Annotated in this window: 56 protein-coding genes, 2 rRNA genes and 1 other annotated feature; of the genes, 3 read left to right on the top strand and 55 right to left on the bottom strand. The window is 29.2% G+C overall.

Translation table 11 applies throughout. From position 1 onward, the window contains the following. Window positions 1–4: 4 nt before the first annotated feature. The 35 genes from IR152_RS12345 to purR all read right to left on the bottom strand — a co-directional run bounded on the left by IR152_RS12345 (window position 5) and on the right by purR (window position 35,537). A complete protein-coding gene (locus IR152_RS12345) occupies window positions 5–232 on the bottom strand; it encodes an AtpZ/AtpI family protein (RefSeq protein WP_227452262.1) in 228 nt (75 codons plus the stop codon). A gap of 184 nt (window positions 233–416) precedes the next feature. Then, window positions 417–854, bottom strand: coding sequence for a deoxycytidylate deaminase (locus IR152_RS12340; RefSeq protein ID WP_227452261.1), 438 nt, complete (start codon window positions 852–854; stop codon window positions 417–419). A 225-nt stretch (window positions 855–1,079) separates the two neighbouring features. Continuing rightward, window positions 1,080–1,895: a selenium-dependent molybdenum cofactor biosynthesis protein YqeB gene (gene yqeB / locus IR152_RS12335; protein ID WP_227452260.1), complete on the bottom strand. Its 816-nt coding sequence runs from the start codon at window positions 1,893–1,895 to the stop codon at window positions 1,080–1,082. A 300-nt stretch (window positions 1,896–2,195) separates the two neighbouring features. Continuing rightward, window positions 2,196–2,825: a uracil phosphoribosyltransferase gene (upp, locus tag IR152_RS12330; protein ID WP_227452259.1), complete on the bottom strand. Its 630-nt coding sequence runs from the start codon at window positions 2,823–2,825 to the stop codon at window positions 2,196–2,198. 35 nt (window positions 2,826–2,860) lie between these two features. Then, complete coding sequence (gene rpiB, locus IR152_RS12325; RefSeq protein WP_227452258.1) at window positions 2,861–3,313, bottom strand: ribose 5-phosphate isomerase B; 453 nt, start codon at window positions 3,311–3,313, stop codon at window positions 2,861–2,863. A 16-nt stretch (window positions 3,314–3,329) separates the two neighbouring features. Continuing rightward, complete coding sequence (locus tag IR152_RS12320; protein WP_227452257.1) at window positions 3,330–3,779, bottom strand: low molecular weight protein arginine phosphatase; 450 nt, start codon at window positions 3,777–3,779, stop codon at window positions 3,330–3,332. A gap of 16 nt (window positions 3,780–3,795) precedes the next feature. After that, the gene (locus IR152_RS12315; RefSeq protein WP_227452256.1) at window positions 3,796–4,836 is read right to left on the bottom strand and encodes an L-threonylcarbamoyladenylate synthase; all 1,041 of its coding nucleotides are present in this window, start codon (window positions 4,834–4,836) and stop codon (window positions 3,796–3,798) included. Between the two features lie 28 nt (window positions 4,837–4,864). Next, window positions 4,865–5,545 carry a ZIP family metal transporter gene (locus tag IR152_RS12310; RefSeq protein ID WP_227452255.1) on the bottom strand — a complete coding sequence of 227 codons (681 nt, stop codon included), beginning with the start codon at window positions 5,543–5,545 and terminating at the stop codon, window positions 4,865–4,867. 128 nt (window positions 5,546–5,673) lie between these two features. After that, the gene (gene prfA, locus IR152_RS12305) at window positions 5,674–6,738 is read right to left on the bottom strand and encodes a peptide chain release factor 1 (RefSeq protein WP_227452254.1); all 1,065 of its coding nucleotides are present in this window, start codon (window positions 6,736–6,738) and stop codon (window positions 5,674–5,676) included. Between the two features lie 43 nt (window positions 6,739–6,781). Beyond that, entirely contained in the window at window positions 6,782–7,630 is an 849-nt protein-coding gene (gene prmC / locus IR152_RS12300; protein ID WP_227452253.1) for a peptide chain release factor N(5)-glutamine methyltransferase, read from the bottom strand. A 17-nt stretch (window positions 7,631–7,647) separates the two neighbouring features. Then, entirely contained in the window at window positions 7,648–8,541 is an 894-nt protein-coding gene (locus tag IR152_RS12295) for a DUF1385 domain-containing protein (RefSeq protein WP_227452252.1), read from the bottom strand. Window positions 8,542–8,685: 144 nt separating this feature from the next. After that, window positions 8,686–8,886, bottom strand: coding sequence for a 50S ribosomal protein L31 (gene rpmE, locus IR152_RS12290; RefSeq protein WP_003421397.1), 201 nt, complete (start codon window positions 8,884–8,886; stop codon window positions 8,686–8,688). 152 nt (window positions 8,887–9,038) lie between these two features. Continuing rightward, the gene (gene rho / locus IR152_RS12285) at window positions 9,039–10,643 is read right to left on the bottom strand and encodes a transcription termination factor Rho (RefSeq protein ID WP_227452251.1); all 1,605 of its coding nucleotides are present in this window, start codon (window positions 10,641–10,643) and stop codon (window positions 9,039–9,041) included. A 499-nt stretch (window positions 10,644–11,142) separates the two neighbouring features. After that, a complete protein-coding gene (gene galU / locus IR152_RS12280; RefSeq protein ID WP_227452250.1) occupies window positions 11,143–12,108 on the bottom strand; it encodes a UTP--glucose-1-phosphate uridylyltransferase GalU in 966 nt (321 codons plus the stop codon). 113 nt (window positions 12,109–12,221) lie between these two features. Further along, on the bottom strand, window positions 12,222–14,111 hold the full coding sequence (pepF, locus tag IR152_RS12275) for an oligoendopeptidase F (protein ID WP_227452249.1): 1,890 nt from the start codon (window positions 14,109–14,111) through the stop codon (window positions 12,222–12,224). Between the two features lie 350 nt (window positions 14,112–14,461). Next, window positions 14,462–16,834 carry a stage II sporulation protein E gene (spoIIE, locus tag IR152_RS12270; RefSeq protein WP_227452248.1) on the bottom strand — a complete coding sequence of 791 codons (2,373 nt, stop codon included), beginning with the start codon at window positions 16,832–16,834 and terminating at the stop codon, window positions 14,462–14,464. A gap of 89 nt (window positions 16,835–16,923) precedes the next feature. Then, on the bottom strand, window positions 16,924–17,844 hold the full coding sequence (locus IR152_RS12265; RefSeq protein ID WP_227452247.1) for a Ppx/GppA phosphatase family protein: 921 nt from the start codon (window positions 17,842–17,844) through the stop codon (window positions 16,924–16,926). Window positions 17,845–17,955: 111 nt separating this feature from the next. Continuing rightward, window positions 17,956–18,240, bottom strand: a complete 285-nt coding sequence (locus IR152_RS12260) for an FtsB family cell division protein (RefSeq protein ID WP_227452246.1) — start codon at window positions 18,238–18,240, stop codon at window positions 17,956–17,958. A gap of 5 nt (window positions 18,241–18,245) precedes the next feature. Continuing rightward, on the bottom strand, window positions 18,246–18,779 hold the full coding sequence (gene yabQ / locus IR152_RS12255; protein WP_227452245.1) for a spore cortex biosynthesis protein YabQ: 534 nt from the start codon (window positions 18,777–18,779) through the stop codon (window positions 18,246–18,248). Then, window positions 18,780–19,034 (bottom strand): YabP/YqfC family sporulation protein, encoded by a 255-nt coding sequence (locus IR152_RS12250; RefSeq protein ID WP_003421411.1) that lies wholly within the window; start codon window positions 19,032–19,034, stop codon window positions 18,780–18,782. A gap of 61 nt (window positions 19,035–19,095) precedes the next feature. Further along, window positions 19,096–19,338, bottom strand: coding sequence for an RNA-binding S4 domain-containing protein (locus IR152_RS12245; protein ID WP_003421412.1), 243 nt, complete (start codon window positions 19,336–19,338; stop codon window positions 19,096–19,098). A 71-nt stretch (window positions 19,339–19,409) separates the two neighbouring features. After that, window positions 19,410–19,688 (bottom strand): HU family DNA-binding protein, encoded by a 279-nt coding sequence (locus IR152_RS12240; RefSeq protein ID WP_003421415.1) that lies wholly within the window; start codon window positions 19,686–19,688, stop codon window positions 19,410–19,412. Window positions 19,689–19,776: 88 nt separating this feature from the next. After that, the gene (gene mazG / locus IR152_RS12235) at window positions 19,777–21,225 is read right to left on the bottom strand and encodes a nucleoside triphosphate pyrophosphohydrolase (protein ID WP_227452244.1); all 1,449 of its coding nucleotides are present in this window, start codon (window positions 21,223–21,225) and stop codon (window positions 19,777–19,779) included. Window positions 21,226–21,331: 106 nt separating this feature from the next. Continuing rightward, the gene (locus IR152_RS12230; RefSeq protein WP_227452243.1) at window positions 21,332–22,945 is read right to left on the bottom strand and encodes a polysaccharide biosynthesis protein; all 1,614 of its coding nucleotides are present in this window, start codon (window positions 22,943–22,945) and stop codon (window positions 21,332–21,334) included. A 119-nt stretch (window positions 22,946–23,064) separates the two neighbouring features. Beyond that, window positions 23,065–23,604, bottom strand: coding sequence for a stage V sporulation protein T (spoVT, locus tag IR152_RS12225; RefSeq protein ID WP_009892063.1), 540 nt, complete (start codon window positions 23,602–23,604; stop codon window positions 23,065–23,067). 123 nt (window positions 23,605–23,727) lie between these two features. Next, window positions 23,728–24,723 carry a peptidylprolyl isomerase gene (locus IR152_RS12220; protein WP_227452242.1) on the bottom strand — a complete coding sequence of 332 codons (996 nt, stop codon included), beginning with the start codon at window positions 24,721–24,723 and terminating at the stop codon, window positions 23,728–23,730. Window positions 24,724–24,753: 30 nt separating this feature from the next. Further along, a complete protein-coding gene (mfd, locus tag IR152_RS12215) occupies window positions 24,754–28,140 on the bottom strand; it encodes a transcription-repair coupling factor (RefSeq protein WP_227452241.1) in 3,387 nt (1,128 codons plus the stop codon). Between the two features lie 16 nt (window positions 28,141–28,156). Next, complete coding sequence (gene pth, locus IR152_RS12210) at window positions 28,157–28,717, bottom strand: aminoacyl-tRNA hydrolase (RefSeq protein WP_227452240.1); 561 nt, start codon at window positions 28,715–28,717, stop codon at window positions 28,157–28,159. Between the two features lie 13 nt (window positions 28,718–28,730). Then, the gene (locus tag IR152_RS20475) at window positions 28,731–29,201 is read right to left on the bottom strand and encodes a prepilin peptidase (RefSeq protein WP_413927498.1); all 471 of its coding nucleotides are present in this window, start codon (window positions 29,199–29,201) and stop codon (window positions 28,731–28,733) included. Window positions 29,202–29,484: 283 nt separating this feature from the next. Next, entirely contained in the window at window positions 29,485–30,267 is a 783-nt protein-coding gene (locus IR152_RS12205) for a prepilin peptidase (protein ID WP_227452239.1), read from the bottom strand. Further along, window positions 30,248–31,330 (bottom strand): type IV pilus twitching motility protein PilT, encoded by a 1,083-nt coding sequence (locus IR152_RS12200; RefSeq protein ID WP_227452238.1) that lies wholly within the window; start codon window positions 31,328–31,330, stop codon window positions 30,248–30,250. Before IR152_RS12200 ends, IR152_RS12205 begins: the two co-directional genes overlap by 20 nt. 258 nt (window positions 31,331–31,588) lie before the next feature. Continuing rightward, window positions 31,589–32,539 carry a ribose-phosphate diphosphokinase gene (locus IR152_RS12195; protein ID WP_227452237.1) on the bottom strand — a complete coding sequence of 317 codons (951 nt, stop codon included), beginning with the start codon at window positions 32,537–32,539 and terminating at the stop codon, window positions 31,589–31,591. A 94-nt stretch (window positions 32,540–32,633) separates the two neighbouring features. Continuing rightward, entirely contained in the window at window positions 32,634–34,013 is a 1,380-nt protein-coding gene (gene glmU / locus IR152_RS12190) for a bifunctional UDP-N-acetylglucosamine diphosphorylase/glucosamine-1-phosphate N-acetyltransferase GlmU (protein WP_227452236.1), read from the bottom strand. A 212-nt stretch (window positions 34,014–34,225) separates the two neighbouring features. Then, entirely contained in the window at window positions 34,226–34,504 is a 279-nt protein-coding gene (spoVG, locus tag IR152_RS12185; protein ID WP_003421453.1) for a septation regulator SpoVG, read from the bottom strand. Between the two features lie 154 nt (window positions 34,505–34,658). Continuing rightward, on the bottom strand, window positions 34,659–35,537 hold the full coding sequence (gene purR / locus IR152_RS12180) for a pur operon repressor (protein ID WP_227452235.1): 879 nt from the start codon (window positions 35,535–35,537) through the stop codon (window positions 34,659–34,661). A 218-nt stretch (window positions 35,538–35,755) separates the two neighbouring features. Here purR and murC point away from each other — a divergent pair, with 218 nt between their 5' ends. Continuing rightward, complete coding sequence (gene murC, locus IR152_RS12175; protein ID WP_227452234.1) at window positions 35,756–37,108, top strand: UDP-N-acetylmuramate--L-alanine ligase; 1,353 nt, start codon at window positions 35,756–35,758, stop codon at window positions 37,106–37,108. Window positions 37,109–37,255: 147 nt separating this feature from the next. Here murC and IR152_RS12170 read toward each other — a convergent pair whose 3' ends face one another. From IR152_RS12170 to IR152_RS12125, 10 genes are all read right to left on the bottom strand, one after another. Continuing rightward, entirely contained in the window at window positions 37,256–38,053 is a 798-nt protein-coding gene (locus IR152_RS12170) for a hypothetical protein (RefSeq protein ID WP_227452233.1), read from the bottom strand. Window positions 38,054–38,122: 69 nt separating this feature from the next. Then, window positions 38,123–39,019: a cation diffusion facilitator family transporter gene (locus IR152_RS12165; protein WP_227452232.1), complete on the bottom strand. Its 897-nt coding sequence runs from the start codon at window positions 39,017–39,019 to the stop codon at window positions 38,123–38,125. Between the two features lie 183 nt (window positions 39,020–39,202). Then, window positions 39,203–40,318 carry a M20/M25/M40 family metallo-hydrolase gene (locus IR152_RS12160; protein ID WP_227452231.1) on the bottom strand — a complete coding sequence of 372 codons (1,116 nt, stop codon included), beginning with the start codon at window positions 40,316–40,318 and terminating at the stop codon, window positions 39,203–39,205. Window positions 40,319–40,459: 141 nt separating this feature from the next. Beyond that, window positions 40,460–41,716 carry a hypothetical protein gene (locus IR152_RS12155; RefSeq protein WP_227452230.1) on the bottom strand — a complete coding sequence of 419 codons (1,257 nt, stop codon included), beginning with the start codon at window positions 41,714–41,716 and terminating at the stop codon, window positions 40,460–40,462. Window positions 41,717–41,781: 65 nt separating this feature from the next. Continuing rightward, window positions 41,782–42,651 carry a 16S rRNA (adenine(1518)-N(6)/adenine(1519)-N(6))-dimethyltransferase RsmA gene (rsmA, locus tag IR152_RS12150; RefSeq protein ID WP_227452229.1) on the bottom strand — a complete coding sequence of 290 codons (870 nt, stop codon included), beginning with the start codon at window positions 42,649–42,651 and terminating at the stop codon, window positions 41,782–41,784. A 202-nt stretch (window positions 42,652–42,853) separates the two neighbouring features. Beyond that, window positions 42,854–43,384 carry a ribonuclease M5 gene (rnmV, locus tag IR152_RS12145; protein WP_227452228.1) on the bottom strand — a complete coding sequence of 177 codons (531 nt, stop codon included), beginning with the start codon at window positions 43,382–43,384 and terminating at the stop codon, window positions 42,854–42,856. 494 nt (window positions 43,385–43,878) lie between these two features. Next, entirely contained in the window at window positions 43,879–44,649 is a 771-nt protein-coding gene (locus IR152_RS12140; protein ID WP_227452227.1) for a TatD family hydrolase, read from the bottom strand. 29 nt (window positions 44,650–44,678) lie between these two features. Further along, window positions 44,679–46,616, bottom strand: coding sequence for a methionine--tRNA ligase (gene metG / locus IR152_RS12135; RefSeq protein WP_227452226.1), 1,938 nt, complete (start codon window positions 46,614–46,616; stop codon window positions 44,679–44,681). 72 nt (window positions 46,617–46,688) lie between these two features. Continuing rightward, window positions 46,689–46,936: a binding site (T-box leader), on the bottom strand. Between the two features lie 65 nt (window positions 46,937–47,001). After that, on the bottom strand, window positions 47,002–47,523 hold the full coding sequence (locus tag IR152_RS12130) for a spore maturation protein (protein WP_003421489.1): 522 nt from the start codon (window positions 47,521–47,523) through the stop codon (window positions 47,002–47,004). A gap of 15 nt (window positions 47,524–47,538) precedes the next feature. Continuing rightward, a complete protein-coding gene (locus tag IR152_RS12125; protein WP_227452225.1) occupies window positions 47,539–48,123 on the bottom strand; it encodes a nucleoside recognition domain-containing protein in 585 nt (194 codons plus the stop codon). Window positions 48,124–48,254: 131 nt separating this feature from the next. Here IR152_RS12125 and IR152_RS12120 point away from each other — a divergent pair, with 131 nt between their 5' ends. Continuing rightward, complete coding sequence (locus tag IR152_RS12120; protein ID WP_227452224.1) at window positions 48,255–49,685, top strand: nicotinate phosphoribosyltransferase; 1,431 nt, start codon at window positions 48,255–48,257, stop codon at window positions 49,683–49,685. Between the two features lie 36 nt (window positions 49,686–49,721). Continuing rightward, a complete protein-coding gene (locus tag IR152_RS12115; protein WP_003421494.1) occupies window positions 49,722–50,150 on the top strand; it encodes an Lrp/AsnC family transcriptional regulator in 429 nt (142 codons plus the stop codon). A gap of 186 nt (window positions 50,151–50,336) precedes the next feature. On the opposite strand, the gene IR152_RS12110 is transcribed toward IR152_RS12115, so the two are convergent. The 10 genes from IR152_RS12110 to IR152_RS12065 all read right to left on the bottom strand — a co-directional run. Continuing rightward, the gene (locus IR152_RS12110; RefSeq protein ID WP_227452223.1) at window positions 50,337–51,041 is read right to left on the bottom strand and encodes an HD domain-containing protein; all 705 of its coding nucleotides are present in this window, start codon (window positions 51,039–51,041) and stop codon (window positions 50,337–50,339) included. A 22-nt stretch (window positions 51,042–51,063) separates the two neighbouring features. Beyond that, a complete protein-coding gene (gene rsmI, locus IR152_RS12105; protein WP_227452222.1) occupies window positions 51,064–51,897 on the bottom strand; it encodes a 16S rRNA (cytidine(1402)-2'-O)-methyltransferase in 834 nt (277 codons plus the stop codon). Next, on the bottom strand, window positions 51,898–52,644 hold the full coding sequence (locus tag IR152_RS12100) for a tRNA1(Val) (adenine(37)-N6)-methyltransferase (RefSeq protein WP_227452221.1): 747 nt from the start codon (window positions 52,642–52,644) through the stop codon (window positions 51,898–51,900). A gap of 78 nt (window positions 52,645–52,722) precedes the next feature. Beyond that, on the bottom strand, window positions 52,723–53,616 hold the full coding sequence (locus IR152_RS12095) for a stage 0 sporulation family protein (protein WP_227452220.1): 894 nt from the start codon (window positions 53,614–53,616) through the stop codon (window positions 52,723–52,725). Continuing rightward, entirely contained in the window at window positions 53,613–54,548 is a 936-nt protein-coding gene (locus IR152_RS12090; protein WP_227452219.1) for an ATP-binding protein, read from the bottom strand. Before IR152_RS12090 ends, IR152_RS12095 begins: the two co-directional genes overlap by 4 nt. A gap of 2 nt (window positions 54,549–54,550) precedes the next feature. Beyond that, window positions 54,551–55,240 carry a dTMP kinase gene (locus tag IR152_RS12085; protein WP_227452218.1) on the bottom strand — a complete coding sequence of 230 codons (690 nt, stop codon included), beginning with the start codon at window positions 55,238–55,240 and terminating at the stop codon, window positions 54,551–54,553. A 138-nt stretch (window positions 55,241–55,378) separates the two neighbouring features. Next, entirely contained in the window at window positions 55,379–56,788 is a 1,410-nt protein-coding gene (locus IR152_RS12080; RefSeq protein WP_227452217.1) for an aminotransferase class I/II-fold pyridoxal phosphate-dependent enzyme, read from the bottom strand. 155 nt (window positions 56,789–56,943) lie between these two features. Then, window positions 56,944–57,135: a DUF378 domain-containing protein gene (locus tag IR152_RS12075; RefSeq protein ID WP_227452216.1), complete on the bottom strand. Its 192-nt coding sequence runs from the start codon at window positions 57,133–57,135 to the stop codon at window positions 56,944–56,946. A 120-nt stretch (window positions 57,136–57,255) separates the two neighbouring features. After that, window positions 57,256–57,372: ribosomal RNA gene (gene rrf / locus IR152_RS12070) — 5S ribosomal RNA — on the bottom strand. 126 nt (window positions 57,373–57,498) lie between these two features. Next, a 23S ribosomal RNA gene (locus IR152_RS12065) occupies window positions 57,499–57,671 on the bottom strand; the annotation flags it as partial.

Here is a 57,671-nt window from a genome sequence, read left to right as displayed (position 1 = left end):
TATATCACTTCCTTCGTGTATATACTATTAAAGTTTTATAAACACCACTAAAAGCACCTCCAACACCTAACAATAAAAATATTATTGTAAGAACTGGAGTAGTATTTAATTTACTATCTAAAAATTTTCCTAAGAAAGTACATCCTAATATTGATATTACAATCATCAATCCTATTTGACTTATTAAACTAAACAACTTTGCAATTTCTATATGTGTATTTCTTTTACTCATAAATAGTATCCCTCATTATTACAAAATAAATAACATGTAATTAATCTATCTCATAAATTTATTTAATTATAAAATATATCTTACTACTAATCTGATTATTTTTCAAACATTTTCTTTTAATCATAATATGTCATTGTATTTCAGTGTCATAATTTAGCATTTATTGTCATCTCAATTTTGCCCACTAAAATTTTATAAGTTCTATTCCCGCTTCTTTTAATAATTCTGTAGACATATCATCTGGATAATCACCTTCATAAACAATTTTTAATATCCCTGCATTTATGCACATTTTTGCACACAAAACACAAGGTCTTGTAGTAACATACAAAGTAGACCCATCTACACTAATACCATTATGAGCAGCTTGTATTATGGCATTTTGTTCAGCATGTAATGCTCTACACAATTCATGTCTTTCTCCTGAAGGAATATTTAACTCCTGCCTTTTACATCCAATATTTTCACAGTGTTCAAGATTTCTTGGAGAACCATTATATCCAGTTGTTAATATTTGTTTGTCCCTTACAATGACAGCACCTACTTGTCTTCTAATACAAGTTGAACGCTTTTTCACTACTTCTGCAATTTCCATGAAGTATTCATCCCATGATGGTCTCATAATTTACTTTTCTCCTCTTTGATTATGTACTGGTACTATATATTTATTAGATTTCAACCTAAATAAATACTTATTTTTATATTATATACACATGTCAATTGAATGTCCAATAAAAAAAGAGCATTTTTATCATTTAAATTTTAAATACCCGTTATATGCTCTCTTTAATCTATTAAATTTATTACATAATCTTAATAAAATATTAATAGCTTTATCTAATATAAATTAATTTTTTGGATAAATTCCATTGTTTAGTATTGCTTCTAAAACCCCTCCAGCTATACATCTAGCTTTATCTGATATTGTAAAAGCATTCTTAACTTCTTCTTTTCTAGGGTCTATATCTAATATTTTTAAATTTTTATTTACCTTTGCTCCATCTTTTAGCAATCCTCTAAGGACTCCAGATATTGTCGCTCTAACTTCATATTTTTTTTCATAATTATTAATATAACAAAGTAAGTCTCCCTTTTCAACTATATCACCTATTTTACATACATTTTCCATTATCCCATTGTACTGTGAATGCATTACCCTCTCTTTAGAAAAACCTTTTATTGCTCCTGGCACTCCTGTATTTTTTTCTGCTCTACCATTAGTTATTATTCTTCCTAGATTATGACCTCTCATTGTCTCTATAACAACATCTACATCTTCTCCTGCAAAAAAGCCAGGACCTAAGGCTATTGTGAGTGGTGCCATATCTTTAGTCGTGCCTAAATTTTTCTTAGCTAGTATCCCATCAACCAAAACGATTGGATTTAGCTTAGGTAATTTTTCTCCTTTTGGGTCTATAATCAATGCTACTTTATGTTGAGATAAAGTTTCTTCAATTTCTTTTTCAGTGTTACAAAGTATGCACTCTACACCTTCAACAGTTACCTTCTTTTCATAAACAGCCTCACAAAAAGAAATTTGCCTTCTTATAGCTAATGGCTCTTCTATTTCTAGGGCAACTACTTTAAAACCACTATTGTGTAATTTATGAATAACTGCTGTTGCTAAATCTCCAGCCCCTCTTACCACTATACAATTCTTCATGTATTACCACTCCCAATAATATTATTAATATTCCATTCTTAATTTAACTGACACATTTAATACATATAAACTTAATCGTTAGCAACTAACATGCCACATTGAAATGAACGACTATTATATAGAATCCTGTAAAATAAACATTCTTTTTTAATTGGTAAAAACTTTTTATTCTCAATTCGAGAAAATTATCAATTCAAGAATTCTTATTTTGAGAAAATATATATAAAAAGGAACCTTCTTACATAAAATTATATCCACTATATAAGAAAATCCCTAAGAAATATTTATGGTTATTTATTTTTACTTAGTTCCAAATAATCTATCTCCAGCGTCACCAAGACCAGGAATTATATATCCATGTTCATTTAATCTTTCGTCAACTGATGCAACATATATATCAACATCATCATGATATTTTTGTACTTCTGCTATACCTTCTGGTGCAGCCACTAAGTTAGCTAATTTTATACTTTTAGCTCCTTTAGATTTAAGTAAATCTATAGCTGCTACAGCAGACCCTCCTGTTGCAAGCATAGGATCAACTACTATTATATCTCTTTCTCCTATATCTTGAGGAAGCTTACAATAATATTCAACTGGTTTTAATGTTTCTGGGTCTCTATATAGTCCTACATGTCCAACTTTGGCTGCTGGCATTAAACTTACTAATCCATCTACCATTCCAAGACCTGCTCTTAAAATTGGAATTATTGCTAATTTTTTACCTGCAACTACTTTAGATGAGGTCTTTTGAATAGGAGTTTCTACCTCTACATCTTTTAATGGTATATCTTTTGTTATTTCATATCCCATTAACATTGCAATTTCAGTTAAAAGTTCTCTAAAGTCCTTAGAACCAGTATTTTTATCCCTCATTAAAGTTAATTTATGTTGTATTAATGGATGGTTTGTCTCTACCACTTTGCTCATTTTAATAATTCCTCCTGATAAAACTGTAATTTTTATTATTTATTGTGTTTTTCTTCTATTGATTTAATTATATTTACTCTTCTAGCATGTCTATCACCTTCAAAATCTGTATTAATCCACGCCTCAACTATTTCAAGTGCTAGACCTTTTCCTAAAACTCTTTCACCTAATGACAGCATATTTGCATCATTATGTGCTTTTGACATTTTTGCTGAAAATACATCTGATACAACTGCACATCTTATTCCAGGAACCTTATTAGCAGCTAAAGATATTCCTATTCCTGTACCACAACATAATATTCCATAATCTACTTCTTTATTTATAACTGCATTTGCAACTATTTCTCCATAAACAGGATAATCAACAGAATCTGTTGCATTATTAGTTCCATAATCTACACATTCTATGCCTTTATCTTCCAAATAGTTTATTATTTCTTTTTTTAAATTATATCCTCCATGGTCACAACCTAACCCTATCTTCATTTGTTTATCCTCCAATTCATATTTTTTTTACTATTTCGTTGACAGAATACATTATTTCGTTCATAGTATCCCTATAAGTACCTAAATTTCCACCAAATGGGTCAGATATATCTGCATCATTTTCATTTACAAACCCTTTAAAAGTATACACTTTTTCTTTGCATTTTGAAACCGCTTGTACTAAAATTTCTTTATGAGACTTAGTCATTGTTAGTATTATATCTGATTTATCAATTAATTCCTTAGTAATTACTTTACTTTTATGATTTGATAAGTCTATCCCTAATTCTTTTAACACTTCTATAGAATTTTGGGAAGCTTTCATACCATCTACTGTAGATATACCTGCTGACGATATGCAATATTCTTCAATATTTCTTCCCGATTCTTCAATTGCCTTCTTTAATATAGCCTCAGCCATAGGGCTTCTACAAGTATTACCTGTACATACAATAAGTATATTCATATTTTACAACTCCCTTTTAAGCCTTTATTACTTTGTACCCTGCTGACTTCAGTAGTCTATTCATAATTGCTTGTCCAACTCCAGTCTTAGGGAACTCTTCTGAGTATATGACATCAATACCCTTTTTATCCATTTCTATAAGGGCATCAAACAGATTACTTGCAACTTCTTCAAGAGAACTTCCTAAATCTATTACTTCCCCATCATAAAACTCTCGGTTTCTACTAATACACATTACACCTGTCTTTAGACCTTTTTCTCTATTAGATTTTATCATATCATTAATCTTTGTTGCTACATTTTCTCTTTTTCCAGATATAATATATACATCTGCATTTGGAGAATAGTGTTTATATTTCATTCCAGGAGCTTTAGCTTTTTGATTATCTTCATTTTTACTTAATGATGGGTCAAGCTTTACTTCTCCAAGAAGTTCTTCTAAAACTTCCTTAGTTATACTTCCTGGTCTCAATATCATAGGAGTTTCTTCTGTTAGGTCTAATACAGTTGACTCCAATCCAAAATTACTATCTCCTCCTAAAACTATTCCATCTACTCTTCCATTCATCTCTTCATATACGTGTTTTGCTTTTGTTGGAGATGGTCGACCTGAGATATTTGCAGAAGGAGCTGCAATAGGTACACCAGCTTCTCTTATTATTGCCCTGGCAATAACATTAGAAGGCATCCTTATTGCAACTGTATCAAGCCCACCACTAGTTCTATATGGAATTATATCTTTCTTATTTAATATTATTGTTATAGGTCCTGGCCAAAGCTTTTCTATAACAAGTTTAGCCTTATCACTTATATCTTTGGCTAAATCATAGACTTCGTCTTTTTCATAAATATGGACTATTAAAGGATTATCACTTGGTCTTCCTTTAGCCTCATAAATTTTCTTTACTGCATTTTCATCTAATGCATTTGCACCTAGACCATACACTGTCTCCGTTGGAAAAATAACTGTCTTACCTTCTCTAAGAAATTTTGCTTGTATTCTTATTTCCTCATAATCAATATTATTTATATCAATATTACTTATAATAGTTTTCATCTTTTGTATGCCTGCTTTCATTTTAATTTTATATATAGTTTACAATTATTGTACCTAACAAAAAACCAATTATACAATACACACTTTTTGAATTCGGAAAAATTTCTTCCAATACAACATACATCATTGTACCTCCTGCTGTGGCAAGAAATACACCTATAAAAGAAGTAAATACTCCTCCAAAATAAACACCTAAAAAACTTCCTAAACCCATAGGCAACCCAGCTATTACAGTAAATAAAATAACTTTACCTAGTTTCATTTTATTACAAACTAATCCCAATGCCATAGCCAATCCTTCTGGTATGTTATGTATACCTATAATTATAGCAAGAGTAATACCCAAACTTTCAGTTGACATAAAAGAAGAACCAATAGCTAGTCCCTCTGGTAAATTATGTAGTAATATACTTATGAATATAAGATATCCAGATGCCACACTTCCAGACATATCCAATTTTGTTTTTATGTACATAGTTATGAGAGCTCCAACAAACGTAAATATGACTGTATTGATTATCCCCATTTTGTCCATTGATTCTTTCATCAAATCAAATACCACTACAGCCAACATTATTCCACCAGATAGTCCCATAAAGAAATTTAAATATTTATCAACTTCTCTTTTAAAAATAGCTGATATTACGCCTCCTAATCCTGTCCCTATAACACCTGCCAAAAGTCCAATCATTGTTACTTTTAGTATCATATAACCCTCCTATACTTGTATATAACAATTATATACAATAGAATATGATAACATGACCTAAAATACAAAATAGCTGTTTCAAAATAGAAAATAATTTCTAGAAAGAAACAGCTTCTTTAACACATTACTTATATTGCAGTCATTTTCTCTGTTTGGTCAACAGTAATTAAAGCATCTATCATTTCATCTATATCCCCATCTAGAAATGCATCTAACTTATATAAAGTTAAGTTTATTCTATGGTCGCTTATTCTACCTTGAGGGAAATTATATGTTCTTATTCTTTCTGATCTGTCTCCTGTTCCGACTTGGCTTTTTCTCTCTGCTGCTATATCTTTGTGTTGTTCTGCCAATGCTTTATCGTAAAGTCTAGCTTTTAATATTTTTAAAGCTTGCTCTTTATTTTTTAGTTGTGATTTTCCATCTTGACAAGATACTACTTCACCTGTAGGTATATGTGTTACCCTAACAGCAGAGTCAGTAGTGTTTACACTTTGTCCTCCATTACCTGAAGAACGGAAAACGTCTATTCTCAAATCATTTGGATTTATATCAACTTCTACATCTTCAACTTCTGGTAATACTGCAACAGTAGAAGTTGACGTGTGTATTCTTCCACCAGATTCAGTTGATGGTATTCTTTGAACTCTATGAACTCCAGACTCGTACTTTAATCTTGAATATGCTCCCTTACCTTTTATCATAAAAGATACTTCTTTATATCCACCGACTCCAGTATCACTTGCACTTAATAATTCTATCTTCCATCTTCTTCTCTCAGCATATCTTGAATACATTCTAAATAAATCACCTGCAAATAGAGCTGCTTCATCGCCTCCAGCTCCACCTCTAATTTCAACTATAACGTTCTTGTCGTCATTAGGGTCTTTAGGTAATAATAATATTTTTATTTCATCCTCTAAAGGTTCTACCTTTTCTTCCATCTCAGCTAACTCCATTTTAGCTAATTCTCTTAATTCCTCATCTGACTCTTCTTGTAAAATTTCTTTTGATTCTTTTATACTATCTAAAACACCTTTATACTCTCTGTATTTCATAACAATAGGCTCTAAGTCAGCATGTTCCTTTATATATTTTTGCCAAACTTTTTGATCATTTATTACATCCGGATCACCTATTTTTTCACTTAAGTCTTTATATGTATCTTCCAATACCTCTAATTTTTTTAACATACTTTCACCTCGATTAAATGTAACATATCAATTGTTGATTATATCATATATTGTAACCTATAACAACTCTATCAATGCCTTGAATATCCTTCTTTGTATATATTTTTTTATATCCATTACTTTTCATAATATTTATTACATCTTCAGCTTGATTATGACCAACTTCATATGCTAATATTCCACAACTATTTAAATATTTCTTACCTTGTTCTGTTATTTTTCTATAAAAGTCCAATCCATCTTCTCCACCTTCAAGAGCATTATATGGCTCATAATCTTTTACTTGTGTATGCAGAGTTTCTATATCTTGTTTTTTAATATAGGGTGGATTTGAAACTATGATATCAAATTTTATGTTACTATCACTTATTGCTGTAAATAAATCAGAATTGATATACTTTATTTTTCCACCAACTTCATTTATAATAGCATTTTTTTTAGCTATTTCTAAGGCTATTTCTGATATATCAAAAGACATGATTTTAGAATTTTCAATGTACTTCGCCAAACTTACTGTAATAGCACCAGAACCAGTACCTATGTCTAGTATACTTACATCTTTTTTTTCTTTACATATTTCAATTATCTCTTCTACCAAAGTTTCTGTATCTGGTCTTGGAATCAGTACGCCTTCCTTAACAAAAAAATCTAATCCCATAAACTCCCTGTTTTCAACTATATATGCTATTGGTCTTCCATTTAATCTTTCTTTAGAAAAACCTATAAATTTTGTTTCTTGTTCTTCAGTTAGCTCTTTATTCAGATTTAAGTGAATATATAGCCTGTCAACACCTAATGTTTTTTGTAACAATAGCTCTGTATCTAATCTTGGAGTGTCACTTACATCTTTAAACGTATCTGAATATTTAATAATTATATCTTTTATCGTCATAATAAATATCCTTTTCTTTAATCTACTACTGCCTTTAATGCTTCTAAAGCAACCTCTAATTGCTCATCATCAGGCTCTTTTGTTGTAAAATATTGCAACATCATTCCTGGATATGCGATAATTTTAGTAAATCCATTATCATATCTTCCAAGAATTCTAATTACTTCATAGGATAAACCTGCTACTATAGGCACACATATAATTCTCATAAATATTCTAAATATTGGATTTGGCCAACCGAAAAATGCAAACAATATTATTGATATAGCCATAACTATAAATAAAAAATTTGTACCACATCTAGGATGTAACCTTTTAAATTTTCTAGCGTTCTCTACTGTAAGTTCTAAATCATTTTCATAGCAATATATAGATTTATGTTCTGCTCCATGATATTGAAAGACTCTTTCTATATCTTTACTTCGTGAAATCAGTACTATATATGCAAATAATATAGCTATCCTTATGATTCCTTCTATTAAATTAAGCATAAAATCATTAGGCATTACCTTAGAAAAAGCTCCTCCTACTAATGTAGGTATAAAAATGAATAATCCAGCAGAAAGTAGCATTGCTATAACTAATGAAAATATTATAATTATATCATTTGCCTTATCTTTAAAAATTTTCTTTATAAATAAATCAAATTTATCCTCTTCAGCCTCTTCCATAAAAAATTCTGAAGAAAAGTTTAAGCTTTTCATACCTTGAATCATTGTATCTATCATAACAAAAGAACCTCTAATAAAAGGTATCTTATCTATATTCTTATCTCTTACCCAACTTTTTATTCTATCTTCTTTTAGTGCTATTTCTCCATCACTTTTTCTAACAGCTACTGCTCTTTTGTCTTTTGACTGCATCATTACACCTTCAATAACAGCTTGCCCACCTACAGCTTGTTTTGCCATCCACTCACCTCATTTTATTGTATTTAGAATACTCAATTTTACATATTTATTATTATAATACAAAAAGACAATTTAAAGTAGAATATGAATGTTTTTTTGTAATAAAATAGGAGTTGGCTTCCTCCAACTCCACTTTTATAAAAATTAGTCCATTTTGAATCTTTTCTTGAATTTGTCGATTCTTCCACCTTTTTCTATGTTCTTTTGTTTTCCTGTATAGAACGGATGGCACTCTGAACATATTTCAACTTTTATTTCGTCCTTAGTTGAACCAGCAACAAATGTGTTCCCACAAGCACAACGCACTTCAACTGGATTGTATTTTGGTTGTATTTCCTTTTGCATTATAGTCACCTCTTCTCTTTATTTAAAAAAATTAATTATATTAACTTTCTTTTTACATTATCAACTACATTATTATAGCATAACTTATTATGCCATTCAAGTGATTTTTCCATTACTTCATATAATCTATATTTACATTTGTATTATTGATTTTACAAATTCTTTATTGATTTTACAAACTCTTTATTGTCCTTAGTTCTTTTTATAAGCTCAATGACTTTGTCTGTAATTTCCATTACTGAATTATTACTCATCTCTCTTCTTAATCTCCAAAGAGCTGTCTTTTCTTCATCATCAAGCAATAGGTCATCTCTTCTTGTACCGGATTTATAAATATCTATTGCAGGGAATATTCTTTTTTCTGCTAATTTTCTATCTAAATGTAATTCCATATTTCCTGTACCTTTAAATTCTTCAAATATTACATCATCCATCCTAGAACCAGTTTCAACTAGTGCTGTTCCTAGTATTGTCAAAGAACCACCTTGTCTAATGTTTCTTGCTGCACCAAAAAACTTTTTAGGTCCATGAAGTGCACCAGGGTCAATACCTCCAGATAAAGTTCTACCTGTAGGAGATATTGTAAGGTTATATGCTCTTGCTAACCTAGTTATACTATCTAGTAAAATTACTACATCTTTACCATGTTCAACTAATCTTTGAGCTCTATTTAACACCATCTCTGCAACTTTGACATGATGACTTGATACTTGGTCAAAAGTAGAATATATAACGTCTCCTTCAATCGATTCTTTCATATCAGTAACTTCCTCTGGTCTTTCGTCTATAAGGAGTACTATAAGTTCAACATTTGGATGATTTTTAGCTATACTATTTGCAACACTTTTTAAAAGAACTGTTTTCCCCGCTTTTGGAGGTGCTACTATCAATCCCCTTTGCCCTTTTCCTATAGGTGAAATTAAATCTATAATTCTTGTAGCTATTTCATTTCTATTAGTTTCCAGTGTAAGTCGTTCTTCTGGAAATATTGGTGTTAATGTCTCAAATGCATTTCTTTGTATAGCTGTGTCAGGGTTTTCATCATTTATTTTTTGAACATATAAAAGTGCTCTAAATTTCTCTCCGCTTTTTGGATGTCTAGTTATCCCTTTAATCTTGTCTCCTGTTTTCATATTAAATCTTCTTATTTGAGATGGTGAAACGTAAACATCACCTTCAGTAGATAAATAATTTGAACCCCTTAAAAAACCAAATCCATCTGGCAGAATTTCAAGCACACCTACTACTTCATCTTCTTTTGATGTATTGAATTCATCTACTATCTTAGATTCATCAACTTGTTTAGGCATATAATAGTTTTTATTATTATTTCTGACCACTCTATTAGACATATTTGATGACTTATTGCAATCATTTACATTCGTTGTCTTACTATAATCATTTCTTTGATTTCTGTTTTCTTGGTTTTGGGAAATATTTTGAGTATCTATTTCTTTCTTGTTATATGGTTTGGTAGGGCTCTTATATTCAACTTCTTTTTCTATACTTTCACGCTCTATATTTTCTTTTCTATTTTTTATGTCTTCTTTAATATCTTCATTTTTTTCTTTAATATCTTCGTTTATTTTTTCCTCACTTTTAATTTTGGAATTTATAATCTCAATTAACTCATTTTTCTTATATGTAGTAATTGATTTTATTTTTAATTCTTTAGCTATCTCTCGTAGCTCAACTAAGGTCTTACCACCTAATCCTTCTAATACTTTATCATCTAAAATCAAAAAAATCCTCCTCATCTATATATTCATTTATATACATACTTATTTTGGAAATTGAAGGCATGAAAAAGAAAAGTTTTATTTAAACAGTTAAGTCTAATAATATCACTATTTATACATTATGGTCAATAAATAAAATTTAAAACATTATTACCTATTATATTGCTGTATCTCAAGTCCAATCTTAGCACGTTTTTATAAATTTATCACTATATTTATATCTTATAATAATATTTTCCTTTAAAATATGCAACTATTATAAAAAATTTTTTTTACATTTATAAATTCTAAAAACCATATATAACTAAAGTGTTGTAAGTTTTAAACTACATCAAGTTATATATGGTTTTTATATTTATGTATATCAACTGCTTTTATTTATCCTATTACATAGTTGCAATCATACTCAAAACAGCTGTTATACTCGTTAATACAAGAATTCCCACAATCCCAACAGCTATTATTCTATTAATTCTTTTCTGACTTGATTTTGCCACTGTACATCACCTTTCATTAATTATTTTTGAATTTCAAGTTCTCTAATTTCATTGACTTCAGCTAAATCTATTTTTTCATCTGTATTATTGTATAACACATTATTATTTTTATCAAATTCACTACATATATGTTTCAAATATTTTATAAAATCTTCCTTAAGGCCTTCTTTCTTTAGAGCGAAGTCAACAGTAGCTTCTAAAAATCCTAGTTTATCACCAACATCATATCTCTTACCTTCAAAATTGTATGCATACATAGCTTCTTTCTTAGATAATATCTTTAAAGCATCTGTAAGTTGCACCTCTCCACCTTTACCTGGTGGTAAATCCTTAAGAATATCAAAGATTTCAGGAGTTATTATATATCTACCTAAAATAGCAATATTTGAAGGAGCTTTTCCTGGCTCTGGCTTTTCTACCATATCTTTTACCTTATAAACTCTACCTTCTATATTTTTTGCTTCTATTATACCATATTTATTAGTATCTTCTTGATTCACTTTTTGAACACCTAATATTGTTGTTCTATACTCCTCGTATGCGTCTGTTAATTGCTTTAGACAAGGTACATCATTGTCCACAATATCATCACCTAACATTACTGCAAAAGGCTCATAACCTATAAAATGCCTAGCACAATAAATTGCATCTCCTAATCCTTTTGGCTCTTTCTGTCTTATATAATGTATGTTAATCATGTTAGATATATTTTGTACTATCTCTAACAATTCTTTCTTGCCTTTTTTCTCTAAATCAAGTTCCAATTCTACAGATTTATCAAAGTGGTCTTCAATAGATTTTTTATTTCTACCTGTTATTATTAGTATTTCCTCTATTCCTGAAGCCACAGCTTCTTCTATTATGTATTGTAGAGTAGGCTTATCAACTATTGGTAACATTTCTTTTGGTTGTGCCTTTGTAGCTGGCAAAAATCTAGTTCCTAAACCCGCTGCTGGTATTACGGCTTTTTTAACTTTAACTTGCATAGAATCATCTCCCACTAATTAATAAATAAAAAGTCCTATATTGATAGGACTTTAAACTTTTAGTATATTTTATCATTAATTCGATATATTTACCACGTGGATTATAATAATCTTTATAATAGCTTTTCAAGTTCAGCTACTAAACTGTCAAATTTTTTGATTGTATTTTCTATAGGTTTTGTATTAGTTAAATTTATGCCACTTGATTTTAATAAGTTTATTGGATAATCTGAACTTCCCTTTTTAAGGAAGTTTATATAGTTATCTGAACCATTTTTTAGTATATCTTGGGCAAAACTTACTCCTGCACTACAACCTGTAGCATATTTATAGACATAGAAACTATTATAAAAGTGTGGGATTCTAGCCCATCCGACCTTAGATAATTGGTCTAATTCATAGTTTTGTCCATAATATTTTTTAAGAAGTTGTCCCCAAACATCATTTAATACTAATGCATTTACACTTTTTCCTTTTTCTACTAACTCATGTATAGTTTTTTCAAATTCAGCATACATAGTTTGTGTATAAAGAGTGTCCTTTATCAAGTCTAAATATTGTGTTATATAATAAGCTTTTTCATCATTACCTTTAGCCTCTCTTATAAGCATCTCATAAAGTAATGCTTCATTAGTTGTAGATGCAACCTCATGAGTAAATATAGACGGATTTGAATTAAAATAATTCTGATTCTTAGAACTTAGGTATTCGTATACAGCATGACCAAGTTCATGTGATAAAGTTGAAACTGAACCTAATGAATTATTATAATTTAAAAGTATATATGGATGATTTTCATAAACAGATAAGCAGTATCCACCACTTACTTTATTTTCATGTGAATAAACATCTATCCATTTTTCATTGAAAGCTTTATACACTACATCATTGTATTCTTTTCCTAAAGGTAACAACGCTGAGTATACTATACTTTGTGCCTTTTCATAATTAATATTATTATCAGCAGTCTTAACTATAGGTACAAACATATCATATGAATGAACCTTATCTAATTTTAATACTTTTTTTCTTAAATCTATATATTTGTGTAGACTGTCCATATTGCTATTTACAGTCCTTATTAAATTATTGTATACTTTTTCATCTACATTATCAGATTCCAAATACATTTCTAAAGAAGACTCATAACCTCTCTCTTGAGAATAAAAAATATTCTTTTTCACTTGACCAGTAATCAAACCTGCAATTGTATTTACATTATCATTATAAGTTATAAGTTCATCTTGATAAGCTTTTTTCCTATTTTCTCTATCTGATGATTCTAATTCACTTGCATATTGAGCTGGTGTCAAATTAGTTTTTCTATCCATATTCCTAAATAATTCATAAACTTGACTTGGAAGACTACTTATTGAAGACACTTTGCTTAGGATGTCTTCTGACTTATCATCCAAATAATGTACTTTATTTCTTCTTATATCCCTTAAATATGCACCATATTTCCTATTTATATTTTTATTTGAAATAATTTTCTTATAATCTTTGTTTGATAATTTTAATATCTCTAATTCTAAATCCGAACAAATCCCCATATAGTTGCCATAGGATTTACTCATAGTATCATTCATATCTAAATATTTATATGAATTTTTATTAGTATCTTGTTTTAATTTTACATAGGCAGAAAGTCTATTTAATCTTATATCAAGCTTTTCCTTGATATTTAAGGCAAAAGACAAATGTGTTGGTGATTTTGTTACTTTACCTATGTAATTTTTTAATTCTTTAGTATCTTTATCAAAACTCTTAAGTTCTTTTTTCCATTGGTCATCACTTTTAAATAAAGATTGTAAGTTCCAACATGTTTTTTCATAATCTATTTCTTGTTTTTTTTCAGCATCATCTTCAGTATCATTATTCATGACAGTAACTGCTCTATCATTATTCTTTTGATATCCTTGGTCAGCTTTTATACTTATTATTAACATGCAAAAAATAGAAATAAATAAAGGTATTATTGCTTTGCACAATTTTCTATTCATAAAAAGCCATCCTTTCAATAAATTTACTTAATAATAGGATGGCTTTTTTCAGATATATTATTCAATTATTCATACTATATAAATAAATATCGAATTAATAGTTATCCACATAATAATCAACATATTCACAGGTTTTCTTTGTATAGAAATTTAGTTATTTCAACATGAATCTCTTTTGATAATAGCTTTTGTTTTTTCTTTTTTTACATTTTATTAACATTTCTGCCATACTTATCAACAATTTTTGTTGATTTATATGTTTTTTTTGTTAATAACTATACTTTTTTCAAAAGTCTATTAACATATTATACACAAGTTATCCACAGTTTATACACATAATTTTGTAAACTTTATTTTGTACATATTTTCGTAACTAAAACAGTCATGTCATCTTCGATTTGTAACGCTTGTAACTCTAATGCTCTATCTAATATTAAATTTGATATTTCCTTTGGATTTGTAGTCTCTATATTCTTTAAGAAGTATATTAACCAATTATCTCCTAAATTGTTATTTCTTCCTGCATCTACAATTCCATCAGAAACCATTATAACATAGTCTCCTTCCTTAACTTTTACATTTTTTCTATCAATTTTTACATCTGATAATATACCCACAGGCAATGATGATGATGATATTAAATCGACTTCTCCATCCTCTCTTTTTATATAAGTAGAACACGCTCCCATCTTTATAGTTTCTAAACAGCCTCGTTTTAAATCTAAAATTCCTAAATCCAGAGTTGAAAACATCTCTTCTGAAGACTTTAATAGCAACATATTATTTATAGTATCAATAACTATTTCGTCTTTAATTTTTGCATCTATCATTTTTTCCAGTATATCAATAGTGGCAGAAGATTCTTCATATGCTTTTTTACCTTTTCCCATACCATCACTTATAGCCATCATATACTTACCATCATTTATCTCCATGTATGTGTAATTGTCTCCACAAAGAATATGTCCATCCCTTGACATCGCTGAAACTTCTGTTACAGCCTTATATTTTTGAGATTTAACGAATGTTGCCTTACATTTACCTCCTAAACAATGGCACCCTATTTTTCTAACAGACATGTTTTCACCTACTAGGTCTGAAATTATATTTACAATTTTATCTTCACACATGCATCCATCATGGCAAGTTTTCTTTTCTATTGATATTTCAAATTCACTGTTACTCTTTGTTAAGTAACTTACTTTATCAACTGTTATGTCATATCTTTCTAACTGCTCATATATATTTTTTTCCTTTTCTATATCCAGCATTATATCGCCTTCTAAATCTTGGGATAGCGATTTAATTGATTTTGAAATACTTCTTATCTGATTTGCTATTAACTTTCTACTTTCTGAAAACTTCACACTCCAATCATAATCTAATACAAACATCTTGTAATAGTGATTTGATATTTTCACTATTGACTCTGGTTTCATACATTCCTTTCTAAAATTTTTAGGTATATCGTTTAGACTTAACTCTCCTTTCTCCTCAATTTTTTCAAGAATGTTATATATCATAGTGTATGTATGATTAAATCTTGATTCCCAACACATTCTTCTCATACTACAACTTTTACATTCATCATTATGAATCATATCTATTACATTAGCTATATCTCTTTGGTCTAACACCTTATCTTTTTCTCTTATCTTATCAAATGTATCTGCAAGGTCGTCGTAAGTTTTATAAATACTATTCAATCTACTATTAGTTAGATTCTTGCTTCTCATAATATAATCGTATACGATTTCATTTGAAGCTACATTACTTTTTATTAATTTTTCAATCTTATTAAATAACCTCTCTGGCAACACTATAACTATTAAACAACCAAATAGTATATCTCTTAATTGCATCATATTAGAAGTAATACCAGAAGTATATAGGTATATTATTATCCAACTTAGAATATATCCTAGTATACAGAAATATTTATTTATTTTATTAAATGCACCACTTATTAATCCTGAAAAAGAATATATCCCCATATAAATAGCTGATGTCATATTATTTAAAATGGATGCTACCCCAATAATTACACCACTAGATGCTCCCATGGTAGCTCCACCTACTATGGAGGTCAGTAATATCAATACTGTTGATAAAATGGTCCTTATTGATATTCCAAACAAGGATATATCACCTATCCCCATTATGCTAAAGGTCAGCAGTAAACTTATTGAGATAGCTTCTTCTGTCCGTACAGACATCCTATTGTTGACATTGGCCATTAAACCTATCCCATAAGAAAACACATATATAGATATAAACATTATTATTGCTTCTACACCTGCTATAAGAAGATTGTACGTATACCTATTTGAAAAGAAAGCTTGTCCCATGGAAATTGGAAGTAATATCATTGCACCTATAAATGCTACCTTAGCAATTGAATCTGATAATTTTAATTTCTTATTCATCGCCATAAATATTGTAAGGCACACAGCATATTTTGCTACATTTCCAAAATCATTAGATGATAAGAATATTCCTAATAATGTTGATATGAATACAGGTATCTTGTACTTGTCAATCTTTGATGCACATATAAAAAAGGCAATTCCTAAAGGGGCTACAGAGTCTACTATAATAGACCTACTAAGTAAAAATCCCATTACGGCGAATGCCGCCGTAGTAAAATCAATATATCCGCTTATTAATTTTATGACATTTGGTTTTACAGTTTTATTCTTCACAACTGCTACACTTCTTTGCATAAAAAAACCTCCTCTTTTGTTTATATTAAGAATTGTAACAAAGAGGAATAATTTTTTTTGTCATAATCGGTTTTAAAAATCAAAAAATATTAATACATTTTTTTTGACTTTTGACATATTAAGCCTTCCAAATTATCGTATTCACTTACGGTTATTTCTTCTATTTCTAATTTTTCCATTATTATATTCAATATTTTTACACCAGCAGTTATAATATCCGCACGTTTTTCTTGTAGCCCTTTTAAGTTCTTTTTATCACTTAATGTCATCTTTATTAATTTTTGTAGAATTTCTTCTATTTCTTTTTTGTGTATTTTACTATTATGTACTTTTTCCATAGAGTAAACCTCTAATTCTTGATTCATTGCTGATAATGATGTAATCGTACCGCCTATGCCTATAAGAGTTTTTAATCCTCTTTTTTTTATATAGTTTAAAGTTTCATCAATCTCATTACATATAAATGAACTCATAGCTTTAAACTCTTCATCTTCAATAATATCATGTTTCAAAAATCTCTCTGTCATCCTAAGAGCACCTACATTTTCACTTTTATTAAATTTGATTCCTTCTGAGTCACCTACAATAAATTCTGTTGAACCTCCTCCAATATCTATAACAATAATAGTATCATCACCTTGTATGCCTTCTAAGACACCCTTAAATCCCAAATTTGATTCTTCTATTCCTGTAACTATATCAACATCTATTCCAGTTTCTTCTTTAGCTAATTTAACAAAGTAATCTCCATTTTTACTATCTCTAAGAGCAGATGTCCCCATACAGTAAATTTTTTCACACTTTTCATTATTACACTTATCAGAGAATTCTTTTAATGCTTTTATATTTCTTTGAATAGCATCTTCCTTTATATATCCTTTATTATCTACACCATGACCAATTCTAGTTGTATTAACAAATTTTTTTCTGTTTATAAGCCTTCCATCTCTATAATCTGCTACTAATAATCTCATTGAGTTTGTCCCAATGTCTATAGCTCCTACTTTCATTATAAAATACCTCCTCAATAAAAACAAAAAGCCATCCTTAACTGAATGACTTTTTTACTAAATCTTAAATTTTAAAATCAATACATCTGTAAACTTATTAGCAAGATTTAATCAACGATTTATATCTACATAAACTGTTTCATTAGGTTTTACCATATTTAATCTTTTTCTTGCTATTTCTTCTAAGTCTCCTTCATATGATTTTTCATCTTTCTTTAAGCTGTTTATTTGTATTTCAGTCTTTTTTAACTGTTTATTTAGACTTGCTATTTCTTTTTTATATTCCTTAGCTTTTGTGTACTCAAATACGAATCCAGTCATCATACTAAAAATTGATATTCCTAAAAATAAACTGATAACAATGATTTGTCCTGAGAATTTTTTTCTTAAGTTCATTTTTCCTACACCCTTTTTTTAGTTTTATTTTTTTTCTTCTTAGGTTTTGATTTTTTCTTGTGCTTTAATTTTTTATTTGATTTTCTTTTTATACTTTTTTTCGTCGCTATAAATATGTTTGGTATATAAAATATAATATCAAATAGTAGGTGTAGTGAATAGATTATAACGTAATACAAATTGTTCAAAAAACTGACTATGTAATGTGTAACTTTTTTAAAAGAATTCCTCACAAAACGAATTATTTTATTGATAATTGATAATACAATTTTACTTATGGTGTTGTAGTATAAAATAAAACCAATAAACAAAGCCACAAAATGGTAATATCTTAAATCAAAAAACTCTGTAAGGTTTATTGTCACGAATATTATAACTGTAGCTAGAAACCAAAACAATACATCAAAGATTATCGCAAAATAATTGATGAATTTAAAATTTCCCCTTAGCCCTCTATAAAAATCAAACAACACTCCTATGAGTATCCCACCATAAATAGTAGCATAAAAAATGCTTACATCTTGAGTAAAAGGTATCATCTATCTAAATACCTTTTTCAAGAAACTCTCTTGTGGCTTTTTAGGCTTTGCATACACCATAGAATTTATAGTTCCATCTATGCTAATTATATTTTCGTCTATACTTAGCTTGCTCATATCTAGGTTCTCGCCTTCAATTACCATCTCTCCTACAGAAGTTTTAAGCTCTACTCTTTTATCATTAAAAGAATATATGTGCTCAACTCCTGAAATAACTAGCTTTGATCTATCTTTCAAAGTTATGTTCTGTTCCATAATATCCCCCCAGTAAATATTTCACTAATACTACTATTAATATACTAGAGGACTATTAATTTTATTCTAAAATTTCGTACATTTCTTTTGCATCATTTTTTAATACATGTTCTTTTACTTCATTTATCTTAAACTTCATCTTCTTCTCTCCAAATTGTATTTCTAATGTATCTCCAATATTCACTTCTGAAGAAGATTTAGCAACTTTTCCATTTATAGTAACAATTCCTTTATCACATGCATCTTTAGCAACAGTTCTTCTCTTTATAATCCTAGATACTTTTAAAAACTTATCTAATCTCATAATTACCACCTTCCTTAGCTCTATAGAAAAAGTGTGGTAAATTTATCCACACTTTTTCACAAGATTTCTAATTATCCATTTATTATATCCTTTAATCCTTTTCCAGCTTTGAAAACTGGTGCTTTAGAAGCTGGTATATCTATAACTTGCTCCGGATCTCTTGGATTTCTTCCTTGTCTAGCAGCTCTTTCTCTTGTCTCAAATGTTCCAAATCCAACTAATTGAACTTTTTCATTATTTACTAGTGCATCTTGAACAGAACTCATAAATGCGTTTAACGCAGCCTCTGCTTCCTTCTTTGTTAATCCACTTTTTTCTGCCATCTTTGATACTAATTCAGCTTTATTCACGATATTTACCTCCTAAAAATGTTTATAATATAGACTTCTATCTTTGTGATAAAAGTTCTAGATTTTTGACAAATTTCCTTCCACAATTTTATTGTTTTTTAGCCTGATTCCAAAATTCATCCATCTCTTCAAGTGTCATGTCTTCTAATTTTTTATTTAAATTCATTGCACTTTTCTCTACAAACTCAAATCTATTTATGAATTTATCTGTAGTACAGTTCAAGGCTTCTCCTGAGTCTATGTCTAAAAATCTAGCTAGATTTACTATCGAAAATAATAAATCGCCTAGTTCTTCCTTTATGTATTTTATATTCCCGACCCTGTGTTCGTCAAGTAATTCCTGATATTCTTCTTCAATTTTTTTAAATACATCTTCTACATCGTCCCAATCAAAGCCAACAAGTGCTGCTTTATGTTGAACTTTACTAGCCTTCATAAGAGCTGGTAAATGTTTTGGTATCCTTCTAAGGCCATCTGTTATAGTACTTTCGCCTTTCTCTTCTTTCTTTAATTCTTCCCAAGTTTTTTCAAACTTAGACATATCTAGTTTTGCACCACTAAATATATGAGGATGTCTATGAATTAATTTTTTACATATGCCATTTACTACTTCTTTTAAATCAAAGTAGCCTTCCTCATTTCCTATCTGGCAATGGAATATAACTTGTAAAAGAACATCTCCTAGTTCTTCTACCATTTCATCTATATCATTATTATCAATTGCATTACAAAGTTCATATGCTTCCTCTATAACAGAATTTTTTAATGATTGATGTGTTTGTTTTTTATCCCATTCACATCCAGATGGACTTCTAAGTGTATTAACTATTATTTCTAAGTCATGTACTGTATTATACATCTTTTTAGAACTTTTGGGTATATATAAGCTAGTTAAATAGTCAAAAAAGTTTTCATTTCTGTCTAATTCGCAAAGCTTTATAAACTTTTTACTTTCTAAATCTTTGACACCTGCTCCATTTACTATACATACTTCTTGATTATAGTCGTAGTGCTCCATAAGCTTTAACTTTACATTAGATGCTATAAATTTATCATATACTTGAGTTATTATCACACTTGTATCTAAGTCTATATATGAATTTTCTATTTCAAAAGCATCTATCAATTTAAATCCCTCAGATGGGTCTATAGCCAAATAGTTAAACATAGCGTCTACAAAGCTCATAGAAGGCAATATTTCTACTGCTATGTGATTTTCATTGGCTAATCTCTCTATTATACTTACAGTCTTTTCTGCGACTCTTGGATGACCAGGAACAGCGTATACTAAGTCACCCTTTGCAGATTCTTCTATGATAAATTCAGATATTTTTAAGTAAACACTCTCAAAGTTTTCCTCATTTTCATAAAAGTAATCTAAAGAAGTGTATTGTATAGTTTCTTTAAGCTTATCAATTATCGGATGTTTCTCTGTTCTAAAAAAGACTCTAGGGCTATTTTTTAAAGATTCCAGTACACCTTGACTTATAAGAGAATAGTCTCCTGGTCCAAGCCCTACAATACTTATCTTACCCATAACATCACTCCCATTAGCAAATTTCACTTTATTTTTGTATTGTTATACAAATAAGGAGCTTTACTATTTGTATAGTATTTCCTTTATTTGCATATATATTCCTATATTATCTTATAAGTTTAACTTTTTTTAACAATTTATATAATTTATCACCTTTTGGCATAGTCAAAATCTCTTCTTTTTTAATTCCACCTATTCCAAGTATTACTACTACATATACAATTCCACCAATACCTATTGCAATTATTGTGGATATGCTATTTCCTAAGAATCCAACTAAAGCACCATAACTCAACTTAACTATTATAAACATTGTCATAACTGTTATAAATGGCTTTATTATAAATTCTTTTTTAGAGAAGTTTACGTTCATGTGTTTTTTGACATATAATAAGTTAATCATGGATGCCACAAAGTACGCTGTAACTGTACCAAAGGCTGAACCCAATACATTAATATCTGGTATACCTGTTAAAGTATAACTTATTACAATTTTGCATAACATACCAACACATAAAGCAATTACAGGTACTATTGGTTTTCCCATTCCTTGAATTATACCAGTCAATGTCTGTATTAAGCCTAAAAATAATACACATGGAGTAAGAGTAAACAAAATAGTTCCTACAGAAGATGGTTCATGTGGAAATAAAAGACCCATTATTGGTATTGCTAAAGAAGCCATACCAAACGCACAAGGTAATACTATAAGTAAAGTTACCTTAACTGCACTCTTAGTATCTTTTCTAGCCTTTGACTTATTTCCTAATGCATATGCTTTAGAAATTGCTGGAACTAAGCTCATACTCATTGCAGTTGTTATAACTGCTGGTAAATTTATTGTAGCCATTGCCATACCTGTTAATTGACCAAACATTGAATTTGCTACTTTGTATGTAAAACCTGCTTCCATAAGTCTTCTTATTACAATAACATTATCTATCATATTTACAAGTGGCATTACTGATGCTCCTATAGTTATGGGAATAGCAACAGTTAAAAGCTTTTTAAAAATATAAGAAACTCTCTCATCTTTAAACCTTTGACTTGCATCTATTTCTGCTCTACGCTCTTTTCTCCCTAGCATATAAGTAAACACCAAATAAAGCATAGATGCTATTGAACCTATTGTAGCTCCTGATATAGCACCCGCTGCCCCAAAAGTCTGCCCTAGACTCTTCATAAGGAAGTAAGCCAAAGTAAGACCTAATACAACTCTAAAAAACTGCTCTGCAACTTGAGACACAGCAATCTTAGTCATATCTTGTCTCCCTTGAAAATATCCTCTATATGCAGACATTGCAGGAACAAATAGTAATGCTGGAGCAATGGCTTTCATAGAGTATAATGCACCTGGATTTTTCATTATGTTTGTTACTATGTAGTCGGCTCCAAAAAATAATATACAAAATGATATTATGCCGGTAATGAATAAAACTGTATGTGATACCTTAAATATCTTATTTGCTCCTTTAAAATTTCCAATGGCAACTTTTTCCGAAACCAATTTTGCTACAGCTGTTGGAAATCCAGCGGTAGCTAATGTTAAAAATAGAGTATACACAGGATAAGCAGCCTGATAGTATCCCATACCTTCTGAACCAATCATGTTTCCAAGGGGAATCCTAAAAAATCCACCCATTATTTTTACGATTACACCTGCTAGCCCAAGTATAAGGGCTCCTTTTAGAAAGGAGTCTTTATTTTTGTTATTGTTCATAACATAACCTCCACACTGTTTATATAACAAACTTTAATATACCATATTTTTAATGCTATATTCAATATTTTACACAAAAACTTCAAAAGACCTTCATTTAAAAGGTCTTTATGATAAAATTATTGAACTTGTTTTCCTAAAAAGTTAGCAGCAATTTTTAAAGATTTTTCTTCACTTTCTGCAATTGTATCTTTATCTTTTGAAACAACTACAATTGAACCTATACAGTCACCAGATGCACTAATTATAGGCATGATAACTTGACTAGTATATTCTTTTTGGTCTTCTTTAAATAAAGGTAAAATGTTTTTATCTTTTGAATACTTTACTGTTCTTTCACTTATTATTGCTTCTAACTCATCACTTATACTTTTTTCTTTATAATCTTTTTTAGGAAGCTTAGATACAGCTATTATAGAATCTAAGTCTGTTATCAACACACCATATCCTAGTACTTCAGCTAATGTTTCAGCATATTCTTGAGAGAATTCATTTAATTCTCCTATTGGAGAGTATTTTTTAAGTATGACTTCTCCATCTTTTGCTGTAAATATCTCTAAAGGATCTCCTTCTCTAATTCTTAATGTCTTTCTTATCTCTTTTGGGATAACTACCCTTCCAAGATCATCTATTCTTCTAACTATACCTGTTGCTTTCATATTTTTTAATCCCTCCATAAATTACTTTAAGTTTATTTTTACCATTGTTAAGAAAAATATACAAAAAAAGCTATATCTTATCTAGATATAGCTTTTTTAATCATATTACTCTTTTTTTAGTTTTTAGATTGTGATTTTATTTATTACTTTTTCATCTTTTTCTACCTTAGCTTCTTTAGTTAATTTTTCTATTTGCTCTTGATATTTATTTTTTAATAATTGGTCTTTTATAGTTTCTTTAGCATCTTCAAATGATGTTTGCTCATTTATTTTATCTGTTACTTTAATTATATGGTATCCATATTGAGTTTCAACTAAATTAGAAACTTCACCCTTTTTCATAGAAAAAGCAGCCTCTTCAAACTCAGCAACCATTTGACCTCTTGAGAAAAATCCTAATTTACCTCCATCACTTGCTGTAGAATCTTGTGAATATTTTTTTGCTACTTTTGAAAAATCTTCTCCTGATTTAACTTCTTTAAGAGCCTCTTCAGCCTTTTTCTTAGCTTCGGTCTTTTCCTTATCTGAAAGTGGCTTATTATTGTCATCTACTGTTTTCAATAAAATATGAGAGGCTTCTACTTCATCTTTTTTAAATTCATCTTTATGTGTATCATAGTATTTTTTCATTTCTTCATCTGATATTTTAGTCTTTTTAGTAAAATTGCTTTGATAGTTTTGCATTGCTAAATCTTTCTCTTGTTGGTCTTTTAAAAACGCATCATCTATTCCTAATTTCTTAAGCTGTTCTTTATATTTTTCATCTTTACTCATAGCATCTTTTAATTCTTTAAAACTTTTTTCAACATCCTCTTTTTTAGGAAGTAAGTTGTCTTTTTTAGCTTGAGAATATATTACTTCTGTAGTTATAAGTTGGTCAAGAATTAAGTCTTTAAACTTGTCCTTATATTTTACACCCTTTTCAACTTCCTTATCCCATATATCTTTTCCATAAGTTTGTTCCATAGAATCTTTATAAAGAGCTATAGTTTTTTTAAACTCATCTGATGATATCTTTGTCCCTTCAACTGTCGCCACAGTTTCTCCTTTACTAGAGCTACAGGCAGTCACAGATACTACCAAAATCATAGCTATTGCCAATGTTATTACTTTTTTCAAATTTAAAACATCCCTTCTTAAATTTACAAGTTATTTCACCTTGCACATTTTTTCTAATAATTCTTCTAATTCTGTAACTATATTATAACCTATTTTCTGTTTAGTTCTATACTTTGTTATTGGAACTAACAATATTTCATCTTTTAATTGTCTTATTTTTTCTATTTTTAATATCTTACACAGTGATTTTATATAAGCTATTGTAAGAAGTGTCTGAACTGGTTTAGGTATATCAGAGAATCTATCCTCAAGTTCTTCCTGTATATCCAACATATCTTCTTTATTTTCAATAGAAGCTATTTTCTTATACATTTCAATCTTAATCAATTCATCTTTGATATAATTATCTGGAATGTATGCATTTACACTTAAATCTATTTCAACATCAATTTCTTCCACAATAGGTTCACCTTTAACCTTTTTAATTGCATCATTAAGCATTTTTACATACAAGTCATAACCTATAACTGCCATATGACCATGTTGTTGGGAACCTAAAATATTTCCAGCTCCCCTTATTTCAAGGTCTCTCATTGCTATTTTAAAACCAGAACCAAACTCTGTAAATTCTCTGATAGCTTTTAATCTCTTCTCTGCTATCTCACTTAGAGCTTTATCTTTTTCATATAAAAGATATGCATATCCTTGTCTTGAGCTTCTTCCAACCCTACCTCTCAATTGATAAAGTTGAGCTAACCCCATTTTATCTGCATCATATATAATCATTGTGTTTGCATTGGATATGTCCATACCAGTTTCAATTATTGTAGTGCAGACTAATACATCATAATCTTTATTTAAAAATCCTAGGATTATATTTTCTAATGATTTAGAAGTCATTCTTCCATGTGCAACAGCCACTCTAGCATCTGGCACGAGCTTTTGAATCATACTTGCCATCTCTTCAATGTGTTCAACTCTATTGTATACAAAAAATACCTGTCCACCCCTACCTAGTTCTCTCTCTATCTCATCTTGAATTACGCTTTCCTTACTCTCTGTAACATATGTTATTACAGGATGTCTTTCTTGTGGAGGTTCTTCTATAACACTCATATCTCTTATTCCACTTAAAGACATATGTAAAGTTCTTGGTATAGGAGTTGCTGAAAGTGTAAGTACATCTACTGTAGATTTAATTTTCTTTAAAGCTTCCTTATGTTTTACTCCAAATCTTTGCTCTTCATCAATGACTACAAGACCCAAGTTTGGTAAATTTATATCTTTGGATATTATTCTATGTGTTCCAATCAAAATATCTACTAATCCTTTTTTAGCATCTTCAATAATTTGTTTTTGTTGCTTTGGAGTTTTAAATCTACTTAAAACTTCTACTCTCAAAGGATAATTTTCAAATCTCTCTTTGAATGTATTATAATGTTGTTGAGCTAATATTGTTGTTGGAACCAACACAGCAACTTGCTTTTGGTCCATACAAGCTTTAAAAATACTTCTAATCGCTACTTCTGTTTTTCCATAACCAACGTCTCCACATACAAGTCTATCCATTACCTTACTTGATTCCATATCTTTTTTAGTTTCCTCTATAGCCTTTAATTGGTCTTCTGTTTCTTGATATGGAAACAACGATTCAAACTCTGCTTGCCAAGGTGTATCTTTTGAAAACTTATACCCTTGTATTTTTTCACGTTTTGCATAAAGCTCAATTAAGTCCTTTGTCATATCTTCAATTTCTTTTTTAACTTTTGCTTTTGCCTTTGTCCATTCGTTTGTTCCAAGCTTATTTAACTTAACTTTTTCTACTTCTGCACCAATATATTTTTGTACTTTGTCCATCTGGTCTATTGGCACATATAGATTATCTCCACCTTGATATACTATTTTCATATAATCTTTTTTAATAGCATTGACCGTAATTTGTTCAATTCCTGTGTATCTACCTACACCACTATTTTCATGAACTACATAGTCTCCAACACTTAAATCTAAAAATGATTCTATTTTCTTTCCTTTTTTAACTTTTTTATTGCTAGTCTTAGACGCTCTTTTATAAACACCTATCATTTCATTGTCTGTTATAACAACAAACTTTATGGATTTATACTGAAAACCACTGTTTATGTGTGCAGGTACAATTATAACTTGAGAAGATTTAATTTCAATATCTCTACCTTTAGAAACAGTCGTTTCTAAGCCTTTATCCAATAAATCTTTTCCTAATTTATTTGCCCTTTCTAAGGTATTTGTTGCTAAAATTATTTTGTATCCATTGTATTTCAGCCTATTTAATTCTTCTACAAGCAAATCTACCTTTCCATTAAATGTAGGAACTTCTCTACTTTCAAAGTTGATTATAGATTTTATAGAAAAATTATTTATAGACTTTGGCAATAGTGAGTTTAATACTACAGACTTGTCTTTTACTAAGTACTCTAAATCTGTATAATGATATAATAATTTACCTTGGCTCTTAATAGCCAGACCTCTTTCAAGATTTAATTTATAATTTTCTCTAAACTCATTTATATAATTTTCGCATCTTTCTTTAAGCCTTGTTATATCGTTGATAAACACTATTGCATCATCTGCTAGATAAGTAAATATGCTTTTGTTTTCTTCTGGATAAATATAATCTATATAGTTTTCTACACCTTCAAAATAAGTCTTGCTTGATATATAATCTATATTTTGAAATGTACCTTCATCAGTATTTTTAGTTGTTTCTTTTTTTAGTTTAACTAATACATCTGTAGTTTTCTCTGGATAAATAAATTCCCTAGATGGAGTTATAGAGAATTGTTGCAATTTATCAATTGATTTTTGTGAATATACGTCAAAAGTTCGCATGGAATCTATCTCATCATCAAATAATTCCATACGAATTGGATTTGTATATTCAAGTGAAAATACATCAATAATTCCACCTCTTATACTAAATTGACCAAACCCCTCTATTTTTGAAACTCTTTCATATCCTAATGAAACTAATTTCTCAGTTAATTTCTCTAAATCTAAGTTATCTCCTACTTTATAATGAGATACACTATCAAGTAAAACTTGTTTTGGTATGTATTTTTTTAAAACTGCTTCAATAGAAGTTACTAAAATTATTTTTTCCTTATTTGCTAGTTTTAACAATACCTTTAATTTCTTTGCTTCTTCGCTTCTGTCCTTTGCATCCAAGTGATAAAAATAAACATCTTGAAAGCCTAAATATTCAACTTTATCTTCAATATAAAAACTTAAATCTTCATATACTTTCTTTGCTTCTAAATCACTACTAGTTATAAAAATCATTTGTCGTGATAAATCATTAAACATAGAATACGATATATGAGGTTTTTGTACTGGTAAAAGTCCATTAACCAATAATGAGCCTTTTGTATTTTTTATACAGTTTATTATATCTTTATACTCTTTTGAATTTTGCAAAGGATATAAAAAAACATCATTCATTTAAATCTCCCTCTCACTATCCATTGTATTTGTTCATAGACATATCTATATTTTCTCTTATTATTGAGTCAATAGCATATGCTGCTTTTTCTAGTGCTTCATTTATATTATCAGATTCTTCTTTTCTAAATCTAGAAAGTACAAAGTCTGCTAAGTCTTGACCAACTTCTGGCTTAGATACACCTACTCTCACTCTTGGAAAATCATTTGAACCTAGGCATTTAGTTATAGATTTCATACCATTATGAGTTCCTCCACTTCCTTTTTTTCTTATGCGTATCTTTCCAACATCTAAATCTATATCATCATATACTACTACTATGTTACTTAAATCAACCTTGTAATATTTATATATATCTATTAATGTTTCTCCACTTAAATTCATATAAGTTTGTGGTTTAACTAATAATACTTTTTCAGTACCTACTCTCCCTTCACCAATCAAAGCTTTATGCTTTATTTTAGTAACACTAATATTGTATTCTTTAGCAAGAATATCTATAACATCAAATCCAACGTTATGTCTAGTCTTCTCATATTTCTTTCCTGGATTACCTAACCCTACTACTACGTACATTTCTTACCTCCTGTTATATAAATTTGTATAACAAATTATAATAAAAATTAAATATATTATACTCTGTAAATATTATTAAAATTGTTGCTAAGGAAATAAAAGGTGTAAAAGGAATTTGCTTTTTTATACTTATATCTTTAAACATTTTAGTTATGTATAAAATAGCAAAAAACAAAAACGCTAAAATAAATGATAAAACTATCACATAAAATCCATAGCTATTTCCCAATGCAAAGCAACATAAGCTATAGAGACCTACATCTCCATAGCCTAATCCTTTTGTTAGTGTAGCAATAATATAAGGTATAATAAAGCCTATAATTAGTCCAAATATATGATTTATATAGTCAAATTGGACGATATTGTAAAAGCCCAAAAAAATTATACCTTGAACTATTATACCACTAACTATTGTTATATCATATACATATATTGTGTAGTAATCTACAATGGATATAATTATTAGAAATGGAATTAATAGCATATATTGTACGCATTCTACACTAATTCCAAATTTTAGATATACTAATACAGATAAAACTACAGTTATTATGTAAATAAAAAGCATATTATATAAATTTTTCTTTACTCTATCACAAAAAATACATAGAGATTTATTTATCAAATGTGCAAAAAATAAGGAAATTACTATTATATACTCCATAGTTTGTAGCACTTTAGTAATAGGGTTAATAATAATATTGTCCTTATTAGATACTTTAATTCATTTTTATAAAAATTAAAACTTGATTTAGTTTAACTATTATCTACATAACCATAGAAAAATAAAGTTCAAATAACTGTTTTCCACATAAGATTGTTATTAATGCTCCAATTGATATAAATGGACCATAAGGTATAACAGAATTGTATTCCTTTCCTTTTATCTTACTTAAAATTATCACACAAATTCCATATACTGCTCCTACATAAACGCTTAGCAAAGCTGTCAAAAGACCATTTTTAACACCCATATAAAAACCCAGCATTGCAAATAGTTTAATATCTCCTCCACCCATACACTCTTTTTTTATTATAAATTCAATAAAAATCACGATAATCCAAACACTTCCTCCACAAATAAAAGCACCTATAATCGAATCTTTAATTGGAATCTCTTTAAATAAGAAATTGAAAATTATAGCAAATATAGCTCCAAAAACCAGTATTTTATCTGGTATTATAAAGTGGTCAATATCTATAAATGTAATTATAATCAGTAAGGACACAAGAATCAAATAATAAACAGTAGATGTAGATACTCCATATAACATAAATACTGCTAAAAATAAAATTCCTACAATTAATTCTACTATAACATATCTACTAGAAATTTTCTCATAACAATATCTACACTTTCTACCACTCATTAAATAGCTTAGTACTGGTATCAAGTCTATTGGCTTTAGTTTAGTATTACAACTCATACAATGGGAAGGAGGTCTAGAAATAGATATACCTTCTGGAATCCTAAAAATGCAAACATTAAAGAAGCTTCCAAATAATAGCCCCACTATAAATACATATAAATTAACGATTATAATATCCATTGTAGTTTACTCCACCTATCATTCTTGCCATAAACTCTTGGTCAGTACATCTACTAAGTGCCATATCTTTTGTAATCTTTCCATTTTTATAAAGTTCCATTAAATCTTGGTCCATAGTTTTCATACCTGCTTTAACTCCAGTTTGTATCATGTTTGGAATTTGATATGTTTTACCTTCTCTTATCAGGTTTTTTATTGCTGGAGTAGCAAACATCAATTCAATCGCAGCTATTCTGCCTTTTCCATCTGCTGTAGGAAGTAACTGCTGTGATACTACACCTTCACAAACTGTAGATAGCTGTGTTTTTATTTGTTGCTGTTGAGATGGTTGGAACATGTCCACTATTCTATCGATTGTCTTAGCCGCCCCAACTGTATGTAGTGTTGAAAATACTAAATGACCTGTCTCTGCTGCTGTTAATGCTATTGATACAGTTTCAGGGTCTCTCATCTCTCCTATTAGTATTACATCTGGGTCTTGACGCAAAATAGCTCTAAGAGCTGAATGGAAACTTTCTGTGTCAGTTCCCACTTCTCTTTGATTTACTAAACTTTGTTTATGATGATGTACATATTCTATTGGGTCTTCAAGTGTAATTATATGTTTTTGTTGTGTTTCATTTATTATGTTTATCATACTTGCAAGTGTTGTACTTTTACCACTTCCTGTTGGACCTGTAACTAAAACTAATCCTTTATGCTTTTCAGTAAATGATTTTATATCTTCTGGAAGACCCAATTTTTCAAAAGTTGGTATCTCTGCTGTTATAGTTCTTATTGCTATTGCGTAATTTCCTTTTTGTCTATATGCATTTACCCGAAATCTTTCTCCTGTTTTTAGAGAAGCTGAAAAATCAGCTTCTCCATGTTCCTCTATTACTTTAAACATAGATTCCCCTGCTATGTCTTTTGCCATTTGAATTGTTATTTCTGATGTCAATATTTGTTCACTTAGTTTTACAAATCCACCTTTTACTCTGGCTACAGGATTTGTTCCAACTGTTATGTGTATATCTGATGCGTTTAGTCCTATACCGTGTTCCAATAAATCATAAATATACATAATATTTACTCTCCATATCTTCTATTAGTTTACTTATTTTTCAGTAATAAATATATAAAATTATTTTATTATTTATTTGTTTATACTAAGTTATTTTTTATATTTAGTTTACTTAACTACACATAATTTTTAAACCATAATCCTTTTCTAAAATAACATACATTTCTTAAAAAAAATAGCTCTATAAATTCAAATATCAAAAAAAGAGTTGCTCAAAAGTCTTATATCCTTTTAAACAACTCTTATAAATCTAATAAATTAGAATAATTTACTTACTGATTCATTAGAGAATATCATTCTTATCGCATCACCAAATAATGGAGCTACAGTTTTTATCTTTATCTTATCTATCCTTTTTTCTTCAGGAAGTTGTATAGTATCAAGAACTATTAACTCACTTATCTCTGAATTAGCAATTCTTTCAATAGCTGGTCCTGATAATACACCATGAGTACAGCAAGCATAAACATCCTTTGCTCCAAACTCTTTAAGTGCATTTGCAGCATTAACGATTGTTCCTGCTGTATCTATCATATCGTCTAATAGTATAACATTTTTACCTTTAACATCACCTATTAAGTTCATAACTTCGCATACGTTAGCTTTTGGTCTTCTCTTATCTATTATAGCTATTGGAACTTCTCCATTTAAAGTGTTAGCAAACTTTCTTGATCTAGTAACACTTCCTAAGTCAGGAGATACTACTACTAAATCTTCTATCTTCTTTTCATTGAAATAATCTGCTAATATTGTTCCACCTAGTAAGTGGTCTAATGGTATATCAAAGTATCCTTGTATTTGAGCTGCATGTAAATCCATTGTTAACACTCTATCTGCTCCAGCAGCAGTTATTAAGTTTGCAACTAATTTAGCAGTGATTGGATCTCTTGCCTTAGCCTTTCTGTCCTGTCTTGCGTATCCATAATAAGGAATAACTGCTGTTATTCTTCCTGCTGATGCTCTCTTTAATGCATCAATTAAGATTAATAACTCCATTAAGTTATCATTTACTGGGCTGTTAGTAGATTGCACTACAAACACATCACAACCTCTTACTGTCTCATTCATATTTACACATATTTCACCATCACTAAATGTACCTACTTCACAATCTAGTACTGATACACCTATATAGTCAGCTATTTTTTGTGCTAACTCTTTCGATGAATTACCTGCAATAATTTTAATCTCGCTTCCGCTAGTATTCATTTATGTAACCCTCCTGAAAATTTTAAAATACTAATGAATATAATTTATAATAATTTCGAGCTAAATTTTTTAGCCAAAATAATAAACTAAATAATTACTTGCTTTGGTCGTCTTTTTGATTCTTCTTTTCTACCCAGCCTTCTTTAATAACTTGCCTTTCTCTAGCTATTGCCAAAGCTCCATCTGGAACATCATGCGTTATTGTTGAACCAGTTGCTATATATCCTTTTTCTTCTACAACTACTGGTGCAACTAAATTAGAATTTGAACCTATAAATGCATTATCTTTTACTATTGATTTAAATTTATTTTTACCATCATAGTTTACAAATACTACTCCACATCCGATATTTACACTTTTACCAACATGTGCATCTCCTATATAAGAAAGATGAGATGCTTTTGAACCATCTTCTATAATAGCATTTTTTACTTCTACAAAATCACCTATTTTTACATTGTTTCCTAAGTTACTCTTTGGTCTTAAGTATGCATATGGTCCAACAGTAGAATTTTCTCCAACTTTACTATCAATTATAGTTGAGTTTTTTACTTCTGTACCATCACCTATTTCTGAATTTGTTATAGATGAATTCATTCCAATTATACAATCTGAACCTATCTTTGTTTTTCCTTGTAACATAACACCTGGATATATTATAGTATCATTACCTATCAGAACATCAGATTCTATATAGGTAGAGTTAGTGTCTATTATAGTCACTCCATTTACCATATGATATTCATTTATTCTTCTTCTCATAATTTCTTCTGCCTTTGATAATTCTACTCTTGAATTAACACCCATAAGTTCTTCAATAGTTGAACCTGCAAATGCACCCACTTTTAATCCCTTATCTCTCATTATTTTAGCAGTATCAGTTAAATAATATTCGCCTTGTGAATTGTTATTATTTAACAAATCTAAGGCTTCTCTAAGGCTCTTTCCATTGAAACAATAAATTCCAGAGTTTATCTCACTTATCATTTTTTCTTCTGAATTTGCATCTTTTTGTTCCACTATTTTAAGAAGGTCACCCTTCTTATCTCTTATTATTCTACCATAACCTGTTGGATTTCCAACTCTTGTGGTAAGAACTGTGGCATGATATTTATTTTCTATATGATATTCAAATAGTTTCTTCAGTGTTTCTTCTTTTATAAGTGGAGTATCTCCACAAAGTACAACTATTATATCTTCATCCTTAATATACTCTTTAGCCATTTTTACAGCATGTCCTGTTCCAAGCTGTTCTGTTTGCATAGCTATTATAGTTTCTTCTGCAAGTTTTTCCTTTACTACATCAGCTTCATGCCCCAAAATCACAACAGTATCTTTCACACCTGATTTTTTTGAAACATCTATAATATGATTCACCATTTCTTTTCCACATACTTTATGAATAACTTTTGGGTATTTAGACTTCATTCTCGTTCCTTTGCCAGCAGCAAGGATTATAGCTTTAAAGTTCATTGATACACTCCATTCAATCTAATTTAATTTTATTCGTAAGATTTTCTCAATCAATATACATTATAATACATTTATTTAATAATTTGTATACAACATATACATTATCACTAATAATATAGCACTTTTTTAGTAAAAAGTACATATTTTAATGGAAATTCTACATTTAAAAAGAGCCTAAATGTTCGGGCTCTCTCTATTTTATATATTTATTATTATTCAGCAGCTACTTCCCATTGAACTAATGCTTCATGATACGCTTGTAAAACTGCATCTTCTAAAACTTGTCTCATTTCTGCATTTATAGGATGAGCTATGTCCCTGAAATTCCCTTCGCCTACTTTTCTGCTAGGCATTGCTATAAATAGCCCATTATGGCCTTCTATAACTTTTATATCATGTACTACAAACAAATTATCGAAAGTTATTGAAACTATACATTTCATCTTACCTTCTTCTGTTAATTTTCTTACTCTTACGTCAGTTATCTTCATACCAAAATATCCCCCTTTGATTTTGACAGAAATTAATTTATATTAAAATTATTATCGCTGGAATAAATTAATATAAACTGTTTTTTAAATAATTCTATGGACAACTAGGGATATCCTCTTTTTATTTTTACATATTTTTCTAAATATTTTTTTATTAATCTTCATCTATCTCAAATTCAAATTCTGAATCTTCTTTTTCATCTAAATCTTCATTTCTATATTCATCCTTAAAAGTCTTCAAATTTGGCTCTACTACTATTTCATCTCCATTAACATCCAGCTGAATCAGTGAAATATAATCCTTTACCATCTTTTCAGAAGGATTCGTTGTAGATATGAATACTCCAGTACCTATAACCTCTGCACCAAACTCATTCATAAGGTCAACCATTCCTTTTATAGTACCTCCTCCCCTCATGAAATCATCTATAATTATAACTTTACTGTCTGGTTTAAGAGCTTTTCTTGGCAAACTCATACTCTCAACCTTAGAGCTGTTTCCACTCACATATGTCATGCTAAGGGTAGGACCTTCTGACACTTTTATATCTTTTCTTATTATAACTAGAGGTAAGTTCATGGCTTTTGCAGTCATAAGTGCCATAGGTATACCTTTTGTTTCCATTGTCACAACATAATCTGCATCTACATACTCAATATTTGATGCAAATATCTTTCCTATCTTAGCAGCTATTGTAGGGTCATAAATTAAGTCAATCAAGTATAAAAAACCACCAGATAATATTCTAGACTTGTCACATATTTTCTCACATAATTCCATCAAGAACTCTGCATTTTCTGCTATAGAAGTTTTAGGTATATATTTTACTCCTCCTGCTGCTCCTGAGATGGTTATAACTTTACCTAAATGTAGCTTTTCAAATACGTTCTTTACAACTAATAAATCTTCACTTATTGTTGACTTTGCTGCATTAAACTGATTTGTAAAATAACTTAATGTATATATTTTATTTGGATTATCAGACAGTATTTTGACTATTGCTCCAATTCTCTCTGTTCTTTTAAATTTCATTATTATTTCCTCCTACAAGTACCTTTATATAACGTTAAACTAACTAATGCATAACAATTCTTATTGTGGTATAATATTACTTATGTTTTATTATATTCAAAAATAAAATACATATAATATTATATGCATATTAATTATAAAATATTGAACATTATATTATTATACCACATAAATAGTTCATATTGTAGGACTTAATTAAAAAGAAAGGTGGTTTTATTATGAATATACACTTTATAGGAATTGGCGGTATCAGCATGAGTGCATTAGCTGAAATATGTATCAATAAAGGTTATCAAGTCTCAGGTTCGGATTCAAACGAATCATACCTATTAGACAAACTTAGAGACCAAGGGGCAACTATCTATATTGGTCAGAAAAAAGAGAACATATCAGATAATGTAAATATGGTTGTTTATACGGCAGCAGTTCATCCAGACAATGAAGAACTTATAGCTGCTAAAGAAAAAAATAAATTAGTAATGAACAGAGCTACTTTTTTAGGTCAAATCATGAGGGAATATAAGAATTCTATAGCAGTTTCTGGAACACATGGAAAGACTTCTACAACATCTATGTTGTCTACAATCTTTGAATATGCAGACTTAGACCCTACTATACTAGTCGGTGGTAACTTAAGTATGATAGGTGGTAATGTTAAGATAGGTAATTCTAACCACTTTATAACTGAAGCATGTGAATATGTAGATAGTTTCCTTAATTTTAACCCAAAAATATCTATAGTTTTAAATGTTGAGGAAGACCATCTTGATTATTTCTCTGGAATAGATGAAATCAAGGCTTCTTTTAACAAATTTGGTAAGCTGTTGCCTCCAGAAGGCTATTTCATAATAAATGGTGATGACGAAAATGTTGATGACATATTGTATGATGTTAAAGCTACTATTATAAAATACGGCAGGGATTCTGATAATGATGCTGTAATAAAAGATATTCACTTTGACAATAGTGGTCATGGAATATTTAAAATAGAATATCAAGGAAGAGATTTAGGAGAATTTGAGCTTTCTGTATATGGTCTTCATAACATATATAATGCTTCTTCTGCTATAATGACAGCTCTTGTTTCTGGTATTGACTTAGAGACTATAAGAAAAAATATAAAAATCTATAAAGGTGTAGGAAGAAGATTTGAAACTAAGGGGTATTATAAGAATGCTTTAGTGGTAGACGATTATGCACATCATCCAACTGAGCTAAAAGCTACTTTGGCTGCTGCTAAAAAATTAAAAAAATCCACTTTATGGTGTGTCTTCCAACCACATACTTACACTAGAACAAAATCTCTTTTAGGTGAATTCTCAGAAGCATTCTATGCTGCTGATAAAGTTATCATAACAGACATATATGCAGCTAGAGAAAAAGACCCTGGAGATATACATTCTAAAAACTTGGTTGAAAAATTATACCAAAACAACGTAGATGCTATCTATATAAAAGAATTTGAAGATATAGTAAAATATTTACGTGAAAATGTTAATGACAATGATTTAGTAATAACTGCTGGTGCTGGTCCAATTTATAAAGTTGCAGACTTGTTAGTCGAAAAATAATATATAAAAAATAATTTAGATGGTGTCTCAAAATGAACTTTTTAGTTCATGAGGCACTCTTTTTTGTATGAAATCAAATATACTTTCATCATTTAAGCAATGAAAAAGAGGCTTATCTCTATTTTGAGACAGCCACTTCTCAAAGTCCTATTTCTTTCCAATTTCAAATATCTCATTTTTAAGGTAATCAAACAAACTTGTATGAACCTCATAGTAAGACACAGTTTTCTTAGAAGTAACTTTCACATAATCTTTTCCCATTGTATCAACTTTTACAGCAAAATTATCACCTTTTATGTTTATAGTAAAGTTATAGTCACTTCTTTCCTTATTTTTCTCAGGTTGAACTTTTCCTACAACCCTTTTTGAAATCATCTTATGTGCTAAATCATCAAACTTCCACCTATGAACTTTTTTAGTTTCTTTTCCATAAGTTATAGTTACCTCTTTCCAATCTTTATAGTGACTTAAAAGGTCAAATGAAGTATATATACTCTCATCTAAAAGGTTCTTAAAAACATTCTTAGAATCAACTGGAACTTTATAATATTCTTCTTTATTTACAGTATATACTCTAAAGAAGTTAAGATCAGTAGAAAATTTAACTCCATCATCAGAATAGCCTTCATAAACTGCTTCATAAGAAGAAGTAGTATTTCTTACTTTCTTGAAATCTGAGAAAAATAGCTTTATTTCATCCCACATATCTTCTTCAATTTTTATGTTTTCTATATTTTTATCTGATATATAAACCTTCTTCTTCTCTTTTATTTGAGTCATTAGAGACCTATTATCTTCTTCTTCTTTTTCTACCTTCTTTGGAACTTCACTTTTATCCTTTTCCAGATTTATTCCTATTCTAAAGGATATAAAGTATATTATAAAGAAAACAACTACTCCTATTAATATTGCAGCTTTTTTCTTTAATTTTCTTTTCTTGCTCATTTAACCACCCCTAGAGTTTATAATCATAAAACAATTATATAACTTTTTACACTTTTTTTTAAGGTCTAATTAATTATTACACTTATTTCCTTGGCAATTAGTACATGGTTCAACGTGAACTGTTATACCTTTTACAAATTCCATATGTTTTATTATATGTTTTTCAAGCTTGGTAGCAATGTCATGACCTTGCTTAACTGTCAAATTTTCATCTACACATATAGTTAAATCTACATATGCCATAGCTCCATGTTTTCTAGTCTTTATATCACCCAGGTTCTTAACACCTTCTGTATCTGCTACAATAAAGTTTAATTCTTTTATCTCCTCTTCATCAACCGAAACATCCATCAATTCATTAACAGAACTTATAAGTATATTAATTCCTACTTTAGCCACAAATATAGCCACTACAACTGATGCAATTGGGTCTAAAGGCTTAAATCCTAAAATAGAACCACCTATCCCTATAAAAGCAGCTACTGAAGATAAAGCATCCGACCTATGATGCCAAGCATCAGCTTTTAGGGCCGGTGAATTTATCTTTTTAGCAACTTTTATTGTTATTCTATATTGATACTCTTTTATCAGGATTGAAATAACTGATACTACTAATGGTAATATTGATGGAACACTTAATGCATCTAAATTAAATAAAGATTTAATTGCCTCTATACCTATTGTTATAGAAACGAAGATAAGTAATATTGATAACACGAATGATACTAATGTCTCTGCTTTCTCATGACCATAATTATGTTCTCTATCTCCTGGTCTAGAAGATACATAGTTGCCTATTAATACTCCTATAGAACTTATAATATCTGATGCTGAATGCAACCCGTCTGCAACCATAGCACTAGAATTACCAATAACACCAGCTATAACCTTAATTATTGTTAATACTACATTCCAAAGTATCGATTGTATTGTTATTTTATTTGCTTCTTCATACCTTGTCTCCATTTTTATTCCTCCTTTTGAAACAACTCTAAATACTATTAAAAATGTACCTCTGAACATAAATTAAATCTACTCTTATATGCAAATGTGTACCCTTTACTTTCAATAGAGATTATCAATCTTCTATAAAATGAAAAATCACCTAGCTTAAGCTAGGCGATATATATTATACACTATTATTTAAGTTTATGCTTCTTTTATTATCTCCACTACCATTTTAGCAGAATTATATAAATCTTTTATAGCTATATGTTCACTTAATGTATGAGCATTTTTCATACCTATTCCTAAAGTTATAGCTTCGATACCATTCTTACTTAATATATTTGTATCACTACCTCCTCCTGTAGATTCAGTATGACCTTTTATATCTAAGTTTGAAAAAGCTTTCTTTGCAAGTTTTATTATTTCAGAATCTTCACTAACATCTATTGGTGTGTACGCTCTATTGACATCTATCTCAATTTTAGCTCCAAAATCTTTTGCAGCTTTTTTAAAAGTCTCTACCATGTGTTTAGTTTGAACATCTAATTTATTTTCTTTTAAACTTCTGGCTTCTGCAACTATATTAACTTCACCTGTTACTATATTTGTGGCTGTTCCACCGTTTATAATTCCTATGTTAGCAGTTGTTTCTTCATCTATTCTAAGTAAATTCATATTTTCTATTGCTCTGGCTGCTACCATTATAGCACTTATACCAGCTTCAGGCTCAAGACCTGCATGAGCAGTCTTTCCTAATATCTTAACATTTATTACATCTTGTGCAGGAGCTTTTACTATTATCTCTCCTGGAGAACCACCACTATCTAATACAAAAGCATATTCAGAATCTATTTTTCCATAGTCTAAATTTTTAGCTCCAACTAATCCACATTCCTCACATATAGAGAATACAACCTGTATATCAGTATGTTCTATGTTATTTTCCTTTATATATCTTAAACCTTCTAATATAGCTGCTATACCTGCTTTATCATCAGAACCTAATATTGTAGTACCATCACTTTTTATTATTTCATTTGCTTCATCCACTATAGGTTTTACTCCAATACCTGGAGTCACTGTATCCATATGTGAACTAAATAATATTTTCTTTCCTTCTTTATTTCCTTTTAGTGTAGCTATTATATTGCCAGTTTCTCCATTTGTTTTTTCACCAGCATTGTCTACTACTACTGAACAACCTATTTCTTCTAATTTTTTAACTAATACTTTAGCAACATTCCCCTCTTTTAAAGATAAACTGTCTATCTGTACTAATTCAAGGAACTCGTTTAAAATCCTTTGCTCGTTTATCATAACCTTCCTCCATAATATAATAGGTATTTTAAAATATATTGTAGTGTAATATTTAAATATTATCAATAGTTTTTAAAGTTTTGTATTACTTTAATTAATTTTTTTAAGCAAAATGAAAGCTAAAACTAAATTCTTGCATTTTTATCTAACTATATTTCTTTGTCTGGAATCTATAAAACATAGCCAATACCCTAAGCTATTTGTTCTATTGTCACAAGCTTGGTATCTTAAAAATCCTGTGCTTCCATTATCTGGCTGTTCATTTCTATTTCCCGGAATAGCATAAATATAATGTTTTCTCTTATTATATTCATCATACTGAACTCCAAATAAGTAGTGTCTATATTTATATGAATGCAACACTGCATCACTATACATAGTATAATTCAACACATTTAAATAGCCTAAATAAGGCATTGTATATCCACACAATGTTGTAGGATTTATCTCTATTTTCCACCATCTTGTTTTATCTATATAATCTGTTACAAACGGTTTTACTTCTTTAAATAATTTCAAACCTTTCTTTATTTGTCTTGGCATAAGTAATGTGCTAGCTTGTTTATTTCCACTGTCTCCTTGACTTATTCCATTGACTCTTTTTATTTTTTCAATATTATTTTGCTCTTTTTGAGTTTTTTTTGATTTAGTAAGTTTTGAAGAAACAAATCTGTCTTCTTCTCTGTTTACTTCAAAAACTTCTTCTTCATCTTCTTCATCATATTCTATATCTATATATTCTTCCTGTGCTTTAACCTTATTATAATTTTCTATTTCTTTATAATTATTGAATTCTTCTATTTCCTCATCTCTAGAATCTTCTATTTCCGTTCTTGCTTTTAACTCTCCCTCATCAACGTCTTCTTCATCTTCCCAATAATCTTCATACTCATCTTCATCATATTCTTCTATAATGTATTCTTCTTCATCGTCATTCCCTTCTTCTCTATCACTCTCTTCCTCAGCGTTTAACTCTTCATCTTCTTCCAATTCTTCATACTCTTCTTCATCTTCTATCTCTTGGAATAATATGTCCTCATAATTTTCAATCTTGTTTCCTTTAAATCCAATTAAAGGTATATTTCTTTCATACAATAATGCAATACCTTTTATCTCATCATCGTAATCTTCTAAATCTAAAACAAACTCACCTCTTCCTTGTTCATTTAAAATTATATTTCCTAGGTCTATTAATCCATGGTCACCTTTTATTGCTACTGCTTTATACCCATCTTTAACATATTTTAGATTTTCTACATATAATGCAATAATTGCTTTTTCATCATTTACTTCAACTTTTGCAAAAGCTTTTGGCAGTACTCGTTCTTTGTATCTAAAGTTTATGTCCTTAGCTTCTAGTATTATATAGTCTCTTTTAAACTTTCTTTTAGAACCCACTGCAATCCCCCCTTAACACAGTTTCTCTAAACAATATATGTTAATAAAATAAAAAAAAGTACCTTCTATTTAGAAGATACTTTTGTATTTATTATATTTGAAAGAACTGAAAACTCCTCTATACTAAGAGTTTCACCCCTTCTTTTTTCGTCTATATTAGCTTTTTTTAATATTTCTCTTATTTCATCTTTATTAAGAAAACCAAGCCCTCCCAACGAATTAAGAAGTATCTTTCTTCTTTGTCCAAAAGATGCTTTTACTGTTTTAAAAAATATTTCTTCATTATGAACGTCATATTTTTTTTCAGCTCTTACATGTAGACCTATAACTGTTGAATCTACATTTGGTTGCGGTATAAACATATGTCTTGGAGCCTTTGCTACAATCTCTGTCTCACAATAGTATTGAACAGCTATAGATAATGCTCCATAATCTTTAGTACTTGAATTAGCATTCATTCTATCTGCAACTTCTTTTTGAACCATGACCACTATATCTGTTACAGGTATATCTTCCTCTAAAAATTTCATAACTATTGGAGTAGTTATATAATATGGAAGGTTTGCCACAAGCTTAACTGGTCCACCATTTAATTTGTTTTTTACTAACTCTTGTATATCTACTTTTAATATGTCTTGATTTACAACCTCTATATTATCTAAATCTGACAAGGTGTCTTTCAATATAGGAATTAAATTCCTATCGATTTCTATAGCTACTACTTTTTCTGCTATTTTACCCATCTCACGAGTAAGAGTACCTATACCAGGTCCTACTTCTATTATATTATCTCCTTCTGTGATTCTAGCTCCAGCTAAGATTTTATCAATTATATTACTATCTATCAAAAAATTTTGACCTAAAGACTTTGAAAATTTAAAATTATATTTTTGTACTACTTCTTTTGTTACATTATGTGAAGATAGTCTATCCATTATTTACTCCTTTTTAACTTATTTTGATATTTAATTTTATTAATTATAATTATTGGTAGTATAGCCATCTACTATAACCAAAAGTTTTAGCAAAATACTCTTCCTACAGTGATGAAGAAGAATTTCGCCTTATAGATTAAAATTAGCCTGTAATTCCACAATTTATTTTATATACATATTTTTCATATATTAAATATTACATTTATATTTGTTTTAATGCATCTATAAATTCTTCTCTTTCAACTCCATAATTATTCAATCTATTTAAAAATTGTTTTGCATTTCCATATCCGATTCCAAGTATTTTACCAAGTGCATCTCTTCTAAATGATGCTTCTTCATTACCTATAAGACCATTTTTAATTAAGTCAACTTGCTTAAATTCATCTCTTTTTTCTGTATTTTCAGTTCTAACTTTATTTAAAGCTGCTATTATACTTTGAGGAGTAGCATTTTCAATGCCTATATCTCCATCCTTTTTAGCTTCTTCTCTTGGCAGAAATGCATGTTTACATCCTGGAACTTCTGATGCTATTTTTTTTCTTATTTTTTCACCTGCAAAATCTGGGTCTGTAAATATTATAACACCACGTCTTTCATTGGCAGCTTTTATACGCTCCATTACACCTTTTGGAAATCCAAATCCACCTGTAGTTATAAGTTCTGCATCTATTGCTCTCTTAACTGCTGTAACATCATCTCTTCCTTCTACTACTATTATTTCTTTTATCATATAAATTCACCTTTTATTCATTTTTAGTTTTTCTTTACATCTCTTTATTTTAAGGTTTTTATTTGATTTAATCAAGGTACTAAGCTATTTATTTTTATATATAAATACGAGTTTTAGATATGTTTAATGAAGAAGTTTTATTATTCAGTATCTCAGATAGACCTAACTTTAAATCAATAAGTGATGCTTTAAATGAAGCCATCAATATTACAAAAGATTGTCCTTACAAAAGAACTTTTCACTCAGACCAAGGTTGAGCATATCAAATGAATAAGTATAGCAAAACGCTTAAGAAAAATAAAATTGGCTTAACCCTGTTAAATATAGATTTGAATATGAATCTAAAGTTACATAAAGTAAAAAAACAGGAATGAAAATTCCATTCCTGTATAAAGTCCAACTTTTAGGTCTCAGTACAATCTCTATTTTGAGACAGCCCCTCATCCTATACTTATAATGACTTATTTTATATGTCATTATAAATTTTAATTTGTCTATTTTATATTAAAAAATTTCTTTGCATTTTCTTTTGTAGCTCTACATACTTCTTCATAAGATATTCCTTTTTCATGAGCTATCTTATCAGCAACAAAAGATACTTGATAAGGATTATTTCTCTTTCCTCTATGTGGCTCTGGTGACATATACGGTGAATCAGTCTCTATGAATAATCTTTCTAGAGGTATTTCTCTTACTACTTCTCTAGTTTTTTTATTATTCTTAAAAGTAACTGTCCCTGGAATTGATATATAACAACCCATCTTAACATATTCTCTAGCTAACTCCACATTTCCACTATAACAATGAAGTACACATCCTATTTCAGGGCTTTTAGTGCTTTTTATTATCTCAAAAGTATCTCCATGTGCATCTCTATCATGTATTATTATTGGAAGTTTTAATTCATTAGCTAATTCAATTTGCTTCTTAAACCACTCTTTTTGTTCTTCTCTTGGAGAATAATCATAATAATAATCTAATCCAATCTCTCCAATAGCCACAACTTTTTCATTTTCAGTTGCAAGTTTTCTTAGCGTCTCTATCGCTGTATCATCTAGTTTTGATACATCATGTGGATGTACTCCAACTGCTGAATATATAAAGTCGTATTTTTTCGCAAGTTCAATTGCTGTTATCGAAGTTTCTATATCTGCTCCTGGATTTACAACCAAATCTACACCTTTATCTTTTAATGAACCAATAAGTTCATCTCTATCTTCATCAAAACTTTCATCATTTAAATGTGCATGTGAGTCAAATAACATCTTTAATCTCCTTACTATTTAATTGCCTACTAACGAACCTCGCATCCATCTTTAGCACCTTGTGTAAATGGTAAAACATATGGGTCTCCATCATCACCTGCTGCTAATATCATACCTTGAGATTCTACCCCTCTTAATTTAACTGGTTTTAAGTTACATACCACTGTAACCTCTTTACCTACCAAGTCTTCTGGCTTATAGTATTCAGCTATTCCTGATACTATTTGTCTTGTTTCTGGTCCAATCTTAACTTGTGATACTAATAATTTATTTGCTTTTGGATGCTTTTCACAGCTTATTATTTTCCCTACTCTAAGCTCTATTTTGTCTAAATCATCAATGGTAATTTCCTCTTTATGCTCTAAAGGTTTTTCCTCTACTGAAGGTTTCCCAGAGAACATTTTAGTTAATTCTTCTATCTCTTTTTCTATATCTAATCTTGGGAATAAAGGTTCACCTTTAAATACTTTTACATTTTCTCCAATAAGACCAAATATTTTTGTACTTTCCCATGTAGTTATATCATCTTGACCTTTTATTCCTATATGTTCATATACTTTATTAGCAGTTTCATTCATTATAGGATTTATTAGTGTTGCGATTATTCTTATAGATTCACATAAATTATATAAAACTGTGTCTAATTCATCTTTCTTACTTTCATCTTTAGCTAATGCCCAAGGCATAGTTTCATCTATATATTTGTTAGTTCTTCTAACTAGTTTCCATACACTCTCTAATGCTTCGTGGAATTGCATCTTATCCATTTCGGCTTCAAAGTTTTCTCTAGTCGATACAGCTTGCTCTTTTAAATCAGCATCAAAATCAGTTGAAACTTTTGCTGTTGGTATTATACCGTTATTGTACTTTTCAACCATAGCTACAGTTCTGCTTATTAAGTTTCCTAAATCATTTGCTAGGTCATAATTTATTCTTGTTACAAAATTTCTATGAGTATAACTTCCATCTTGCCCAAATGCAAACTCTCTTAATAAGAAGTACTTAAGTGTGTCTATTCCATATCTTTCTATTATAGGTTCTGGATAAACCACATTACCTTTTGACTTACTCATTTTGTCATCAGCAAACAATATCCATCCATGTCCAAATACTTGTTTTGGAACTTCTAAACCTAAAGCCATTAAAAGTGCTGGCCATATTATTGTATGGAATCTCACTATTTCTTTACCTACTATTTGAACATTGGCAGGCCAATATTTTTTGAATTCTTCGTCATTATCAGTCATATATCCTAATGCTGTTATGTAGTTACATAAAGCATCTACCCATACATAAATTACATGTTTTTCATCAAAAGGAACTTTTATACCCCAATCAAAAGTTGTTCTGGTTACACTTAAATCTTCTAATCCTTTATCTAAAAAGTTTGCTACCATTTCATTTTTTCTAGTAGCAGGAAAACAGAAACTATCATCCTTGAATAATTCTTTTAATCTATCTTCATATTTAGATAATCTAAAGAAATAAGATTCTTCTTTTACTAAATATGTTTCTCTTCCACAGTCAGGGCATTTATTTCCTTCTAGTAATTGAGATTCTGTCCAGAAACTTTCACAAGGAGTACAGTATCTACCTTCATATTCACCTTTATATATGTCACCTTGCTCATATAATTTAGTAAATATCTTTTGTATTATATCTGTATGTCTTTTTTCTGTAGTTCTTATAAAATCATCGTAAGATATATCCATAGTATTCCATAAAGCCTTTATACCTCTTATCATTCCATCAAGATACTCTATCTCTGACATTCCTTGCTCCATGGCTTTCTTTTGAATTTTTTCACCATGCTCATCTGTTCCTGTTAAGAACTTTACATCGTATCCACAGAAACGCTTGAATCTAGCTATTGTATCTGCAGCTACTGTTGAATAAGTATGTCCTATGTGTAATCCTCCACTTGGATAGTATATTGGTGTTGTTACATAAAAACTCGGTTTACTCATATTATTTACCTCCTAATTTTTTATCGTTCGTAATCTCATTTAAATAATAAAAAATCGCCTCCTATGAGTTAACATAGGGGCGAGATTATTCACGGTACCACCCTAATTCATCTATAATGGCTATGTTTCACATGAAATGTAGAAATCACTTTATAGATACCTTAGTAGACTATAACGTGTCCAACCGTTTTATCCTAGCACACTTGCTCAGATAAAAAGCTCCAAGACCATCTTCAATAAAGCTCTTGACGCTAGCTTTCACCTAACCTAGCTCTCTGATAGAAAAAACCTTTATTTACTCTTCTTTTCATAGCTTATAATTTGTATTACTATTTGTTTCTATATAATCACTATATTATAAAATTTTCCCCATATTGTCAACAAATTATACAAATATTACATAGCAAATAAAAACAGCTGCTATGACACCTGCAACATGGCTAATCATAGCACATGATAATGTATGTCTAGTATTTTTTATCTTCAGACTTCCATAGTATATTGCCATTGTATAAAAAATAGTCTCAGAAGAACCTACAATTGTAGCACCCATTTTTTCTACCAAACTTCCTATTCCAACCCTATTTGCAAGTTCACTATACATCCCTAAAGCACCACTTCCAGATAAAGGTTTTACACTTATTAGACCTATTAATTCTTTTGGTATACTCATCATATTTGCTATTGGTGTAAATAGCCATTCTAACATATCAAGACCTTTACCAGTTTTGAATATTCCTATTGCTAAAAATATACCTATTATATATGGTAGAATATCCCATGCTGCTTTTAGTCCATCAATTGCCCCTTTTACAAAACTATCATACACATCTATTTTTTTATATTTACCATAAACTACTATGTACAAAATTATTATTGGTATAAGTAAGTTTGAAAATATCTCCATGTATCTACATCCCCTTTATCTATATCTTCTTTGAAAAAATTTACATGTTATTATTGCTATTGCTGTAGATATTATGGTTGCAAATAAAGTGGTAAAAATTATTTCACTTGGATTTTGAGCTCCCATATCCATCCTTAATTTGATTATAGTAAATGGAATTATTTGTATAGATGATATATTGATTACCATAAACATAATCATATCATTAGTAGCTGTATCTTTCTTGTTATTCAAAGTTTGAAGCTCGCTCATTGCTTTTAAACCAAATGCTGTTGCACCATTTCCAGCGCCCAACATATTTAAAGCAATATTCATAACTATATAAGACATTGCTTTATGACCTTTTGGGATAGAAGGAAATAATCTTCTCATTATAGGATTTAGTTTTTGACCTATCTTTTCAATTAAACCTGACTCTTTTGCGATATTCATTATCCCCATCCAGAGTGCCATAATACCAGCTAGACTTATTGCAAATTCTATACCTTTTGATGTTTCACTTAATATAACTTTATTTAATTCACCCATATTTTTAGAAAATAAACTTCCTATTATCCCTATTGATACCATATAAAACCATATTTTTCCTATTATAATCATCCTCCTCTTTAAATAATTTTATGATAGTTAGGTAATACTTTATACTTGAAAGTTGTACTATATTATGTTTTAGTATAAGTGTGGGAGTTTTTACAATTTTTAATATTTAATAATAATTAAGGAGAGAAATAATGAGAAATCTAACACTTCTTACTGATTTATATCAGCTTACTATGTTAAATGGCTATTTTGAAAAAAATATTCACGAAGACATTGTTGTATTCGATATGTTTTTTAGAAAAAACGCTTGTGATGGAGGGTATACTATAGTTTGTGGTATTGATCAGGTTGTTGAATACATAGATAATCTTCATTTTTTAGATGAAGATTTAGAGTACTTAAAAAACTTAAATTTATTTTCTGACAAGTTCTTAAAGTTTTTAAAAGAATTTAAATTCACAGGAGATATATATGCTGTTGAAGAAGGAACTATCATGTTCCCCAATGAGCCATTAATTACTGTTAAGGCACCTTTATATCAAGCTCAACTCATTGAAACTGCATTGTTGACAATAGTCAATTTTCAGTCCCTTATTGCTACTAAAGCATCTAGAGTTTGCTTCGCAGCTCAAGGAGACTCTGTATTTGAATTTGGATTACGTCGTGCACAAGGTCCAGATGCAGGTATATATGGAGCTAGGGCTGCTGTAGTTGGTGGTTGTGCTGGAACTGCAAATGTACTAGCTGGGAAAATGTTTGATATACCTATAATTGGTACACATGCTCACAGTTGGGTACAAAAATTTGATAATGAACTTGAAGCATTCCAAGCATATGCTGATGTTTATCCAGACAAATGCTTGCTACTTGTAGATACTTATGATGTATTAAATAGTGGAGTTCCTAATGCAATAAAAGTATTCAAAAATATTTCTGAAAAAGGACACAAACCTATGGGTATAAGACTAGACTCTGGAGATTTAGCTTATTTATCTAAGGAAGCTAAAAAACAATTAGATAGTGCTGGTTTTTCAGATATTAGTATCACTGCATCTAATGACCTAGATGAATATACTATAGCATCACTTAAGGCAGAGGGAGCTACTATAAATTCATGGGGAGTAGGTACAAAGCTCATTACATCTTTCGATTCACCTTCTCTTGGAGGCGTTTATAAATTAGCTGCATCTTGTGAAAATGGAACTCTTGAACCTAAGATAAAGATTTCTGAGAATCCAGAAAAAATAAATAATCCGGGTTACAAGAAAGTTATAAGAATATATAACGAAGACAATAAAGCAGAGGCAGATTTAATTATGTTACATGATGAAGTTATAGATGAATCTAAACCTTTAGAAATCTTCCATCCTACTTATACATGGAAAACAAAGACATTTACAAATTATAAGGTTAAAGAGCTTCTTAAACCATTGTATATAAAAGGACTATGCAAATATAATAAAAAACCTGTTCTTGAAATAAAAAATCATGTACAATATGAATTAAGTACTATCTGGGAACAATACAAAAGACTTTCAAAACCACACATTTATAAGGTTGATTTATCTAGAAATCTTTGGTATTTAAAAACACGAATGATAGATTCTAAAAAAGTTTTATAGCATTAATTATTTTTATTTAAGGGGGACTGTTTATTTATGGATGTTACAGATTACAGAATCATAGAGATTTTACAGGATGATGGGAGAATTTCTATGAAGGACTTAGGAAAAATAGTTGGTTTAACTTCTCCTGCAGTTTCAGAAAGAGTCAAAAGATTAGAAGAGTCTGGTGTTATAGAAGGTTATAAAGCTATTGTTAACCCAGATTCATTAGGTAGAGTTATAAAAGCATTTATTCATATTTCTCTTCCAAGTAATGGATATACAGAATTCATTGAGTCAGCTGCAAAGGACCCTAGAATTGTAGAGTGTCACCACATAACAGGTGATGATTGCTTACTTTTAAAAGTAATTGTAAAAGATATGTACGAACTAGAAAATGTGATTGATACTATAAAGAAAATAGGTTCTACTAAGACCTCTGTTATATTATCAACACCAATACAAGCAAAATCAATATTGTAATATAAATTAAATACTAATAGTTCATTAATTAATAGACCATTAAGTATACTTAATAAGATTTCAATTTTTGATATAAAAAAGTTGTCTTTCATAATTTTACAACAAAGACAACTTCTTTTATGTTTTTGAATTATATATATTTCAAACTTCAATTAATCATTTAAAACTCAATTATATCGACTAAATTTATACATGTGTATAATTACTCTTATACAAGTAATTTGTTAAAATATATTCCATGTATGTCTTTAATACACTAACTTCTCCACTTTTATCTAGTAATTTTACTGTAGATACTATATCTGCATATCCAAGCATTATTATACCTATGGTATCATCATTCACTAAATTAAATACATTAATTAATTCTTTTCTACTCAAATCATTTTTCTTGTACAAAGATAAAAGTATCATGTGATATCTTACATATTTACTTATAAGTCTATATGTTTCTGTTGATAACTCTAACTTTATACCCATATTGTCAACTATTTGAGCACCTATTTTTTCATGATTTGTAAAATGAACTCTTCCTGTTTCATCTAAAGTCATACTGTCAGGCTTACCCACATCATGTAAAAATATTCCTAACTTTAATACATGTAACTTATTTATTCCATCCTCAATATATGTGTTTAAATAATTTAACACATGTTCTCTTAAATGTATTGGAAAAAAATCCTTGTCATTTAATACTATTTCTAATTCTCTTAATGCATTTATAGAGTGTTCAAAACAATTTACTACATGATATTTACATTCACCTACAGACTTCATACAGCTTATTTTAGGGATTATTTTTTCTAATTCATGCTTTTCATCTAATTCTATAAATGTTTTATGTGTATCTTCCCTCTTTAAACTCTCTATTATAACTTTTCCTATTTCCATAAAATCACCTCAGATTCAGGTTTTATAAATCTAGAACTTGTTTATAAACCACATCTTTTTTTAACTTTCTATCTTTACAAACTATTTTTATTGCATCTTTTTTGTTCATACCACTTTCAATTAGTTTTAAAACATATTCCCTATCTGTAAGCCCATCATAATCCTCTTTCTTTGACTTTTCACCATGAAAACCTTCTACGATTAATACAAACTCTCCTCTTACTTCTTTTTCCTCAAATATTTTTATAACAGATTCTATATCTTCCCTTATTATCTCTTGATATTTTTTTGTAAGTTCTCGATTTATAGAAATCTTCCTATTCCCAAGAATTTTAAGCATATCTTTTAGTGTATCCTTCAATCTATGTGGTGATTCATAGAAAATTATAGTTCTGCTTTCTTCCTTTAGTTCCTCTAATTGTACTTTCCTAACTTTTTTATCTCTATCTAAAAAGCCCTCAAAAACAAATTTATGTGTATCCATACCAGAACCAACTAAAGCTGTTACAAAAGCTGTTGCACCTGGTAATACTTCTATCTCTATATTGTTTTGTATAGCTTGTTTTATTATACCTTCTCCTGGGTCAGATATACCAGGCATACCTGCATCACTTATCAAAGCTATATTTTCACCATCAATTAGTTTATTTATTAAATAATCTCCCTTTGAGCCTTTATTATGTTCATGATAACTAGTCAATGGCTTTGAAATTTCAAAATGATTTAAAAGTTTTATACTATGTCTTGTATCTTCTGCTGCAATCAAGTCTACTTCTTTTAATACTCTTAAAGTTCTATATGTTATATCTTCTAGGTTTCCTATTGGTGTTGGACATATGTACAATTTCCCACTCATCTACAACTCTCCTATATCTTCATTATTATATATTGCTTTTAATTCTTTTGTATAATTCCCATCTTCTCCATAAACATACAATGGGTCTAATATCTTAAGCTCTGGTCTTCCATCTTTTACAAATTGAACTAAGACTAAATTGGGTGCTTTTTGAGGTTTTGGATGCACAAATTGAATAACTTTTGGCTCTAATTTATATTTTCTCCCTAAAGTTATTATATCAACCAGTCTTGTTGGTCTATGTATCATGAAAAATTTCCCTCTAGACATAACCAATCTAGATGCAGCTCTAATTACATCCTCCAAATTACATTTTACTTCATGTCTTGATATTGCTTTTTTATCATTTGGATTTTTTATTCCATCAATATGCATATATGGAGGATTTGATGTAACTACATGGTAACCATTTACGTCCAAAACTTTGTCTATGGATTTTATATCATCATTTATAATCTTAACTCTTTCTTCTAATCCATTTAATTTTACAGAACGAGTTGCCATTTCATATACATCTTCTTGTATTTCTACACCAATAATTTTTTTAGCTTCACTTTTCCCAGCCATCAAAATAGGTATAATGCCAGTTCCAGTACCCAAATCTACTACTTTAGCATCTTTTTTTATTTTAGTAAAATTGGCTAATAAAACTGCATCTATACCAAAACAAAACCCGTTAGTATCCTGTATAATTTTAAGATTTTTTAATTGTAAATCATCTATTCTTTCTGAATCTTTTAATTGCATATTATAAATTCTCCTCAAATATTAATAACTTCAATCATTAATTGCTTTAAAAAAGGTAGGAAAAGCCCTACCTTAAATTTAATCTTCTAATTTCTTTAACTCTCTTAGTGTGGCCTCATCTAGTCCATCATTATCCTTACATTTACCGCCACAGCCATCACATTTTTTAGGCTCTCTAAGTATTTTTATCTCTTCTCTTGTGTATATCTTTACTGTCTTGTCTTGGAATTCCACTTTAATTTGTTCTAATAAAGGATTTACTTCTACAACTTTTCCTTTTCCATCATCTGATTGCACTAATGCACCTACAACAGGCATTTTTTCTATTGCCTCACTATACACATCATGCTCATATTTTAAGCAACAGAATAATCTTCCACATATTCCAGATATTTTTGTTGGATTTAAAGATAAACTTTGGTCTTTTGCCATTTTTATTGAAACTGGCTGAAAATCACCTAGCCAAGATGAACAACAAAGTTTTCTACCACAAGGTCCTAGACCACCTATAGACTTAGCTTCATCCCTAACACCAATTTGTCTAAGTTCTATTCTAGTCTTAAATATAGCAGCCAAATCTTTGACCAATTCTCTAAAATCTATTCTTCCTTCTGCTGTAAAGTAAAAAATCAACTTATTCCTATCAAACGTATACTCACAATCTATTAAAAACATTGTTAACTCATGTTCTTTTATTTTTTGTTGGCATAACTCAAAAGTTTCTTTTGCCCTTTCCTTATTTTCTAGATATATTTTTTTATCTTCTTCTGTAGCTATTCTTATAATTGGCTTTAAAGGAGAAATTAATTCAATTTCATCCATTTCTTTTGGTCCAACAACTACCTTCCCATACTCCAAACCTCTTGCAGTTTCTACAACTACATCCATATCTTGCTCTATATTAAAATCAACAGGGTCAAAATAATATATTTTCCCAGCACTTTTAAACCTTATACCTACTATACTTATCATTTAATCACCTCGTATATATTTAAAGACATAACTTGTATGCTTATATTGAAATTGCAATTACTGTTTATTTTACTCTTTGCATCTTCTATTATATCAATAATCTTGGACAATTGAGAATAACTAATTTTTCCACTCATATTTTGAATAAAAACTAGCTTATCTATATTTATTAACATATTCTTGTTTACATTTTCTTTTAATAGGATAATATCTCTAAAATAGTTTATCATTATATCCAATAAACTTATAATCTGACTTCTGTATTTTTCCATATTATTTGGTATATTTAGAATCTCTACTATGTTTTTATCTAACATTATCTGAATATACTGTTGTATATCCTCTCTCATCACTGAAAACTCAGCAGACTGAGATAGATTTAACGCATTCTCAATACTTCCCCTTGAAAAAGTAGCCAACAATTGAGCCCTTTCTTCTTCTATACCTGTATTTATCAAATAACGTTTTAAGTCCTCCATTGGTATAGGTGAGAACTTTATTATATCACATCTAGATTTTATAGTTTCTAATAAAGATTCCTTGTTGTTTGTGACTAAGATTATTATAGCATAGTTTGGAGGTTCCTCCAGCGTCTTTAAAAGCGCATTTTGGGCTTCTACAGTCATTTTCTCAGCATTATTAATTATATATATTTTATATTCCTTATGAGGTCTTATTACTATATCTGATTGTAAATTTCTAATTTGGGCTATTTTTATGCTATTTCCATCTGGCTTTATGAGTACATAGTCTGGACTGTTTTCGAGATTTTCATAATCAAGCAATAGTCTTGATAACTCATCAGCAAATTTCTTCTTTCCTATTCCATCTATTCCCTCAAACATATACGCATTATTAAGTTTATTTTTCTTTATAGAATTTGTTAAATATCTCTTTGCAAAATCTTGCCCTATAATATTTTCAAAATACATATTTATCTCTCCATAGATTTTATTGAATCAAGAACTATTTTATAAATTTCATTATGTATACTTTCAATACTTCTTAATTTGTTATCTGAAACACAATTTATTTTTTTCCAATTATATTTATCTGCTATATATAAAGCATTATTGTAAGATTTTTCTAAATACCCTATGTCACTTTCATGAATATCTTTTTCGTCTTTCCCTGTAATCTTATTTTTTCTATTCTCCATAAGCTTTTCACTAAACTCAATAGGTACATCTAAAAATATAACACAATCAGGCTGTGGTATCTTAAATAAATTAAATTCATAATCAGTCAACCAATTTAAATACTCTTCTCTATCACAAATATCCATTTTAGAAGCCTGATGTACCATATTAGATGTTGTATATCTGTCTGCAATAATTATTCCACCTTCATTGTAAAACTCTTCCCAATCGGTTTTAAACGATGCATACCTATCAGCCGTGAAAAAAGTTGACGCTATATATGGGTCTACATCTGATGCATTTTTACCAAAGTCTCCTTTCAAATACATTTTCACCAATGCAGATGCTGGAGACTCATAATTTGGATATTCTACCTTCTTAATCATATAGCCTTCTTTTTTTAATCTTTCATATAATATTTTTGTCTGAGTCGCCTTTCCACTTGCATCTGAACCACTCTCTATAATTATTAGCTTACCTTTCATTTTCATTTCCTCCATACAAACACTTTTTTCTTTTTTAATACTTTTATTAGATAACGCTATATAAGCAGTCTATTTATTTATCTTTGCAATTTCAAACTATCTACTTTAGTATCATAATTTTTATTAGTATCATAATTTTTAAATGTATTCCAAATCTATTACTTGTATAAAATTTAAATCTACATCTTTCAATCCACTTATAACCATCCCTTTAGAGTGACAAAACGTTAGATAGTCTATTATTTCTTTACTTATTACTTCACCAGGGGATATTATACTTATTCCAGGTGGGTATGGTACTATACATTCACCACAAATTTTACCTATACTGTCATATATTTTAACACTTTTTTTAGCTTTATAAAATGCTTCTCTAGGTGTTAATATTTTCTTTGGAATAACAACAGGGTATTTTTTATTTTCTAACTTCGTAAATTTAAAATTTTCTTTTACAATATTGTTTAATGCTGTTTCTAAACTAGTGAAATCCTTAGTAGTATTTCCTATTGTACATATTAAAAGAACCCCATAATAATTAGATAATTCTACTTGTATGTTATATTTGTTTCTTAAAATATTTTCTAGTTTATAACCTGTTAAACCCATCTTTTTAGATGATATAAATAGTTTTGTTTTATCATTCGTATCGTATATATTAATATTTGCATTAATGTTATTTTTAAAAGTTCTAATATTATTTAAAAGTTCTTCCATTAATTCTTTTCCTTTGTTCTCATATATATCTACTGCTAATTCAAGAGAAGATAATAATAAGTATGAAGGGCTTGATGATTCTGTAATTCTTAACAGTTTTAAGATTTTATCTATATCAACCCGGTCTCCTTGTATATGTATCATTGACGATTGTGTAAACGATGGAAGAGTTTTATGTGTACTCTGTACAACTATATCTGCACCTTGCTCAAGAGCTGTTTTAGGAAGTTTTTCACTAAGACCTAAATGTGCACCATGAGCTTCATCTACTATTACCACCATCTTTTTACTATGTGCATAATTACATATATATTCTAAATCATATGTCATTCCATAATATGTAGGATAAGTAAGCAGTACTGCTTTTGCGTCCAAATTTTTATCTATTATATCAATTACATTACTTATAGAGATACCTTTTAAGACATTCGTATCTTCACTTATCTCACAAGGCACATACTCTATATCTATATCTCCCAAAATACATCCATTTATAACAGACTGATGACAATCTCTATTTACTATTATTTTACTCTTTGGACTGCATACTGACATTATTGCAGATTGTATTCCACAACTACTCCCATTTACTAGATAATATGTATAATCACTCTTAAATACTTTTGATGTTTTTTCTTGTGAATTTTTTATAATTCCTTCTGGAAAGTGTAAATTATCTGTTCCTAATATCTCTGTTGTATCCATTTTATACAAATTTTCTAGTATATCTTTATATCCTAATTTTTTATAAATTTGTCCTTTTTTGTGACCAGGCATATGAAAAGATATTACTTCTTCATTTACAATCTTACTTAATTCATTAATTATAAACATATATTAATAATACTCCTTTTTTACATAATACTTCTTTTTAAAAACTTCAATTCTTATCTATTTTACCATTAAAAAAGAAACAAATTAATCTTTTTATAAAATTAAATACCTCATTCTAAATATTTAGAATGAGGTATTTAACACAAGAATATAAATTATTCTCTATCATCAGACATTAAACTTGGTATTAAGTATAATCCAGCTAAACCTACAATGAAGTATATTATTCTACTTATCATTTCATATGTTCCACCAAAAATACTACCTATTAAGTCTATACCTAAAATACCAATTGCACCCCAGTTAAGTGCACCTATTATAGCTAAAATTAAAGCAACTTTTTTCATTTATATCACTCCTCAAGAATTAAATTTTTATAATAGTCCATAATTCCTGTGTTTAGTTTTCCCGAAATGAAAAAAGAAATACATCTTTTTTGTTTTTTTTGACAAAAAATAAAAAAAATTACGTGGCTACGTCCTACTCTCCCAGGCAGTTTCCCACCAAGTACCATCAGCGCTAGAGAGCTTAACTTCTGTGTTCGGAATGGGAACAGGTGTATCCTCTCTGCTATTGTAACCACATAATCTCTATGCTTAATATTTCTATTAAGTTTTAGTAAGTTTTTAGAATCTAGTAACACTAGTTTCTTTAGAGTTAACACTCTAAAAACTACATATATATATTAATTAATGAACATCAAATAAATATTGGTCAAGTCCTCGACCTATTAGTATCGATAAGCTAAATACATTACTGCACTTACACCTTCGACCTATCAACCAGATAGTCTTTCTGGGGTCTTACCCTTGCGGTGGGAAATCTTATCTTGAAGTTGGCTTCGCGCTTAGATGCTTTCAGCGCTTATCCATTCCGTACATAG

The organism is Clostridioides sp. ES-S-0108-01, from assembly GCF_020662285.1.
Taxonomy (GTDB): Bacteria; Bacillota; Clostridia; order Peptostreptococcales; family Peptostreptococcaceae; genus Clostridioides.
The sequence above is the reverse complement of the archived record's forward strand: the minus strand, read 5'-3'. Positions and strand labels throughout refer to the sequence as shown.

Coding starts and splice junctions, on each gene's coding strand:
- IR152_RS12345 (WP_227452262.1), bottom strand. CDS start 232: ATGAGTAAAAGAAATACACATATAGAAATTGCAAAGTTGTTTAGTTTA.
- IR152_RS12340 (WP_227452261.1), bottom strand. CDS start 854: ATGAGACCATCATGGGATGAATACTTCATGGAAATTGCAGAAGTAGTG.
- yqeB (WP_227452260.1), bottom strand. CDS start 1,895: ATGAAGAATTGTATAGTGGTAAGAGGGGCTGGAGATTTAGCAACAGCA.
- upp (WP_227452259.1), bottom strand. CDS start 2,825: ATGAGCAAAGTGGTAGAGACAAACCATCCATTAATACAACATAAATTA.
- rpiB (WP_227452258.1), bottom strand. CDS start 3,313: ATGAAGATAGGGTTAGGTTGTGACCATGGAGGATATAATTTAAAAAAA.
- IR152_RS12320 (WP_227452257.1), bottom strand. CDS start 3,779: ATGAATATACTTATTGTATGTACAGGTAATACTTGTAGAAGCCCTATG.
- IR152_RS12315 (WP_227452256.1), bottom strand. CDS start 4,836: ATGAAAACTATTATAAGTAATATTGATATAAATAATATTGATTATGAG.
- IR152_RS12310 (WP_227452255.1), bottom strand. CDS start 5,545: ATGATACTAAAAGTAACAATGATTGGACTTTTGGCAGGTGTTATAGGG.
- prfA (WP_227452254.1), bottom strand. CDS start 6,738: ATGTTAAAAAAATTAGAGGTATTGGAAGATACATATAAAGACTTAAGT.
- prmC (WP_227452253.1), bottom strand. CDS start 7,630: ATGACGATAAAAGATATAATTATTAAATATTCAGATACGTTTAAAGAT.
- IR152_RS12295 (WP_227452252.1), bottom strand. CDS start 8,541: ATGGCAAAACAAGCTGTAGGTGGGCAAGCTGTTATTGAAGGTGTAATG.
- rpmE (WP_003421397.1), bottom strand. CDS start 8,886: ATGCAAAAGGAAATACAACCAAAATACAATCCAGTTGAAGTGCGTTGT.
- rho (WP_227452251.1), bottom strand. CDS start 10,643: ATGAGGAGGATTTTTTTGATTTTAGATGATAAAGTATTAGAAGGATTA.
- galU (WP_227452250.1), bottom strand. CDS start 12,108: ATGCAAGTTAAAGTTAAAAAAGCCGTAATACCAGCAGCGGGTTTAGGA.
- pepF (WP_227452249.1), bottom strand. CDS start 14,111: ATGAATAGAAAATTGTGCAAAGCAATAATACCTTTATTTATTTCTATT.
- spoIIE (WP_227452248.1), bottom strand. CDS start 16,834: ATGCAAAGAAGTGTAGCAGTTGTGAAGAATAAAACTGTAAAACCAAAT.
- IR152_RS12265 (WP_227452247.1), bottom strand. CDS start 17,844: ATGAAAGTAGGAGCTATAGACATTGGGACAAACTCAATGAGATTATTA.
- IR152_RS12260 (WP_227452246.1), bottom strand. CDS start 18,240: ATGAACTTAAGAAAAAAATTCTCAGGACAAATCATTGTTATCAGTTTA.
- yabQ (WP_227452245.1), bottom strand. CDS start 18,779: ATGATACCTTTTACTCAAGATGTAAGCATTTTTTATGCTACTATTTAT.
- IR152_RS12250 (WP_003421411.1), bottom strand. CDS start 19,034: ATGGAACAGAACATAACTTTGAAAGATAGATCAAAGCTAGTTATTTCA.
- IR152_RS12245 (WP_003421412.1), bottom strand. CDS start 19,338: ATGAGATTAGATAAGTTTTTAAAAGTATCTAGGATTATAAAGAGAAGA.
- mazG (WP_227452244.1), bottom strand. CDS start 21,225: ATGGGTAAGATAAGTATTGTAGGGCTTGGACCAGGAGACTATTCTCTT.
- IR152_RS12230 (WP_227452243.1), bottom strand. CDS start 22,945: ATGAACAATAACAAAAATAAAGACTCCTTTCTAAAAGGAGCCCTTATA.
- spoVT (WP_009892063.1), bottom strand. CDS start 23,604: ATGAAAGCAACAGGTATAGTTAGAAGAATAGATGATCTTGGAAGGGTA.
- mfd (WP_227452241.1), bottom strand. CDS start 28,140: ATGAATGATGTTTTTTTATATCCTTTGCAAAATTCAAAAGAGTATAAA.
- pth (WP_227452240.1), bottom strand. CDS start 28,717: ATGTACGTAGTAGTAGGGTTAGGTAATCCAGGAAAGAAATATGAGAAG.
- IR152_RS20475 (WP_413927498.1), bottom strand. CDS start 29,201: ATGCTATTAATTCCATTTCTAATAATTATATCCATTGTAGATTACTAC.
- IR152_RS12205 (WP_227452239.1), bottom strand. CDS start 30,267: ATGGATATTATAATCGTTAATTTATATGTATTTATAGTGGGGCTATTA.
- IR152_RS12200 (WP_227452238.1), bottom strand. CDS start 31,330: ATGTATATTTATGATTTATTGGAACACGGTATAGGACTAAACGCATCA.
- IR152_RS12195 (WP_227452237.1), bottom strand. CDS start 32,539: ATGAATACTAGCGGAAGCGAGATTAAAATTATTGCAGGTAATTCATCG.
- glmU (WP_227452236.1), bottom strand. CDS start 34,013: ATGAACTTTAAAGCTATAATCCTTGCTGCTGGCAAAGGAACGAGAATG.
- spoVG (WP_003421453.1), bottom strand. CDS start 34,504: ATGAAGATAACTGACGTAAGAGTAAGAAAATTAACAGAAGAAGGTAAG.
- purR (WP_227452235.1), bottom strand. CDS start 35,537: ATGAAATTTAAAAGAACAGAGAGAATTGGAGCAATAGTCAAAATACTG.
- murC (WP_227452234.1), top strand. CDS start 35,756: ATGAATATACACTTTATAGGAATTGGCGGTATCAGCATGAGTGCATTA.
- IR152_RS12170 (WP_227452233.1), bottom strand. CDS start 38,053: ATGAGCAAGAAAAGAAAATTAAAGAAAAAAGCTGCAATATTAATAGGA.
- IR152_RS12165 (WP_227452232.1), bottom strand. CDS start 39,019: ATGGAGACAAGGTATGAAGAAGCAAATAAAATAACAATACAATCGATA.
- IR152_RS12160 (WP_227452231.1), bottom strand. CDS start 40,318: ATGATAAACGAGCAAAGGATTTTAAACGAGTTCCTTGAATTAGTACAG.
- rsmA (WP_227452229.1), bottom strand. CDS start 42,651: ATGGATAGACTATCTTCACATAATGTAACAAAAGAAGTAGTACAAAAA.
- rnmV (WP_227452228.1), bottom strand. CDS start 43,384: ATGATAAAAGAAATAATAGTAGTAGAAGGAAGAGATGATGTTACAGCA.
- IR152_RS12140 (WP_227452227.1), bottom strand. CDS start 44,649: ATGTTATTTGACTCACATGCACATTTAAATGATGAAAGTTTTGATGAA.
- metG (WP_227452226.1), bottom strand. CDS start 46,616: ATGAGTAAACCGAGTTTTTATGTAACAACACCAATATACTATCCAAGT.
- IR152_RS12130 (WP_003421489.1), bottom strand. CDS start 47,523: ATGGAGATATTTTCAAACTTACTTATACCAATAATAATTTTGTACATA.
- IR152_RS12125 (WP_227452225.1), bottom strand. CDS start 48,123: ATGATTATAATAGGAAAAATATGGTTTTATATGGTATCAATAGGGATA.
- IR152_RS12120 (WP_227452224.1), top strand. CDS start 48,255: ATGAGAAATCTAACACTTCTTACTGATTTATATCAGCTTACTATGTTA.
- IR152_RS12115 (WP_003421494.1), top strand. CDS start 49,722: ATGGATGTTACAGATTACAGAATCATAGAGATTTTACAGGATGATGGG.
- IR152_RS12110 (WP_227452223.1), bottom strand. CDS start 51,041: ATGGAAATAGGAAAAGTTATAATAGAGAGTTTAAAGAGGGAAGATACA.
- rsmI (WP_227452222.1), bottom strand. CDS start 51,897: ATGAGTGGGAAATTGTACATATGTCCAACACCAATAGGAAACCTAGAA.
- IR152_RS12100 (WP_227452221.1), bottom strand. CDS start 52,644: ATGCAATTAAAAGATTCAGAAAGAATAGATGATTTACAATTAAAAAAT.
- IR152_RS12095 (WP_227452220.1), bottom strand. CDS start 53,616: ATGATAAGTATAGTAGGTATAAGGTTTAAAAGTGCTGGGAAAATATAT.
- IR152_RS12090 (WP_227452219.1), bottom strand. CDS start 54,548: ATGTATTTTGAAAATATTATAGGGCAAGATTTTGCAAAGAGATATTTA.
- IR152_RS12085 (WP_227452218.1), bottom strand. CDS start 55,240: ATGAAAGGTAAGCTAATAATTATAGAGAGTGGTTCAGATGCAAGTGGA.
- IR152_RS12080 (WP_227452217.1), bottom strand. CDS start 56,788: ATGTTTATAATTAATGAATTAAGTAAGATTGTAAATGAAGAAGTAATA.
- IR152_RS12075 (WP_227452216.1), bottom strand. CDS start 57,135: ATGAAAAAAGTTGCTTTAATTTTAGCTATAATAGGTGCACTTAACTGG.